The sequence below is a fragment of the Desulfosporosinus sp. FKA genome (assembly GCF_002196785.1).
GTDB classification, from domain to species: domain Bacteria; phylum Bacillota; class Desulfitobacteriia; order Desulfitobacteriales; family Desulfitobacteriaceae; genus Desulfosporosinus; species Desulfosporosinus acididurans.
This window is the reverse complement of sequence record NZ_NAHZ01000023.1, coordinates 1-46125: the sequence shown is the minus strand read 5'-3', so window position 1 is coordinate 46125 and position 46125 is coordinate 1. Positions and strand designations below refer to the sequence as shown.

General features: G+C 41.8%; 43 protein-coding genes, 1 rRNA gene and 1 riboswitch. Of the genes, 28 read left to right on the top strand and 16 right to left on the bottom strand.

What is annotated here, in order from left to right:
* Positions 1-151: 151 nt before the first annotated feature.
* Positions 152-268 (top strand): 5S ribosomal RNA (gene rrf / locus B5771_RS06980).
* A 345-nt stretch (positions 269-613) separates the two neighbouring features.
* Here rrf and B5771_RS06975 read toward each other — a convergent pair.
* Complete coding sequence (locus B5771_RS06975) at positions 614-1621, bottom strand: hypothetical protein (protein WP_088186886.1); 1008 nt, start codon at positions 1619-1621, stop codon at positions 614-616.
* 173 nt (positions 1622-1794) lie between these two features.
* Between B5771_RS06975 and B5771_RS06970 the strand changes: the two genes are divergently transcribed.
* The 14 genes from B5771_RS06970 (at position 1795) to B5771_RS06910 (ending at position 13435) form a co-directional block, all read left to right on the top strand.
* The gene (locus tag B5771_RS06970; protein WP_172408181.1) at positions 1795-2475 is read left to right on the top strand and encodes a metallophosphoesterase family protein; all 681 of its coding nucleotides are present in this window, start codon (positions 1795-1797) and stop codon (positions 2473-2475) included.
* 56 nt (positions 2476-2531) lie between these two features.
* Positions 2532-2945 carry a hypothetical protein gene (locus B5771_RS06965; RefSeq protein ID WP_088186884.1) on the top strand — a complete coding sequence of 138 codons (414 nt, stop codon included), beginning with the start codon at positions 2532-2534 and terminating at the stop codon, positions 2943-2945.
* A 55-nt stretch (positions 2946-3000) separates the two neighbouring features.
* Positions 3001-3285 (top strand): hypothetical protein, encoded by a 285-nt coding sequence (locus B5771_RS06960; RefSeq protein ID WP_088186883.1) that lies wholly within the window; start codon positions 3001-3003, stop codon positions 3283-3285.
* Between the two features lie 202 nt (positions 3286-3487).
* Positions 3488-3841 carry an Rpn family recombination-promoting nuclease/putative transposase gene (locus B5771_RS25195; protein ID WP_348982942.1) on the top strand — a complete coding sequence of 118 codons (354 nt, stop codon included), beginning with the start codon at positions 3488-3490 and terminating at the stop codon, positions 3839-3841.
* Positions 3799-3948 (top strand): hypothetical protein, encoded by a 150-nt coding sequence (locus tag B5771_RS24210; RefSeq protein ID WP_172408180.1) that lies wholly within the window; start codon positions 3799-3801, stop codon positions 3946-3948. Before B5771_RS25195 ends, B5771_RS24210 begins: the two co-directional genes overlap by 43 nt.
* 386 nt (positions 3949-4334) lie before the next feature.
* Positions 4335-4700, top strand: a complete 366-nt coding sequence (locus B5771_RS06950) for a hypothetical protein (protein WP_088186882.1) — start codon at positions 4335-4337, stop codon at positions 4698-4700.
* A 388-nt stretch (positions 4701-5088) separates the two neighbouring features.
* Entirely contained in the window at positions 5089-6030 is a 942-nt protein-coding gene (locus B5771_RS06945) for an ABC transporter permease (RefSeq protein ID WP_172408179.1), read from the top strand.
* 31 nt (positions 6031-6061) lie between these two features.
* Positions 6062-6895, top strand: coding sequence for an ABC transporter permease (locus tag B5771_RS06940; RefSeq protein WP_088186890.1), 834 nt, complete (start codon positions 6062-6064; stop codon positions 6893-6895).
* A gap of 49 nt (positions 6896-6944) precedes the next feature.
* Positions 6945-7943, top strand: a complete 999-nt coding sequence (locus B5771_RS06935) for an ABC transporter ATP-binding protein (protein WP_088186880.1) — start codon at positions 6945-6947, stop codon at positions 7941-7943.
* Positions 7936-8958 carry a dipeptide ABC transporter ATP-binding protein gene (locus B5771_RS06930; RefSeq protein WP_088186879.1) on the top strand — a complete coding sequence of 341 codons (1023 nt, stop codon included), beginning with the start codon at positions 7936-7938 and terminating at the stop codon, positions 8956-8958. The genes B5771_RS06935 and B5771_RS06930 overlap by 8 nt, the downstream gene beginning before the upstream one ends.
* Before the next feature lie 70 nt (positions 8959-9028).
* Complete coding sequence (locus B5771_RS06925; protein WP_088186878.1) at positions 9029-10651, top strand: ABC transporter substrate-binding protein; 1623 nt, start codon at positions 9029-9031, stop codon at positions 10649-10651.
* A 66-nt stretch (positions 10652-10717) separates the two neighbouring features.
* Entirely contained in the window at positions 10718-12760 is a 2043-nt protein-coding gene (locus B5771_RS06920; RefSeq protein WP_088186877.1) for a molybdopterin-dependent oxidoreductase, read from the top strand.
* A gap of 92 nt (positions 12761-12852) precedes the next feature.
* On the top strand, positions 12853-13050 hold the full coding sequence (locus B5771_RS06915) for a hypothetical protein (protein WP_047810975.1): 198 nt from the start codon (positions 12853-12855) through the stop codon (positions 13048-13050).
* Between the two features lie 19 nt (positions 13051-13069).
* On the top strand, positions 13070-13435 hold the full coding sequence (locus B5771_RS06910; protein WP_088186876.1) for a hypothetical protein: 366 nt from the start codon (positions 13070-13072) through the stop codon (positions 13433-13435).
* Here the strand turns inward: B5771_RS06910 and B5771_RS06905 are convergent.
* Together B5771_RS06905 and B5771_RS06900 are read right to left on the bottom strand one after the other, a co-directional pair.
* Complete coding sequence (locus B5771_RS06905; RefSeq protein ID WP_088186875.1) at positions 13413-14792, bottom strand: HAMP domain-containing sensor histidine kinase; 1380 nt, start codon at positions 14790-14792, stop codon at positions 13413-13415. The genes B5771_RS06910 and B5771_RS06905 overlap by 23 nt on opposite strands.
* Positions 14789-15508, bottom strand: coding sequence for a response regulator transcription factor (locus B5771_RS06900; protein ID WP_088186874.1), 720 nt, complete (start codon positions 15506-15508; stop codon positions 14789-14791). The genes B5771_RS06905 and B5771_RS06900 overlap by 4 nt, the downstream gene beginning before the upstream one ends.
* A gap of 146 nt (positions 15509-15654) precedes the next feature.
* Here B5771_RS06900 and B5771_RS06895 point away from each other — a divergent pair, with 146 nt between their 5' ends.
* The 3 genes from B5771_RS06895 to B5771_RS06885 are packed head-to-tail and all read left to right on the top strand — an operon-like array spanning position 15655 to position 18056.
* Positions 15655-16569 (top strand): ATP-binding cassette domain-containing protein, encoded by a 915-nt coding sequence (locus B5771_RS06895; RefSeq protein ID WP_088186873.1) that lies wholly within the window; start codon positions 15655-15657, stop codon positions 16567-16569.
* Positions 16566-17318 carry an ABC transporter permease gene (locus B5771_RS06890; RefSeq protein ID WP_088186872.1) on the top strand — a complete coding sequence of 251 codons (753 nt, stop codon included), beginning with the start codon at positions 16566-16568 and terminating at the stop codon, positions 17316-17318. The genes B5771_RS06895 and B5771_RS06890 overlap by 4 nt, the downstream gene beginning before the upstream one ends.
* 3 nt (positions 17319-17321) lie before the next feature.
* Positions 17322-18056, top strand: coding sequence for an ABC transporter permease (locus tag B5771_RS06885; RefSeq protein WP_088186871.1), 735 nt, complete (start codon positions 17322-17324; stop codon positions 18054-18056).
* 161 nt (positions 18057-18217) lie between these two features.
* On the opposite strand, the gene B5771_RS06880 is transcribed toward B5771_RS06885, so the two are convergent.
* The 4 genes from B5771_RS06880 to yedE are packed head-to-tail and all read right to left on the bottom strand — an operon-like array spanning position 18218 to position 21056.
* Positions 18218-19459: an aminotransferase class V-fold PLP-dependent enzyme gene (locus B5771_RS06880; RefSeq protein ID WP_088186870.1), complete on the bottom strand. Its 1242-nt coding sequence runs from the start codon at positions 19457-19459 to the stop codon at positions 18218-18220.
* Positions 19460-19518: 59 nt separating this feature from the next.
* Positions 19519-19758, bottom strand: a complete 240-nt coding sequence (locus B5771_RS06875; protein ID WP_088186869.1) for a DUF3343 domain-containing protein — start codon at positions 19756-19758, stop codon at positions 19519-19521.
* 4 nt (positions 19759-19762) lie between these two features.
* Positions 19763-19990, bottom strand: a complete 228-nt coding sequence (locus B5771_RS06870) for a sulfurtransferase TusA family protein (RefSeq protein WP_348982941.1) — start codon at positions 19988-19990, stop codon at positions 19763-19765.
* Positions 19968-21056: a YedE family putative selenium transporter gene (yedE, locus tag B5771_RS06865; RefSeq protein WP_088186867.1), complete on the bottom strand. Its 1089-nt coding sequence runs from the start codon at positions 21054-21056 to the stop codon at positions 19968-19970. Before yedE ends, B5771_RS06870 begins: the two co-directional genes overlap by 23 nt.
* A gap of 372 nt (positions 21057-21428) precedes the next feature.
* Here yedE and B5771_RS06860 point away from each other — a divergent pair, with 372 nt between their 5' ends.
* Together B5771_RS06860 and B5771_RS06855 are read left to right on the top strand one after the other, a co-directional pair.
* Entirely contained in the window at positions 21429-22412 is a 984-nt protein-coding gene (locus tag B5771_RS06860) for an Rpn family recombination-promoting nuclease/putative transposase (RefSeq protein WP_088186866.1), read from the top strand.
* A gap of 130 nt (positions 22413-22542) precedes the next feature.
* A complete protein-coding gene (locus tag B5771_RS06855; RefSeq protein WP_242966777.1) occupies positions 22543-22890 on the top strand; it encodes a hypothetical protein in 348 nt (115 codons plus the stop codon).
* A gap of 250 nt (positions 22891-23140) precedes the next feature.
* Here the strand turns inward: B5771_RS06855 and B5771_RS06850 are convergent, their stop codons facing one another.
* The 5 genes from B5771_RS06850 to B5771_RS06830 are packed head-to-tail and all read right to left on the bottom strand — an operon-like array spanning position 23141 to position 28468.
* Complete coding sequence (locus B5771_RS06850; protein ID WP_088186864.1) at positions 23141-23854, bottom strand: phosphatase; 714 nt, start codon at positions 23852-23854, stop codon at positions 23141-23143.
* 21 nt (positions 23855-23875) lie between these two features.
* Positions 23876-24904 (bottom strand): ABC transporter ATP-binding protein, encoded by a 1029-nt coding sequence (locus B5771_RS06845; RefSeq protein ID WP_088186863.1) that lies wholly within the window; start codon positions 24902-24904, stop codon positions 23876-23878.
* The gene (locus B5771_RS06840) at positions 24840-26594 is read right to left on the bottom strand and encodes an iron ABC transporter permease (protein WP_088186862.1); all 1755 of its coding nucleotides are present in this window, start codon (positions 26592-26594) and stop codon (positions 24840-24842) included. The genes B5771_RS06845 and B5771_RS06840 overlap by 65 nt, the downstream gene beginning before the upstream one ends.
* 11 nt (positions 26595-26605) lie before the next feature.
* Positions 26606-27640, bottom strand: coding sequence for an ABC transporter substrate-binding protein (locus tag B5771_RS06835; protein WP_242966776.1), 1035 nt, complete (start codon positions 27638-27640; stop codon positions 26606-26608).
* Positions 27641-27691: 51 nt separating this feature from the next.
* Positions 27692-28468: a sugar phosphate isomerase/epimerase family protein gene (locus tag B5771_RS06830; protein ID WP_088186860.1), complete on the bottom strand. Its 777-nt coding sequence runs from the start codon at positions 28466-28468 to the stop codon at positions 27692-27694.
* Between the two features lie 241 nt (positions 28469-28709).
* Here B5771_RS06830 and B5771_RS06825 point away from each other — a divergent pair, with 241 nt between their 5' ends.
* The 4 genes from B5771_RS06825 (at position 28710) to bzaB (ending at position 34000) form a co-directional block, all read left to right on the top strand.
* Complete coding sequence (locus B5771_RS06825; RefSeq protein ID WP_088186859.1) at positions 28710-29546, top strand: MurR/RpiR family transcriptional regulator; 837 nt, start codon at positions 28710-28712, stop codon at positions 29544-29546.
* A 93-nt stretch (positions 29547-29639) separates the two neighbouring features.
* A riboswitch (cobalamin riboswitch) is annotated at positions 29640-29813 on the top strand.
* Positions 29814-29940: 127 nt separating this feature from the next.
* Positions 29941-31341: an amidophosphoribosyltransferase gene (gene purF, locus B5771_RS06820; protein WP_088186858.1), complete on the top strand. Its 1401-nt coding sequence runs from the start codon at positions 29941-29943 to the stop codon at positions 31339-31341.
* A 60-nt stretch (positions 31342-31401) separates the two neighbouring features.
* The gene (gene thiC, locus B5771_RS06815) at positions 31402-32700 is read left to right on the top strand and encodes a phosphomethylpyrimidine synthase ThiC (protein ID WP_088186889.1); all 1299 of its coding nucleotides are present in this window, start codon (positions 31402-31404) and stop codon (positions 32698-32700) included.
* 19 nt (positions 32701-32719) lie between these two features.
* On the top strand, positions 32720-34000 hold the full coding sequence (gene bzaB, locus B5771_RS06810) for a B12 lower ligand biosynthesis ThiC-like protein BzaB (RefSeq protein ID WP_088186888.1): 1281 nt from the start codon (positions 32720-32722) through the stop codon (positions 33998-34000).
* A 69-nt stretch (positions 34001-34069) separates the two neighbouring features.
* On the opposite strand, the gene B5771_RS06805 is transcribed toward bzaB, so the two are convergent.
* On the bottom strand, positions 34070-35311 hold the full coding sequence (locus tag B5771_RS06805; protein WP_242966775.1) for a hypothetical protein: 1242 nt from the start codon (positions 35309-35311) through the stop codon (positions 34070-34072).
* A 64-nt stretch (positions 35312-35375) separates the two neighbouring features.
* Here B5771_RS06805 and B5771_RS06800 point away from each other — a divergent pair, with 64 nt between their 5' ends.
* On the top strand, positions 35376-36185 hold the full coding sequence (locus B5771_RS06800; RefSeq protein WP_088186857.1) for a hypothetical protein: 810 nt from the start codon (positions 35376-35378) through the stop codon (positions 36183-36185).
* A gap of 195 nt (positions 36186-36380) precedes the next feature.
* Here the strand turns inward: B5771_RS06800 and B5771_RS06795 are convergent, their stop codons facing one another.
* Positions 36381-37280 carry a LysR family transcriptional regulator gene (locus tag B5771_RS06795; RefSeq protein ID WP_088186856.1) on the bottom strand — a complete coding sequence of 300 codons (900 nt, stop codon included), beginning with the start codon at positions 37278-37280 and terminating at the stop codon, positions 36381-36383.
* A gap of 121 nt (positions 37281-37401) precedes the next feature.
* On the opposite strand from B5771_RS06795, the gene B5771_RS06790 reads away from it, so the two are divergent.
* From B5771_RS06790 to B5771_RS06780, 3 genes are all read left to right on the top strand, one after another.
* Positions 37402-38682 (top strand): amino acid permease, encoded by a 1281-nt coding sequence (locus B5771_RS06790; RefSeq protein WP_088186855.1) that lies wholly within the window; start codon positions 37402-37404, stop codon positions 38680-38682.
* A gap of 954 nt (positions 38683-39636) precedes the next feature.
* Complete coding sequence (locus B5771_RS06785; RefSeq protein ID WP_088186854.1) at positions 39637-39999, top strand: hypothetical protein; 363 nt, start codon at positions 39637-39639, stop codon at positions 39997-39999.
* A gap of 321 nt (positions 40000-40320) precedes the next feature.
* Positions 40321-42300 (top strand): methyl-accepting chemotaxis protein, encoded by a 1980-nt coding sequence (locus B5771_RS06780; protein ID WP_172408178.1) that lies wholly within the window; start codon positions 40321-40323, stop codon positions 42298-42300.
* Between the two features lie 159 nt (positions 42301-42459).
* On the opposite strand, the gene B5771_RS06775 is transcribed toward B5771_RS06780, so the two are convergent.
* Positions 42460-42726 carry a hypothetical protein gene (locus B5771_RS06775; protein ID WP_047810952.1) on the bottom strand — a complete coding sequence of 89 codons (267 nt, stop codon included), beginning with the start codon at positions 42724-42726 and terminating at the stop codon, positions 42460-42462.
* Between the two features lie 131 nt (positions 42727-42857).
* A complete protein-coding gene (locus B5771_RS06770; protein WP_088186852.1) occupies positions 42858-45545 on the bottom strand; it encodes a PAS domain S-box protein in 2688 nt (895 codons plus the stop codon).
* Between the last annotated feature and the right edge of the window lie 580 nt (positions 45546-46125).

Here is a 46125-nt window from a genome sequence, read left to right as displayed (position 1 = left end):
CTGACCGGTACTAATCGGTCGAGGGCTTGACCTAATACGATACGTTAGCAAAGGGAATGTGGCTCAGTGTTTCCGAGAAGACGAAGCTAGAAAAAGACTCTATGTAGTTTTGAGAGAACAGAGTTCGCAAAGGACAACTGAATCTCAGAGATCTGGTGATCATGCCGGAGGGGTTCCACCCGTTCCCATCTCGAACACGGAAGTTAAGACCTCCAGGGCCGATAATACTTGGGGCGCAGGCCCCTGGAAAAGTAGGTCATTGCCAGGTAACAAGCGATAGACTGCCATATTGGCAGTCTATCTGTGTTTTATGAAAGAAATGAAAGTATAAACGACCGGGGCTCCACCCGTTCGGGTCCACATTGCAGGAGAATGTGTCACAAGTCGCAATGTGGCGAAAACCTCGTCCGGTTTTCGTCACGCTGCAGGAGAATGCGTCTGTGGACGCAGCGTGGCGAAAGGCTCATCCGCCTATCTTGAAATGGATAAGGGGTTTGAATTAACTGATGCTCTTGAGTTCACATCATTGAACGGCCTAAATTTCTTGTAAACGCTTAAATGAATACAATAAGATTTTGAAGCAAGGTATGACTAATCAAGCAAGAGTCCTAATTTAGAGCTTACGTATATTTAAAATCTGCTCAATATCAAGGACGAGCTCTTCCTCGCGGGTCACTAAAGATACCTTCCTTAATCGCTCTGATCCTTCAGGCGCCAGGTGCAGAGTGCCTGACAGTTCTTTTGGGAGGCCTTCGGATAGGAAGATAACTTTACAGGGGGTTGTATCTTTTAAATAATAACTAAAGGGCCTATCTTGTTTTACGAACTCATTGGAATTCAGGAATTTTCGTTTCGCTTCCTGGCCAAATTTAAGTTTTTCCGTAACAGCATGTTTGTCGACCATACTTCGGGCAAAATCTGAAAGTTGTCCATAGATATGGTCGCCAATTCGGTTCAGTTCGTCGCTAAATATGGTGTCTTTAGCTAACAACTTTAGGCCTATGGTAAGGGCATAAATTTCTGCAGTGTTTAAAGCTAAAAAAATTGGATGAATCAGTGAACTGTACGTGTTTGAGCCGCGTTCCAGTTCACTGATTTTCATTGTTGTGCCCATAAATTCAAAGCCATCTTTCAGAGTGTTAAGATCATCGCTTAAAGCTCGCTCACTTATGCCGAAGGTTTTGGAGAGTTCTTCGCGAGTATGGCTGCCGGAATGAAGATATTTTAAAATTTTAAGGAGACGGTCATAGCCGTCTCTCGTTTTTAATTGTTCGAGAAAGATAAGATCTAAACCAAACTCGTATTTGCTGTTTAAGTGTTTCACGAGGTGTTCAATTCTCCTTACAACAGGGTATTTATCACGGGTATAAATCCGAATGCCCTGGGAGATATTCGCGGTGAATTCATCCTTGTTTTTTTTCAGCAATGAAACAGATAGGCCTAAAATGTTTTCTTTGGCTGCTTCATCATGTGTTCCTCCATAATAGCTCGAGAACCAGGCTGTAAGCTTTTCTGCCGCTTCTTCCCGGTTCTTTTTATTTTTGCCGAAGATTTCTTTCCCGGCTCCTTTCGTAAAGGCTTCGTTGATGAGGTATTGCAGGGTAATATTCATATCATTCACTGGATACTTGACCTCCAAGCAGATAGTTTTAACATTCTCCGCTATTTATTTAGCAGTTAACTTTTGCAGTTAAATCGATCCGAAAAAGAATGAAGCAGTGCTTCATTCTTTTAGACATAGGGATATGGGACAATGGGTTCAAGCAAAACAACATCTTTAGGGGAGGACAGACCATGAAAATCTATGTTATCGGTGATTCACACGGCTGCTATGACGAATTTCAACGGCTACTATCAAAAATGAAACCTAATTTACAAAAGGATCGTTTGATTCTGTTAGGTGATTATCTTGATCGAGGACGGAAAAGTTATGAATTAATCCAGGCGCTTTTAAGATTGCAGGCTGATTATGGCAGTGAAAAGGTCGTTTTGTTAAGAGGCAATCATGAGCAAATGGCTCTGGACTATTTTGCCAAGAGGGATAGCTCTTACTTGTATAATGGCGGGCAGGCAACAATTCGGAGCTTTCACAGTCACAACGACCCTTTGGAGAATTATCTTAAGGTGTTTCGACAAATGCCGGTCTATATTGAGGATGAAGATTATCTTTTCGTTCACGCCGGAGTTCGACCTGGAGTCGTTTTAGAGAAGCAAAGCGAAGGGGATATGCTTTGGATTCGTGAAGAGTTTTATAAGTATCCCAATACTTTAGGGAAAACGGTCGTCTTTGGTCACACTCCAACGGTATATCTCGCGCAGGAGTCTCGGCCTGTTAGACTGCATAATAATATTGCCCTCGATACAGGTTGCGTATACGAAGGATGGTTAAGCGCTTTAGAGATTTCTGAGGGAACTGTGACGAGAATTTATCAGGTTCAAGGTAATCGCTGTTTCGCCTATCAAATGGCTATCTAAGCTGTTTAACCATTAGAAAAAACGTCGCTTAACGATTAAAAGGGAGTGGATTAAAGATGGATCAAGAACTAATTCTTAAGAATAATTACCCCACACAATATAATCTCTTTGGAATTTATGTAGATTGGCAGATTGACAATAACTATATTGGGTTTCTTGGCCCAGATCCCCATGGAATTGACGACTTCAGCAAGTTTTTGGACAAGAATCGGTGGCAGGTTGTAACTATTGATTTTGAAGGACAGCAGATGCTCTCATTTAATCTTAACCTTCCTAAGTTTAAGTTATTGGAAATACTCGACATCAAAATAGTGAAGGTAAACAGAAACAAGCTCACTGGTCAGGAAGCATTGAGAATCCTAGAAGGGCGGGAAAAGAAATTCAAGCTGCCTGTATTTGATATTTTTCAGTGTTACATGGCGAACGTACCAGCGGACCTGTCCAATCATAAAGTTTTCGAATCAGGATGATAATATTATTACGATTGATGGCAGTATTTTTGACAAACGCATTATTATTAAAGTCATGACTAAAGATGGGGTTGAGAGAATCACCAGTGCCAACGATATCTATAACGGCGGTGTAGATGAAAATGAATACCTAATTGATTCAACCCAATATGATGATGAAACTTCGTATGAAATGGAAAAGTACTGGTCCGAAAAGCTAGGTATCCCGGTTTTAGGTGATGATGAGGAAATAGACTTTTTTTATCAATACCCAAGATTGAAGGGAGGAGAAGAAAAGAATGTTATCGATATAATCCAGCCCACGATGAAGAAGGGGCTTTTGCCGACGAAGTCGTGCTAGGAGAATTGGGGTTGCTGTAACCAAATTGATTGATTTCATGGCATGAAAAGAGTATTATATAGCGTTAAGCTTTACATGATCTAAACCAATCTTTTCTCATTTCATAAACATCCATGCTATACTTAAGGTAAGGGAGTCGTTATAATGGTCAAGCTAAATTAAGATCGCTACACCGCCCGGAGACGAGTTTTTACTCCTGTAAATATTACGTTCAAACAGCTTCATATTAATAGACGGTTACCTTTACCTTCTTTTTGAGCATAAAAGTTACCCATCTCCTAAGAGAGCCCTCCAACTGTTGAAATACATTCTTAACATTTGGGAACAAAAAACAATCGGTCAATCCACAGCTAAGTTGCATCGGAATTTAAGCTCTTGGAGTGTTACACCAAATGAAAGTAGTCCTTGGACAAAATCAGACATGATGAATAGGGAAGTAAACAAGGCTTTTATAGACTTTTATAAAGTTTTGGCAACGGGTATTAATATTTTTGTCGGCTGGGAGGTAATAATGTGTTATCAGAAGACAAATTGCGTGAAGAAGTTGGGTTCCTGACTAAAAACATGAATGCTAAGGAACTACAAAAGGCAATTAAATATTTGAGATCAATTGTTGGACAAACAATGGAGGAAGCCTTAAGCGACCCCTTTGTACGATGTTGAAGACTTGACAGAGGAGGATGAGATTTCCATTGCCCAGGGTGAAGAAGACGTTGCTGCTGGTAGGCTCCATAGCCTAGATGAAATTAAAAGGCAGTTGGGTGACTTATGAATATAGTCATTACTACACATGCCAAGAAAGATCTGGAGAAACTTGATAGAGATACTTGAAACCAAGTGTATTTAACTCTGGAACATTTTGTCGCTGGACAACGTGTTGATATCAAGAAACTAAGAAGTTCCGAAAAATATAGAATTAAGACCTTCGCTCTAACGTGCTCGGGCTTGGCTCTGTAGCCAATTAAATGATCCTGATAAATATATGCTTTATAAGCTATGAAGTTATAGGGAAAAGATTTTGACATTTATTAAAGGAGAGTTTTTAAAAAATGCAAAAAAAATACGTAATCTGGAATTCCGAGGAGCAGGGGGATGTTACGAAATTTCCGAAATCATCCTTCAAAGAGATGGTATACTTCGGAGAAAATTCAAGCAACTGTCGTTTTCCGAATATAGAAGTTAACGAAGAAAATCAGGCGAAGCTTTTGAAGCTAGTCGAGGAGTATAATTTACTTAATGAGGAAGAACGCCAAGAGTTAAACCTGATTAGTTTCTTTAAAGAGAAGGGAATTAATATCGAGCATGTCGATGAATTTGAAGAACCTCGCGAAATCTTCATTTTACTCGTCTATTTCAAAGAGATTTGCAAACTGTCAGACTTTGACCCTCTGCTTGCGCTTGAAAAAACAATTTAGGACAAAGGGTATGAGCAGCGTATCGTATTGTCCCTTTATCTGTTGACTTTAGGCGTGTCTGTTAATGAAATTATAGAGTATAATTTTTTATAAGTTTACCAGAACGAGTCCTTAAACCAGTATTTGCTGGATGAAAGGACTCGTTTGTTTTTTAGGCTGTGATAATTATTTTAAACATGACGTGGGATGACGATTTTGTGATCAATGACATTGAGCGCTGATTGTGACATAGAACATTGTGATACTAAAGCAATATATAACTAAATAATTATTAATATTCATATATTTACAGTTATGGTATATAAATATATAATAAAATGTAATTAAAGCAAAAAATTACATCTATGAACTTTTATGTATTTATTTTAATAATATGGAGGAATTAGGAGTGGTTTGCTATATCCTTCGAAGGTTATCGATGCTTTTTTTGGTGCTGGTAATAGTAGCTATACTGGCTTTTTTTTGTGTCTATGCTATGCCTGGCGATCCGGTGCGTATTATCTTAGGTGACTTTGCCACAAAAGATCAGATACTTCAATTGCGGCATCAACTGGGCTTGGATCAGTCGGTATATGTCCGCTTTTTTATTTGGCTTTCTCGAATAATACATGGAGACTTTGGAGAATCGCTGTTTTTACATATGCCGGTGAGTAAGGCAATCTTGTCAAGGATGGAACCTACCCTTCTTCTTGCCGTGATGGGCCAATTGATTGGAATTATTCTTGGGGTACCGATAGGTGTAATTGCAGCTGTTAAACACCGCACCTGGATGGACCGGTTCGCAGTTGCCTTTTCTTTGGCAGGTATATCAATACCGAGTTTCTGGTTAGCACTAATCCTAATTTTATTTTTTGGTGTTTACTTAGGCTGGTTTCCGGTTTGCGGCTATAAACCCATTTCGGAGGTAGGGTTTGGCGTCATTAAATACTTGATATTGCCCGGTCTAACCTTAGGGTTGATGCAGAGTGGTTTGATTGCCAGAATGACCAGGAGTTCTATGCTTGAAGTTTTAGGTCAGGACTATATAAGGACGGCCAAGGCTAAAGGCTTAATGGAGTACGTTATCATTATGAGGCATGCCCTTAAAAATGCCTGTATCCCTGTAGTTACCATTATCGGGATGAGTTTCGGCCTATTATTAGGCGGCACCTGGATTGTAGAAACAATCTATTATATTCCGGGAACAGGAGCTTTAGCGATAACGGCAATCATGAAACGAGATTTTCCGGTTATACAGGGTACCATGATATTCACTGCGCTTATCTTTGTAGTCGTTAATCTGCTTGCTGATATAAGCTACGTTTTACTAAATCCGCGGATAAAGAATTAATCATAGAGAAATGAGGTTGCGAATTGTGCGGATGATTCCTGGCTTAAAATTTGTTAAAAGGAACTTTCCGGTTTTTCTCGGGGGATTAATCATTGTTTTTATGCTTTCCGGAGCATTATTTGCGCCTTTTTTAACAAATTGGAATCCTTTAGAGGTTAGCAGTAACTATAGATTATTATCTCCGTCTAGTATCCATCTGATGGGAACGGATCAATTGGGAAGGGATATTCAGAGCAGGATCTTATACGGGGCGCGGACGTCAATGGAAGTGGGTTTTTCAGTAGTCTTAATTTCCACATTGTCAGGAGTTATCTTGGGTTTAGTTTCAGGCTATTACAAAAAAGTTGGCAGTGTGGTAATGCGCGTAATTGACGGTTTTATGGCCTTTCCGGGTATTATTGTGGCCATATTTATGGCCGCAGTTTGGGGTCCGGGTAAGCTTAATATTATTATGGCGTTGTCCTTTGCTTACTTTTCCCGCATGACTAGGGTTGTTCGAGGAGCGGTATTGCCAATCAATGAATTAGAATTTATCAATTCGGCTAAGACAGCAGGGGCTGCGGACAGATATATTCTCACAAGATATATTCTAGCCAATATATTATCGCCAATAATTGTTCAGGCAACGTTTATCTTTGCCTTAGCGATCCTGGATGAAGCGGCTTTAAGCTTCTTGGGAGTAGGCATTAAAGCTCCGGAGCCAAGTTGGGGAAGTATGGTCAGTGAAGCTAAAACATATATGCAGGTAGCACCTTGGACAATAGTTTTTCCCGGTGGGGCAATTGCTTTGGCGGTTTTAGGGTTGAACTTATTCGGGGATGGATTAAGGGACATGCTGGATCCCCGGCTTCGTTTGAAAGGTTAGCTGTGCTTGGGCCTTATTGGGAATTCTCGCTTAGAAGGAGTCTGTCTTTATGGCTGAGAAGTTGCTGGAAGTTAAAGATTTAAAGGTGTCTTTCCATACGAAGGGCGGGATCGTGCCTGCTGTTAACGGAGTATCTTTCAATATTCATAAGGGCGAATCTCTTGGCATTGTGGGAGAGTCGGGATGCGGGAAGAGCGTTACCGCTCTCAGCATCATGAAGCTTATTCCTGAGCCTGCCGGGACCATCGATTCCGGTGAAATCCTTTATCGAGAAAAAGATATTTTACTTCAGGGTCCCCAAACGGTACGGGATATTAGAGGAAATAGAATCTCTATGATTTTTCAGGAACCAATGACCTCCTTAAATCCTGTATTAACGATAGGTAGGCAGATTGGTGAAGTGTTCGAGAGGCATCAATCCTTGAGCAGAAAACAGGGTTTGACTAAGGCTGTTGAGTTGCTGGAACTTGTTGGAATACCTATGGCTTCACGAAGAATCAAAGAATATCCGCATCAATTTTCAGGCGGGATGAGGCAGCGGGTAATGATTGCCGCAGCCTTGGCTTGCAGCCCGGAACTGCTGATTGCCGATGAACCGACTACGGCTCTTGATGTAACCATTCAGGCGCAGATTCTTAAGGTTCTTAGGCATCTGTGCCAAACCAAGGATATGGCCTTGATGCTGATAACCCATGATCTGGGTGTCATCGCGGAAATGACCCAGCGGGTGATTGTGATGTATGCCGGTAAGGTCATGGAAGAAGCACCCGTCCGTAAACTTTTTAAACAGCCTGAACATCCCTATACCATGGCACTCTTAGCCTCAATGCCTTATTTCTATAAGCCCAAAAATAGTCTTTTTGCTATTCGGGGAGCTGTTCAAGAGGGGGATTTCAGAGAAACAGGGTGTGTTTTTCAGAGCCGATGTGACTTTGCCCAGCCAATTTGTTTGAAGAATGAACCTCCTTTGGTTCAGGTCGAGGGCGAACGGTTTGTACGCTGCTGGAGGAAGGCTGAGAAATGGCTGGAAGGAGGAAGACATGAGTGAAGTAAAGGATATTTTGAGAGTTCAAAACTTAGTTAAGCATTTTCCATTTAGGGGAGGGATGTTTTCTCGAGGCCAAGGAGCTGTTAAGGCAGTGGATGGTGTAAGTTTCGAGGTCAAAAAAGGCGAAACGTTGGGAATTGTTGGCGAATCAGGCTGCGGAAAATCCACCCTGGGCAAAATGATTCTGCGTTTATTGAAGCCAACTCGGGGAAGTGTACTTTTTGAGGGGATCGACCTATTCGCCCTGAGCAACCATGAATCTCGAACGATGAGCAAGGATATTCAGATGGTGTTCCAAGATCCCTTTGCTTCTCTCAATCCTCGGATGAAAGTGGGCAGCTTAATAGGCGAACCTTTAAAGCTGCTAACGAGAGATACTCGGGCAGAGACGCAGAAAAAAGTTCTTGAGCTATTAGAAAAAGTAGGCCTGAACGAGGGCCATTTGAGTAAATATCCTCATGAGGTTTCCGGTGGGCAGAGGCAGCGAATCGGCATTGCCAGAGCTTTGATCTTAAAGCCAAAGTTAGTGGTATGCGATGAGCCGGTATCTGCTTTGGATGTATCAATTCAGAGCCAGATCATTAACTTGTTGCAGGATCTTCAGCAAGAATACGGCTTAACGTATCTGTTTATTTCCCATGATCTATCCGTGATAAGACATATTTGTGATCGGGTTATAGTCCTTTACCTTGGGAAAATCGTTGAAATAGGGACAGTTGAGGAGATATTTTCTAATCCGCAGCATCCCTATACTAAAGCACTCCTTGCGGCGATTCCTGTACCTGATCCGGAGATAAAGCGGGAGACAATCATTCTCGAGGGTGATGTGCCAAACCCTAGTGAGTTGCTGCAGGGCTGCCGCTTTAACAACCGCTGTCCGGTGAAAAAGGAGATATGTCAGAGTATAGAACCGAGTTTAATTTCCTCAGGCACTCATGCCGTTGCCTGCCATTGCAGAGAATTGAATGAAAGATCGGAAGGGCAGGTAATTCAACTTAATATGGGGGTGGTTTAAATCAGTTTAGCCGGAGGTAGTTAGAAGTCTTGATAAATTATTAAGAGATAGAACTCTGGGAGGTTGAAAGATGATTAAACGAAACGGGGTATTTAAATTTTGTGCAATGGTCTTGATTGGAATGTTAACCATATCCATGACTGCCTGCTCAGCTCAGAAGGCGCCTGCATCCAGCAGTGACATCAACTCCAACGCTAAGCCGCAGTATGGCGGGACGTTGACGGTAGCGGACCAAGTTGCTCCGCCACATTTAGACAGTGATAAATCAACAGAATGGAAAGTAACAGAAATAGATAATCACATTTACGAAGGTCTATTCGAATTTAACGACAAGTTTGAAGCTGTCCCTCAATTAGCGGATAGTTATGAAAAGCTTGATGGGGGAAAGACGTATAAAGTTAAGCTTCGTAAAGGGGTTTTGTTCCAGAATGGCAAAGAAATGACTTCTTCAGACGTTGAAGCTTCCTTTAATCGATGGTTGAAGAATAACGGTGCCGGTGACATAATTAAACCTTATTTTGACAAGGTAGAAGTTATTGGTCCCTATGAGATGGATTTTAAGTTTAAAGAGCCCTATGCGCCCTTTGTCAATATTCTTGCCTCTGAAGTCTCCGGACAAAAATTCTATGTCCGTACGAAAGAAATGGTCGATAAATTCGGCGATAACATTATTACCGAACACATTGGCACAGGGCCTTATCAAGTAGCGGAATATGTTCCAGATCAGTATGTCAAGCTTAAACGGTTTGATAAATATGTTCCTAACCCGAGACCATCCTCCTTATTTTCTGGAAAAAGAGTTGCCTATTTAGATGAGATCGTTTTTAAGTTTGTTCCTGACGAGGAAGTCAGGGTTGCAGGGGTGGAAACCGGAGAATTTCAGTATGCTGATGAAGTGTCTCAAGATAAATATGAGATGTTAAAGAGCAATCCCAATGTTCAACCGATCATTGTTCCTTATGACATGATGGGTATGGTGGTGTTTAATTGCGGGAAGGCACCCTTTAATAATTTGGATGCTCGTAAGGCAGTTAATGCTGCCCTTGATATGGCTGAATATGGCAAAGCAGCTGTTGGCGATGAAAAGTTTTGGCGCTTAGACGGTTCCTTGTTCCCAAAAGGAAGTATTTGGTATGATGGGAACGCCGGTAAAGGAATTTACAATCAGCCAAATCTGGAAGAGGCTAAAGCGCTGCTAAAAAAATCCGGCTATGATGGAACACCGATTGTCATCTTGAATACCAAAGAAAATGCTGTGGAAAGCCAAGGTGCCCTGTCCTTAAAATCCCAGCTGGAAAAGGTTGGCTTTAGGGTGGACGTTCAGCTCTACGACCGTGCAACGATGCTGCAAAAACGATCGCAGGTTAATAATTGGAATATCAGTATCTCCAATTGGGTGGAATTCAACCCCGACCCGCAGGTTTTTGGGGCGTGGATCGGTACAAAAAAATGGATCGGTAATTGGCAGGATGATGATTCAGCCCACATGGATGCCATTTTTAATAAAATGCTGGGAGAAACTGATACCAATACTAGAATCCAGGATGTCAAGGATATGTACAAGGAGTTTTGGGATAAAGTCCCTATGATCAAAACGGTCAACTATAGCCGTCTTCACGTGAAAAACAAGTCACTTCAGGGGTATCCGGATTTCTGCAAACAAATCTTCTGGAATACCTGGCTGCAAAAATAAGTATGGATGGTGGGAGTTCTGCATTTATGAAGGCTCCCGCCATTTTTAAAGAAAGGAGCTGGTGACTTGCCATACGAAAGGATTAATACCTACTGCCGGATGTGCGGCGAACAGTGCAGTATTGAGGTTTTTCTTGATACGGGGAAAATTGTTAAAATACAGGGCCAAAAAAATCACCCTTGGAATCAAGGAACAATTTGTGTTAAAGGCCTGGCTGCTATGGACTGGATCTATGCCCCGGATAGGATCACCAAACCTCTTAAAAAGACGAGGCAGGGTTGGAAGGAAATTCCTTTAACGACTGCTTTAAGTGAAATAGCAGATAAAATGAACGAACTGAAAAATAACTATGGTGCCAGAAGCATGGGCTTTTGGAAAGGTGAAGCCATTGGATTTGCTCAGCAAGAGGAATACGCAAGGCGCTTTTGCCATGCTTTTGGCACACCGAATTACTTTTCCTGTGACTCAGAATGTTTTTGCGGTCATTATATCGGCTATTCACTGGTCGATGGCACATACCCGGTCCCGGATTTCGATAACACCAGCTGCATGCTGCTTTGGGGAACAAATCCTCCCTTAAGTCGGCCGGTGATTGCCCAAAAAGCAGCGGCTGCGAGAAATAGGGGAGCCAGGCTGATTGTAATCGACCCCATGGTCACCGAAGCATCGCGTCAAGCAGACTGGCATGTTCAATTAAAGCCTGCCACAGACGGAGCTTTTGCCTTGGGAATGATTAATTTGATCCTTGAAAAGAAGTGGTATGATGAGGAGTTTGTTAAGAGCTTTACTATAGGTTTTGAGGAACTTTCTGCCTATGCGAAAGAATTTACGCCCCCCAGGGTTGAAAGGGAGACGGGGGTGCCTATTTCTGTCTTATGGCAGGTGACCAGAGAATTTGCTGAGCACGCTCCCCAGGCTTTGAATTATGTCGGCATCGGTTTAGAACATCACGAAAATAGTATTAATAACATCAGGGCAATTGCGTCTATTGGGGCCTTGTGCGGCTGTATCGACCAAAAGGGCGGGGAACTGCTGCCTCAAAGAGCGGGGCTCCCTTCCCTAACCTTATATGATGAGATTCCGCTGCGTCACCTAGAACCGATTGGCGCGCAGCAGTTTCCGGTACTCTATGATTTTCGTCAAGAATGTCACACCATGACCGCCATGGACACTATGCTCACAGGTAAACCCTATCCCCTGAAAGGCTTGATAATGACAGCTGCTAATCCAGTACTGACAAACCCTAATTCCCTCAAGGTTAAGCAGGCGTTAGGGAACCTGGAACTGCTGGTAGTTCGCGACTTATTTATGACGGAAACTGCGGAACTGGCAGACTATTTTTTACCAGCCGCATCCTTCCTGGAGCGGACAGAGCTTATAGTTAATAGTCATATCCGGCAAATTGGGCTGCGCCGCAAAGTTACTGATTTTGCCCTATGTCAAAGCGAGTATGATTTTTGGAAAGCGCTGGCCGATCAACTGCATCTTCAAGATTATTTCCCGTGGAAAGATGAGGTCGAAGTCAACCAATGGTTATTGAGTCAGGCGGCTATATCCTATGATCAATTGGCCAATAGTCCTGAAGGGATAGAGTATTCTGAAGCAGAATATTTGAAATACAGAACGCTAGGCTTTCAAACGCCTTCAGGAAAAGTTGAATTTGTATCTTCTTATTTGCGAAAATACGGCTATGATGAACTGCCGATATACCGGCAGCCATTATATATGGAGGAAAAAAATCAAGAATACCCGTATGTCTTGATTACCGGTTCTCGCAGGAGGGGTACCTGCAATTCCAGGTATCATAATCTGCCAAAACTCAAAGTGTTAACACCCGGACCGGAAGTAGAAATGAATACTTCAGATGCAGAAACCTTGGGTCTACGTAGCGGGGATATTGTGCAGATCAGCTCCTTTGTGGGTTCAATAGAGCTCCCTGTTCGAGTCCTTGGATTTTCAGAAGTATTAGAAGGTACCGTTCAGATAACCCATGGCTGGCAAGAAGGTAATGTGAATATTATCACGGCAGATTTGATCAATGATCCTATCGATGGTTTCCCGCTTCTGAAATCACTGCCGGTTAAGATTGTCAAAAAGGAAACACAATAGACGCAAAGTTTAACAAGTGAGATACACCTGTTTGATATTATATTGGTATAATATGAGGGAGTAATTTTCGGATTATAGAGGGAGGAATTATAATGAATCTTGATGAAGCAGTATCAGCAATGAAAATACTCTTAAATAAGTATCCTAAACTCACTAAGGCTGAATACTCACAACTTAAGGCCATAGCAGATGAGATCTCTGACGGTGCGATGGATAAAATTTCAGATATTATTTTTGCTGAAGTATTTTCCTTAGAAAAACGTGAAGGGGATATTGGATTTAGGGAGTAAGCTTAATTGGAGTTGTGACATGAACAGAAAATTGTCAATAATCAAAACTGCTATTTTTCTGCTATTCGTTGCATGGACGATAAGTTTTATCTGGATAAAGGACATAGCTGATCACTGGAAATCTGAATTTGTCTTTGGTTATCTAATATTGTTAGTTTTACTTTCCGTTTACCTTCTCTGGAGAATAATATCAAACATAAGGAAGCTAAAACGGGAACAAATAAAGAAAAAAATAACTAAGTTTTTTGGTTTATTTGTATCGTTCTGGATTTTGAATATTATACTGAATTATCTATTTAAGAGTCGGATTGATGTGTTTAGTAAGATAGTTATTCCCCTTGGCATGGCTTTAGGAATTACGTTTATACCTGAAGATGATGAATAGGCATTGGTAGAGAAAGTACTATGATGCAGCCGCCGTTGGGAATATTACGAAATTCTATAGTTCCTTCGTGAACGGTGATTATTTGTTGTACTATGGCGAGGCCAAGACCGTGGTTTTCCAAGCGAGCAGAACTTTTCGGATGATTTAGCTTGTTAAGCATCTCATTTGTGAAACCAACACCGTTATCGGAAACGCTGAGAGAGCAATTGCCCAAACCCATTTCTAACGTTAGTTTAATTGCACAGCCTTTGGGGTTATGGCGGATACTGTTCGTTATCAAATTGGAAATCGCCCGTTTTAGAAGCTCTTCATCGCCGGGGAGGACGGCGTTTTGCGCGTTTGCGCTGATCACTAGGTTAAGAGAGTAAGTGTCGTCTAGACCGCTGTTTAAGAAATCGGCGACGATGCTGCGTAGCAGCACCGAGAGCGGGACAGCGGTTTTTCGAATCGGCTGCATGTCGTATTCCAGTTTGGAAGCCAGGTTTAAGTCGCTGATCAGTGTTTTGATCCGTTCGCTCTGGCGTCGGATAATACTGGCTTCCTCGCGTTTGGACAGGGGTATCTCGGTGTCGTTCTCAAGCTGACTAGCGTAACCCATAACGAGAGAAAGTGGAGTGCGGATATCGTGGGAAACTCCGGCAATCCATGTTGTGCGGGCATTATCCCGCTTATTGAGAGCAGCTTCTTGTTTAGCCAGTTGCGCGGAAGTCTGATTGATTCCAGCGGCAAGGTCTCCAAGCAGGCCGTTTGCAGAAATCTTCACCGGCCTCTTTTCGGCCATGTCCTCAATTCCTTTTGCCAAAGGTTTCAATGAGCGAAACAAGCGTATACCGAAAAGCAAGGCCAGCAGTAATGCCGCAATAGCGTTGAATATCAGAACAAAGGGAATCCACACAAGTATGTTTTCCATAATCTTTTGCGGCATCTCGATATTGTACTTCCACATACTTCTTTTTTCGCTTCCAAGCACAAAAAGACCGTTCTGCTGCTGCCAGACATTGACCGGATAATCCTTCAGATACCAGTGGGTAAAACCCGCCACATCCAGAACAGAGTACTTTAGTGGTATGTCGCTTGGCAAATTTTCACTCCAGATCACCTTGCCGTTATGATCTAACAGCATTGCCCATTGATTTCTTTTAGTAATTTCATGGCTAACCGCTGGGGAAAGCGTGAAAATATTGTCTGTTTTTGTCAGGCCGTTAGCAAGCTGGGAAACGATGTAGTCTTTTTGGGCTATTTTAACTGTCTGAACCGTCCATGCTGCAAGTATTGTGAAATTAATTACAATCAAAACAAGGGTAACACCAGCTGCGGAGAGCGTATAACGGATCAGAATTTTCATCATACTTTTCATTTCGTTTCCGCTCCTGTCAGCCTGTAGCCAAGACCTCGCACAGTAAGCAAATACCGCGGAACGGATGGATCCGGCTCTATCTTTTCGCGCAGACGCCGGATATGAACCATCAATGTATTTTCATAGCCGTAAAGGTTGTCGCCCCAAGCGGCCTGGCATAGACTATCGCCGGTCACGATATTTTCCCGGTTTTCATAGAGTTTTTCAAGGAGAGCAAATTCCTTAGCCGTAAGTGTACGCTGCCCGGTTTTTGTCGTGACTGTGCCGCTGTTCAGGTCAACCTCGTTTTCACCAAGGTGAAAAAACGGTCTTTTAATTTTTTGCAGTACGACGGGAAAATAGGCTCGGCTCAGGACGGCTTTCAGCCTGAGGGTCAGCTCACGCGGCAGAAAGGGTTTGGTAATATAGTCATCTGCTCCGAGCCCTAAGCCGAGCAAACGGTTTTCATCTTCGTCGCGTGCGGAAAGAAACACTACAGGAACAGCCGATAGGGAACGGAATTCCCGCAGCAAGGAGAAACCGTCTCCGTCCGGCAGGGAAACATCCAGAATTACGACTTCCGGCTTCTCGTGAGCAAAGAGCTGGCGCGCCTGTTGGCAGTTTGCAGCAGAAAAAACTTTCCTAAAGCCTTCCTGCTTTAGGATGTTGCTTAGCATTTTTAACAGTTCTGGCTCGTCGTCCACGATCAGCAGCTGGCAGTCAAAAATATCGTTCATTACTATCACCACAATCATTATAGCGTAAAGAAAAGAGATATTGTTCGTTTTTCTTTAGGTTTAAGGTAAATGTAAGCTTTAGTATAGGCTTATGTAAGGAGGGCTTGTTATGATGTTTCCAGTTTAACGTAAAGGGGACATCAAAATTGTCGGATATTATCATAACAAGCGGCCTATGTAAGCGGTACGAAAAGGTTTTACGAGTGAACGATCTGAATCTTCAGGTGCCGGAAGGTGTTGTCTACGGTTTTCTCGGGCCAAACGGTGCGGGTAAGTCAACCACAATGAAAATGTTATTAGGCCTTGCAAGGCCTACATCCGGAACCATCGCCATGTTCGGCAGGCCTGTTAACAGCAAAAACAGACTCTCGATCCTAAGGAAGGTTGGGTCCCTGATTGAATCTCCCAGTTGCTACGAGCATCTGACCGGTGCGGAAAACCTGCGGATTCTCTGTGCACTTAAGGGTGTGCCGGAAAAAGATATTAACAGGGTGCTGCAAATCGTCCGGCTGGAAAATCAGAAGGAGAAGAAGGTCTCGCAGTACTCAATGGGCATGAAGCAGCGACTTGGTCTTGCCGGAGCGTTGTTGGGTAATCCGAAGCTTTTAATTCTCGACGAGCCGACAAACGGCCTTGATCCTGCAGGTATCCAGGAGATGCGCGATCTGATTTGCTCACTGCCGGTAAAATATGGCATGACGGTGATGGTTTCCAGTCATCTGTTAAGCGAGATTGACCAAATAGCCAATAATGTGGGAATCATCAGCGGCGGACAGCTTGTGTTTCAGGATACTTTAGCAACGCTGCATGAAAGAAGCAGAGACAGCATTGCTGTCCGAACTCTGCATAACGAGACAGCGGCAGAACTACTCAGCGGGCAGGGGGTTTCCTGCCGGGTACAGAAGGACTATCTTTTACTGCCTACGTTTTCCGATGACGAACTTGCCGGTCATATTTACCGGCTTTATGAAAAAAATATTGGCGTGGTGCGCATAGAGGAACGACGCAAGAGTCTTGAAGATATCTTCCTGGAGCTGACCGGAACGGCGGTGAGTTTATGATACAGGCGCTAACTATCGAATTTCAAAAAATCCGCCGCAGAAGGGTATGGGCTATTGTTGCGGTAATGATTTCCGTGCAGATACTGTGGTTGTTATGGAGCGTGGGGAGGATGGACGTCCACGACCTTTCCCAGGGTTGGATGAATATTCTATACCGGTTTCCGCTGCTAAACTCCATCATGATGCCGGTTATAGCAGCAGTGGTATCATCGCGGCTCTGCGATATTGAGCATAAGGGGCAGACATTTAAGCTCCTGAATACCGTGATGCCCGCCCGACGTTTGTTTGCTGTTAAATTTTTATGCGGAGCTCTGTATATGCTCGTCTTAGTCTTTTTACAGCTTGCAGTCATTGTTGCTGTAGGTTATGCAGCCGGATTTGAGGGGAATCCGCCAGTCGATAAATTATTTTATTATTTGCTCAGTACAGCATCTGTAAATCTAACTATTCTGCTGCTGCAGCAGGTTTTGTCATTTCTGTTTAAGAATCAGATGATTTCTCTTACAGTAGGGATTATCGGAAGCTTTGCAGGACTCTTTTTGATGTTTTTTCCACAGAGTTTTTCCAGGCTGGTCCTTTGGGGATATTATGGTGTGCTGATGTTTGTGGGCTTGAACTGGGATAGAGAAACGCGTATCAGCAATTTTTACTATACGCCTTTCGACTGGAGCGGTTTTCTTACTCTGACCGTCATGTTTTGCGTGATTTATATCATTGGACGCGCGCTGTTTATTCGAAAGGAGATGTAAGTTGTGTTTTTTAGGACCCTTAGGGCAGAAAGAATGAAGCTTTATCACAGTCCCGTCTGGCTTGCTTTTTTAATTCTTCCCATTTTACCCGCTGTTATGGGTACATTTAATTACCTCCAAAATGTCAGTATTTTAGAGGATGAGTGGTACAGCTTGTGGACTCAGCATACCCTCTTTAGCTGCTATTTTTTTCTCCCTGCCCTTATCGGAGTATATTGTTCTTATCTGTGTCGCCTGGAGCATACCAATCATAACTGGAACACGGTTATGACGGCGCCCGTTCCGGTTTCGTATTTCTTTTTTGCCAAGCTTATTATGGCTTCCGCTATGGTACTTTTGACGCAGATTTGGGTCGGAGTGCTGTTTGTGATTTCCGGCAAGCTTTGTGGTCTTGTTTCTCCGATTCCGCCGGAGCTTTCCGAATGGCTTTTGTACGGCACTGGAGGCGGGATTGTTATCTGTGCTCTTCAGTTGTGCTTATCGCTTGTGCTGCGTAGTTTTGCCGCACCAGTTGGAATCGCCTTAATCGGCGGGGTTATGGGGCTCGCTGCCTTTGCCAAGGGCTATGGTGTATGGTTTCCGTATTCACTGTTATGCCTGGGTATGCGTGCCAACAAAGCGGGCGGAGGAATGCAGTGCAGTACGGAACAGTTTGTCCTTAACAGTTTGGGCTATTTGGCCATTGGTATCATATTTGCAGTCGTATGGCTGAAACAACGGGATGTAGTTGCGAGTTAACATCATTTGTCGCTCACGGCGTCCGGTTAACCAGATGGGATGGTAGAGTGGAATATTGATAAAATGAGGCAGGAAATTATCAATATCAGTAATATCGGAAGCTTAAATATATTTATTTGAAGTTCGAAATTTGCACACAGGATATTAAATGAAAGAGCATTCTAAAGCTTGGCATCGTGCGATTTTGCATTAGCTGCCTTCCTCTCTATGGGGTGGGCGATTGGTGGTGGGGCCGTAATGTTATAATTTCCATCATGGGAAGTTAGATTGCTTAAGGCTTGAATCGCAAAGTCTACATCCTTCATCGAGTTAAAATGACTGAAACTAAAGCGTACGGTCCCCTGGGGATAAGTACCAAGGGTCCGGTGGGCTGCCGGAGCACAATGAAGTCCGCAGCGGGTCATAATCCCAAAGTTCTTAAATAGTCGATAACTGATGTCTGCATTATCGTGGTTTAAAAAATCAAGAGAAACAATCCCGGTTCGGTCTTGATTTGGGTCGGGGCCAAGGAGCTGAATGCCCGGCAGGGTTTGAACATTTTCCATAAACCTCTGCACAAGAGCCAGCTCTTTTTCTCTTATGGCGGAAATTCCTTCTGCCGCTATGTATTTAAGTGCAACATGGAGCCCGTAGATCCCCGGCAAGTTTAAGGTGCCTGCTTCAAAACGATCAGGCAGATGGCGGGGTTGGTGAACACTATCGGATGCGCTTCCGGTTCCCCCTTCGATTAGGGGTTCAACCAGTGAGGCTAATTTTTCATTAAGGTAAAAACCACCGATTCCTTGCGGGCCTAAGAGACCTTTATGGCCTGTAAAGGCTAGGGCATCGGCCCTTAGTTTATCAAAATCTATAGTTAAGAAACCGGCTGTTTGAGCACTGTCAACAATGAAAAACAAGTCATACTCCCGGCATACTCGGCCGACTTCTTCGAGAGGCAGTATTGTACCACTAACATTGGAAGCATGAGTCATAATAACAGCTTTTGTAGTTGACTTAATTTGCGGGCGTAAGTCGCCGCTGGAAAGTTCCCCTCTTTGATTACAGAGAACTGCAGATACTTCGACGCCTTGTTTGGCCAGTGAAGCCAGAGGCCGCATGACTGCGTTATGTTCCAGAGAAGAAACAAGCACGTGATCTCCGGGTTTCAACAATCCTTTAAGGATAACATTAAGACTTTCCGTAATATTTTTGGTGAAAATTACGTTTTCTGGTTTGGGAAAATTAAACAGGTTACATAGTAGTTCCCGTGTTTCACAGACAATGTTGGCAGCTTCAAATGATGCAGTGTAAAGTCCCCGGTTAATATTACAGCCGCAATTGCCTAGAAATCCGGCTACAGCATCAGCTACCCCGGGAGCTTTAGGGAAAGAAGTGGCTGCATTATCTAAGTATAATCCGTTCATGATACCATTTCCTTTAGTAAGGGCTTCGTCATTGCCCGAAGCCCTTATTGTTATTCAGTTTACTCCTGAGCACGATAAACCAGTTGGTACTGGTTCCCTGCAACAGCATAAATTTTCTCGATTTCGTCAGAAATGATCTCGGCAAGATTCGGGGTGAATTCGAATTTTACTCCCAAGCCGCAGCTGGAAGTCAACTTACGGGGTAAAGGAATCAATTCTCCTGGATGGTTCAATCTCTGTATCAATTTGGCAAATTTGAGGGCGGAAGAGTTCGTGTAGAAGAGCACAATGTAAGTCATAGGCTCATTGCTTCTTTGCCGATATTTCAAAAGTATGGGTTTTGGTATCCAGTTCAATAGTATTAATTGTGTAACCAGTTAAGTTCAAGTATCGTTCCACATTTGATTTTGCTGTTTTACTATCGACCAGGACTGTGACTTCAGCTGAGTTAACTTCGAGTGCCTTTTTGGTCATAAGAACCGGTTGGGGACAGGACATTCCTCTTGTATCAACTTGCGCCAATCTTAACACCTCCTTGGACAGTTGCTTTGGTCTCTCTTTCCAGGTTGAAAGAAGCAATCACAAGTAAGAGAACGAAACCAATGAGTACCGCAATTTTTCCGTTAGGGGAAGGGCCTTGAGCACTGGCGGCAAGGGAAAAGTTATGAGCAAAGGCCGCTCCGGCAGACATCCCTAAAACGGTAATCACGGAATCAATATTTCCTTCGGAAGCCAGAATAAGCTGCCTTAATGGGCATCCTCCCAGAAGCACAGAACCCCAGCCTGCCAGGGCCATGCCTAGAAAGTTCCATAGCCCATCAGTATGGGCTACTGACTGAGCGGCAAAACTGAGCTTATAGAAGCCAAAGTATAAATTTCCCAGGCTGGCAAAAACAAGGATGGAGATAAATCCCAAAATCAAATACGTATCTTTAAAGAGGATAGCATCTCGAATACCGCCTACCATGCATAACCTGGTTCTTTGTACTAAGACTCCGACGATTACTCCTGCAGCAAGAGCAATCCATACTGGGGCATGACCGGCACCCGGACCTTTGGTACTAAAGAAGATAAAGGCAGGTGCTGTTAAAAGAAGGATAAAAAGTCCGACATTAAGCAGGGGAAATAGGAAACCTTCCAGTGGGGAGAGTTTGTAGGTTCGTTTAAGACTAAAGCCATTTTTCAAGAAAATAATGCCGACAATAATTCCGGCTGCAAATCCGGCCAGACCAAACAAGGCATTGAGGTCGCCGCCTCCCAGTCTTAAGACCATGCGGAGAGGACAGCCTAAAAACATCAAGGCACCAATCATAACGACAAAACCAAGTATGAAGCGAATAAAGGGTGATGAGCCGCCTCGGACAGCAAATTCTTTTTTGCCAAGTGAGATCAGAAAAGCTCCTAAAACAATCCCGATAATTTCCGGACGTATATATTGAACAACTGCTGCGCGATGTAAGCCCAAAGCTCCCGTAGTGTCTCGTATAAAGCAAGCAATGCAGATTCCCATGTTTACAGGATTACCAAAACGAACCAGAACAACTGCCAGTATTCCAATAACTGCTCCTGTAAAAATAATGCCTTTTTTACTATCCAATATTTGTCCTCCTTTCATAAAATCAGAGTTTAGAAGTGGATGTTGAATCTTGAATCGTTCATATCCCTCCTTATTCATAATGATAAACTAATACATAATCATAATAGTATTATAATGTAAAAAGATCAATGATTATTCCATTTCATCCAAATATAGGGCAAAGAATATGACTTTAGAAAGTGGCTATTGACGGGAGTCTCCCGCGATATGCATTATCCGAAGTAAAAAGGTTTTCGACTCGCTTTTTGAAGAGGATGTCTATGATGCGCTTGGGGTTGAAAGAAGATTGAATCAAAACTAGTAAGGTGAGTGACTGATAACCCAATAAATGGTATAATGTTTGCAATTAATAAGAGTGGTGAATAATCAATTATGAGACAATTAATTGATTTGAAAATTGACTATGCTTTCAAGCTGATTTTTGGCAAGCAAGGTAATGAAGCAATTCTTATAGCCTTTTTAAATGCTGCGCTGAAATTTCCGCGGGATAACCAGATTACATCGGTTACATTATTGAATCCTGAAATTAATAAAGAGTATAAAGATGACAAGAAATCTGTGATGGATATCCGTGCCGTTACCGACGAAGGAATTCAAATTAATATCGAAATTCAGCTGGCAAACAAACATGACATGGAACGGAGGACACTATATTACTGGGCCAAAATGTATGCCCACCAAATGCAGGAAGGGATGGGTTATAAGGAGTTAGCTAAAACAATAACGATCAACATTTTGGATTTTAACTTTGTAAGAGAGACTAGAAATTTTCATAGCGTATTTCGCCTTTTCGAAAAGGATGAGGGATTTGAACTTACCGATGCTTTGGAGATCCATTTCATGGAACTGCCTAAACTTCTTGTAAAATGGAGAGAAAAACTTATAAGCCCAAGGGAAGACGGATTAGTGAGATGGTTATTTTTGTTAGAAGGTTCTGAGGACGAGGAAATATTTAAAACTTTGGAGGAGATTGCTGTGCAAGACCCAGTGTTGAATAAGGCAATAGAAGAGTGGGAAAAATCAAGCGATGACCCCAAAATCCGTGAAGAATATTTAGCTCGGCGTAAGTTTGTACTTGATGAAAAGGCTGCGGTTCGAGATGCAGAATTGCGGTTAAGAGAGGCGATTAAAGAAAGCAGAGTTAAAGGTAGAGAGGAAGGTAGGGTAGAAGGTAGAGAGGAAGGCAGAGAGGAAGGCAGAGCAGAAGGCAGAGAGGAAGGTAGAGTAGAAGGCAGAGAGGAGGGTAGAGCAGAGAATTTGCTGGAAGTAACTCGAAAACTGCTTAAAAAGGGCATGGATGTGAAATCGATTTCTGAAATCACAGGTCTTTCGGAAGAAGAGATCAAAGAAATATAAGTAAATATCCTGACCAGGGTGCCTTAGATGCTTTAAAGGAAATCAAAACAACCCGGATGGTTAATGCATTCCGGTTCTACTCAGCATCATCTAGAGACCCTTGATTTTTTAGACATTGGAGGAGATTTTTATGCAAGACCCAGTGTTGAAAACAGAAATAGAAGAATGGGAGAAATTAAGTGATGACCCCAAAATTCGCGCAGCATATTTATCTAGGCTTAAATTTATATTAGATGAAAAGGCTGCGGTTCGAGATGCAGAATTGCGGTTAAAGGAGGCGATTGAACAAGGAAGAAAAGAGGGTAGAGAGGAAGCAAAAAAAGAAGCAAAAGAAGAAGCTAGAAAGCAAGGCAGAAAAGAAGGCGGAAAAGAGTTTATGCTAGAAGTGACCCAAAAACTGCTTAAAAGGGGCATGGATGTGAAATCGATTTCTGAAATCACAGGTCTTTCAGAGGAAGAGATCAAGAAATTTATGTGAATGTCCTGCACTTGGTGTCTTTGGAGTAAAAATTGAGGAAATCGAAAAATTATAACCCCGCATCTGAGCGGGGTTAATTAATGCAAACTGGGATGGAATCAAAATGGTCAGTGAGTTGAGATCAACGGAGGAGGTAAAAACTTGAGGAGAGGACGTAAAAAACTTTGTGTAAATGGTTAGAATTACCATAAAAGAGTTGACCGTTTATGTGTCAAAAGTGTGTCAAAAGTGTGTCAAAAGGACCGTCCCCCTAACACACCCCTAACACATATTTAAGCTTTTCTAAGCTATAATTTAGAACCAATTCTTCAGGAAAGTCCAGCCTTTGGACTATTTTTTCGCAGTCGGTCATCGTTCCAACATTATAGTAAATATGAGCATCGCTGCTCATAATTACTCTGACCTCGTATCTTTTACATAAGTTCAGCATGACTTCAGCATTTTTTAAAGCATTAACTCTGCCGGACGTAGGCTGAAAAGAGGAATTGTTTAATTCTAAGACAACTTGAAACTCTTTTGCTGCAGCAACAACTTTTTCGTAATCCAATGGATATCTGTCATCATCAGGATGTCCGATAATCTTGACCAGAGGATTTTTCATTGCGCCTATGATTGCCTTGGTATTTTGTTCAACAGATCCAGGCGTAATACAAGGAGTATGCAGACTCGCTATTATATAATCCATTTTGGCTAATAGACTATCCTTAACATCTAAATGTCCATGATAGTCTATTATATTGGATTCTATTCCTCGTAATATTTTCACACCCATAATGCTGTCATTTAAAATTTTTAATTGTGTGAAATATACAGGGTCTGCGCTTCCTGGCATAGCCATGCCGTGATCCGATGTTCCTATAGCTAGAAGCCCTTTTTTCTTAGCCTCTTCAATATTTTCTTTCAGGGTACTGAAAGCATGACCACTTGCAGTTGTATGGGTATGCAGGTCAAATAAAATATCCATTATTATCTCCTTGATAATTCTTCATTGATTAATTTTAATTAGATTGATTGTTTCGTCTATGTGGAATTCTTCTGTTGCTTTTGCATAAACCGTGAAATTGCTTTTTTCAGAGCGAACCGAATAGTGAATTTCTCTGCCATTATATTGTTTATTGGTAATAATCCCTGATAATCCGTTCTCATCACGGGAAATCCTGAATTCCTCCGGTCTGACCGGATAAATGCCCGACTGCTTAAATGTTTCGGCAATATTTTTGCCTTCGTAGACAATGTTTTTTCCAGCGACATGGAATTGCTGATCGGTCCAAGTTCCGCTTATCAGATTGCATTTACTTACGAAAGTTGCCGCGAATTGAGTTTTAGGGTATTTATAGATTGCTTCAGGTGTTCCAATCTGCTCGATTTGTCCACCTTTCATAATAATGATGCGATCAGCCATAGCAAGTGCTTCCCCTTGGTCATGAGTTACATAAATAACCTTAGCCCCGGTCAGCCTATGAATTTCCTGAATTTCTTTGCGCATTTCCACTCTTAGTTCTGCATCCAAGGCACTCAAAGGTTCATCCATCAGCAGGATCGAGGGTTTTGCAACAATAGCACGCGCCAAAGCAACTCTTTGTTTTTGCCCACCGGACAATTCGCCCGGCAGGCGGTTCTGTAAATTGGTCAGACCTGTTGCCATTAGGACATTGTCAACAGCTTGTTGTTTTTCCTGTTTGCTTAATTTTTTTTGTTTTGAACTGTTCATGGGATATTCTACATTTTGTCTGACAGTCATATGCGGCCAGAGGGCAAACGATTGAAAAACCATGCCTATATCTCTTTTTTCCACCGCAACCATCCTCTGGTCATCCGAGTAGATTTTATCGCCCAAGCGGATTATCCCGGCAGTTGGTTTGAGAAATCCGGCAATAGTGTTTAACAAGGTTGTTTTACCGCAGCCTGATGGTCCGAGAACTGCGACAAATTCGTCTTTAATCTCAAGATTAATTTGATTCAAAGCCAGAGTATTGTTGAATTTTTGAGTTACATTTTCTAAAATAAGATTCATTTATCCTCTCCTGTAGGTTGTTTTTTTCTGTCATTAAGGTTATTGACAGTAAATATCCGGCGAGAATTAATATGACAATAAGTGAAGATAGGGCGATAGCTAAGTTATAATCTCCAGATTGCTGAAAATCAAAAATCGTTAACCCTATGGTCTTCGTCCCGGCAGCTGCAAGCATAGAAGAGAGGGTTAATTCCGTCATGGAAGAAACAAAAATTAAAAAAGAACTTGCTAAAACCGGTTTGATTAAGAGGGGAATCATAATTTTCAACCACATGCGCAGTTTCGTTCCCGAGGCCATGGCTGCATATTCTAAAGAGGGTTCGACAGCTAACATTGCCGTTGTACTTCCTTTAATCTGCAAAATCAAATACCGGGTTATATAGGCAATGATTAGAATGCTTATCGTACCATAGATTTGCGGGCGAAATCCAGGCATAGGTTCTACCCAATGAAAAATCATAGAAAGCGCCAAGACAATGCCTGGAATTGCGTAAGTTAAAGAGGCACTGTTTTCAAGGATCTTAACAGCCTTATTGTTTTTTCTGACCTTTAGATAGGCGATTATCGTCCCGATAATAATACAGACAATACTGGTAACCGAAGCCAACAGTACACTGTTTTCAAGTGCAGAAACAACGCCGCTGTTGCTGAATATAAGATGGAAGTTTTCTAACGTTAAATTCTTAAGAGCGAAAGGTAAGCCGTAATATCTTAGAAAAGAACTACAGAGCATATACACTATCGGAATAATGTTAAAAATCATCAATCCTATTATCGTAATCCATTCTACTGTTTTCCTGACGCTGTCGGTTAATTCAATTCTCACAGAGAAATCTTCTTTAATACTATCCAAGTGAGAACTTTTTTTGGTGAAGATATATTCAACCATTATTCCTGAAACAGCTATACCTGACAAAATAACAGATAAAGCTGCCGCATTAGGAAAAGCGCTAGGACCAAAGCTAATAACTTTTTCGTAAATATACGTACTTAACACTGGGATATTAGCTGAGATACCTAAAAATGCCGGCACAGAAAAATTATCAATGGCTGATAAAAAGGCTAAAACACTGCCGGCTAAAATAGCCGGAATGGCCTGAACCAGGTTTATTCTTAACATTGTCTGCCATAGGGTATACCCCGAAGCTCGCGAAGCCCATTCCAAATCTCTGGGTATTCTGCGCAGCATGTGTACGACGCTTAAATAGACGATAGGAATGTTGCAGATTCCCAGAATAAAAATGATTCCCTGCATGGAGTAGAGCTGCAGCTGGGCTATACCGGCGGCGGCAAGCAAGTGATTGATAGGGCCGTTGGTTCTTAGGATTCCTGTCCACGATAACGTAATAATATATGATGGAATAATAAAAGGCATAAGTATAAGAAGTTCTAAAAACCTCTTGCGTTTAATATTGGTATAGGCAATTAAAAATGAAAAGAAAGAACCAAACAATCCGGAGATAAGGGTTGAGGCAAGGACAATAACAAACGTATTTTTAACTGCCAGGATCGTTCTTTTATCTTGAAATAACAGGGTATAGTTTTTTATACTATAACCCTGTTGTACGGTAAAGCTCATGATTAAAAGGCGAAACACAGGCGCTATGAAAACAAAAGCCACGACAGCGTAGAGGATATAGTTAAGAATTTGTTCTTTGGTTATTCGTCCTTTTTTATGTTTTATAATCATTTGCGCGATTCCTATTGCATCAACTTACTAAACTTGGCTTTGTCAGCATCCCTTTGCTTGTACAATACAGAAACATCGTAGGAAAGATCTTTGATTTGATCAATGGATTTTAGGCCATTAGGTGCCTGCACTCCGGATTTAACGGGGGTATATCCGATATTTGCCGCAAGTTCCTGGCCTTTTTGGGAAAGTACAAAATTCACAAAAGCCTTAGCCAGGTCCGCATTTTTAGTCGTTTTTAATATACCAATCGGTTCTGTTACAGACAGTGACCCTTCCGCGGGATAGACAAAATCTACAGGAGCCCCTTGAGCCTTGGAACGGACAGCCATATAGTCGACGATAAGACCACAGGCCTTTTCTCCATTAACAACCGCTTTTTGGACGGTTCCATTTCCCTGGCCAACAACCAGCCCATTAGTTTTTAAGTCTTTTAAATATCCCCAGCCAAGTCCATTTGTACGAGCAATAACTCCGATGTTATAGGCGGCTGCGCCAGAATATAGGGGACTTGGCATCATAATATTGTTTTTAAGATTACTGTTTAAGAGATCCTGATAACTGTTAAGGGGCTGTTTTACCATGTTAGTATTATAGATAATTCCTGTTGTAATTACCTTTGTACCGGTATACATGTTGTCTTTATCGATGTATTCTTTTGGAATTCCCTTTAATTCCGGGGAAGCATATGACATAAGCATTCCTTGTTCCTTTAAGGATTCGAAGGTAACGCTGTCCGCAACAAGTAACACATCAGCTTGGACAGCGCCGGCCTTTTTTTCAGCCAATAATTTACTGACGACTTGCTCTGTTCCTGAGCGAAAAACGTTGACTTTAATATCAGGATATTCTTTATTGAATCCTTGGATCAATTTTTGGGCATCTGTTTCAGGCTGTGACGTATAAAGGGTTATACTTCCTGACTTATTCGTCTTAGCACTTGTAGTAGTAGTCCCGGAGGTTTGGCTCTGCCCGCAGCCGGCAGCCAGAACAGAAATCATACCGGTAACCATCAGACCCACTAATAGTTTTTTTAGTTTTATCACAATAATCATCCTTTCAATGCTTTAATAAATAGATAAATAACAAATTCAGGGTTATAATACTCCGTTTTCTTTAAGAAATTTAATGTTATCTTTTAATATCCAGAACTCATTATCGTCATCAAATCCTTCAATAACCAAGGGCAGCTTATAGTTACTCAACCTCGGCAATAGTTTATCTAATTTGTAGTCCCCCTTTCTTAACGGAGTATGGAGTATTTTACCTTTTCGATTACTTACATGTAGTTTGGATATTCTGTCCAAACTTGCTAAGGATGTAAATATTATTTCTTCCTGATCGCAATGGGCAATATCCAGAGTATAGAAAAATTCATTAAATAAATTTCCTGTCAGTTGTTTTAAAGCTTCGATGGAAACAACAAATTCTTTCTTGGCTTTTTCCATGATTTCCAGGGAAACATTGACATGACGTTCTTTTGCATACCTTGAGATTTCAACTAGAGAATTCCGTAGGCGTTCGTAATAAACTTCAGGCTCTGTATCTAGGGTTCTTTTTCCGGGATGCACAGTAATTTCAAATCCTCCTAATGTTGCTGTTAAATCAATTCCCTTTAGCGTCTCTCTAATTGAGGCTTCTCTTATCTCATCATTTAGGGATGCCAAATTCAGATCCCAACTAAAGCTATGTACCATAGTCTTGAGCGGATAAATACTAAGCATCTTTACAAAATCTTTTACAGAATATCCCTTGACAGCAAACTGCTGAGCCCAAAATTCAACTCCAGCAAAACCGTTTTCATAAGCTGTTCGAAAAAGATCTTCCAAAGAAGCAGGCCACATAAGTGTGGATGAAAAATATAGTTCTGGCATTGAATTATTTTCCTTTCTATTCTAAAACTGACTCGATTTTAGCATAGAAGTATTATGGTAGAATTACGGGATTGTAAATACTAAGTAAAACATTTCATAATAGCGAATTTGAAATATTAATTTCAGTTTTGACTGCTTTAAGTATATAATTCTAAAAGAGTGCTGCGAAACCTCAAAACGCGTTTGAGTCTCTCTCTCTCTATCTATTAATAATCTCTAAACTACGCAGGAGGAAAATACAATGTTGGACAATATATTTCAAGAAAATAAAAAACATTTCTCTAGCTCTGATCACCGTATTATGGATTGTTTATTGCGCAATAAAAACGAGCTCCAATATATCACCACTGAAGAATTGATCGTGAAATCAGGCATCAGTGCATCGACCGTTTCCCGCTTTTGGAAAAAGATTGGATTTAAGGATATAAAGGAATTTAAGAGATATTTGCGCGATAATATATGTTCAACACCTGCGTCCAAAATATCTGTTACACTCCGACAATGGAATGAGAAGGATTTTAACATTCATGATTTTATGTCACGGTATTATTATCATATTGAAAAGACTTTAGGAGAAGTGATGCCTGAAACTTTAAAAGAAGCGGCTGAATGCATAATTTCAGCACCCAAAATATATATATTTGCTCCAGATGGGTCGAGTGGCTTGGCTGAAATATTAATTTATCGTCTTAATCGCTTTGGTATTGAATTTCTTCTTCTCAAGGGCGGCTCTGCTCTTTATGAATCACTTGTTAATTTTTCCGCAAATGACCTCGTTATAATGTTCAGCTATTCCCGACTTTTATCTGAGGTAAAAATTCTCTTAAAGCACAGCAAAATAGCAGGTTACCACACTATTTTATTTACAGACTTAATGACCTCAGACTATCTGGAACTCGCCGACATAATTCTTTACAGTTATCGCGGAGAACCAAACGAGTATCATTCCATGATGTCACCTTTAGCGCTGCTTGATTTACTGATTTTAAAAATAGCACAACTGAAGGAGAACCCATTGGAAAAAATGAAGTATTTACAAGAACTTAGAGAAACGTATGGCAGCATTATTAAACGATAGCTTCAGAATGCCAATGCAGTTTTACTCACACCTTCTCCAAGTGAAACAATTTACACTTGACAGATTCTGTTTTCTTAAGTAATATCAACTGTAAATAAACATATTTTTACAGGTGCCCAATGAGGGAGAATAGGGAACCGGGTGCAAGTCCCGGACGGACCCGCCACTGTAATGGGGAGCTATTGCCGCAACCACTCCGTAGGGAGGAAGGGGGCAAGGAAGCTATGAACCAGAGTCAGGAGACCTGCCTGTAAATTCTATCTGTCGGCTTCGTGTTTAAGTCGATTTAGGTGAGGATGATGGAAAAATCCGCGCTCTTAGTGAGTTGCGGATTTTTTGTTTTAAACGGCTGCTAATTTTTAAAAGGTTACTGATTTCGAGGGAGGCGAAAAGAATGTTTCCGTGGGAACTTCATGACAAACCCCGTGACGAGTGTGGTGTTTTCGGTATTTACGCTCCAGGTAAGAGTGTTGCTCTGAAAACTTATTATGGACTTATTGCACTGCAGCATCGAGGAGAGGAAAGCGCAGGGATAGCCATTTCCGATGGGAAGGAACTTAGATTACATAAGAAAATGGGCTTGGTTACAGAAGTTTTTAATAAAGATCTTATTGAAAACTTAAAGGGAAATGCCGCCATTGGACATGTGAGATATTCAACCAGCTGTGATAGTTCGGAAGCAAACGCTCAACCTTTGGTTTATAAGGATGAACGGGGCAGTATCGCAGTAGCTCATAATGGCAACATAACCAATGCAAGTCAATTAAACAAGAGGTTGGCACCAGCGGGAGCAACTAAATCACTCAAGTTAGACAGTGCAGTTTTTTTGAGTTTTATAGAACATTACAGGAGTCTCCCGCTTAAGAAACTCTTGGAACGCTATCTGAATGACATATCAGGTTCCTACTCACTGGTCATGCTGACAGAAAACAGTCTAATCGGCTTGCGAGACCCCCATGGGATGCGCCCCTTATGCTTGGGTAAAATGAAAAATTCCGAAGTCGGTTATATGATAGCTTCGGAAACGTGCGCTATTGAGGCTGCAAACGGCGAAGTGATTCGGGAGATTAATCCCGGTGAGGGTGTGATAATCAACGAAGCGGGGATTGAGTTTATCCAAAACTGTTCGAGACGACGCCCATGCTTTTGCGTGTTTGAATACATTTATTTAGCACGTTCGGACAGTGTACTGGATGGCAGAACTGTGAATTCAGTCCGCAGAGATCTTGGCAGAGAGTTGGCCAGAGAGCATCCGATGGCTGGGGACGAAGTCATAGCCATTCCCGAGTCTGGTACGGCAATGGCTATGGGATACTCCGAGCAGCTTGGCCTGCCTTTCCGAGAAGGTTTGATTAGAAACAGGTACATGGGGAGGACGTTTATTAAACCTGAACAAACGGAACGAGAACGGGCTGTTAAGCTGAAATTTAATGTTCTTGGCGATGTGATTCGAGGGCAAAGGGTAGTTATTGTGGACGATTCCCTTGTTCGGGGAACCACCAGCCGCCAAATTGTCCAAATGTTCAGAGAAGCAGGCGCTAAAGAAGTGCATTTTCTGGCAGCGTCTCCGCCCTTACGCTTTCCTTGTTATTACGGTATCGATATTCCGTCCGTTGATGAGCTTGTTGCTGCGCAGCGGACTGTTGAAGAAGTTAGGCTTCAGATTGGAGCGGACAGCCTTTATTACCTTAGTCTGCCAGGAATGCTTCGAGTCCTGCAGCGGTCTGAAGAGCTTTGCACGGCGTGTTTTGATGGGGTATATCACGTGCCGGTTTTTAAACAGGAAACTGGTTAGATCGGCAAAGGGATTCAAAGAAAATCATTATATATTATCGGGAGGATGAGGAAGATAATGATGAGTTTGTTAACAAAAGCGCGTGAAGGAATAATAACACCTGAAATGGAGCAGGTGGCGGCTTGCGAAAACGTTGCACCGGAATTTATCAGGCAGGGAGTTGCTGAAGGAACTATTGTCATCCCTGGTAATATCAACCACAAGACTCTTGTTCCTGTAGGCATTGGGAAGGGACTGCGGACTAAGGTCAGTGCCAGTATCGGTCTTTACGGCAGCGAAGCCACCATAAGCGAAGAAATTGAAAAGGTCAAAACAGCCTTGGCAGCAGGTACGAATGCTCTCATGGATCTGAGTGTCAGCGGCGATATTGATACAATGCGTAAAGAAACCTTAAATTCTGCTTTCGTGCCGGTTGGAACACTGCCTGTTTATCAGGCAATAGCTGAAGCTGGGAAAAAGTACGGTTCGACTGTAAAAATGGATGTCGAGGAAATGTTTGAGGTCATTGAGAGGCATGCAGCCGATGGTGTTGATTTCCTGGCTTTGCACTGTGCAACGACTATGGAGGTTGTGGAACGGGCCAAGAAAGAAGGCCGCCTTGATCCCTTGGTAAGTTACGGAGGTACTCACTTAATCGGCTGGATGATTGCCAATCAATGTGAAAATCCTCTTTATGAACAATATGATCGGGTATTGGAAATTGCCAGGAAATATAACGCAACTCTCAGTCTGGCTGATGGGATGCGACCTGGTTGTCTGGCTGATTCTTTGGATGGAGCCCAGGTTCATGAATTGGTTATTTTAGGAGAACTGGTCAGGAGGGCCAGGGAAGCAGGGGTCCAAATCATGATTAAAGGACCTGGGCATATGCCTCTTGATCATGTGAAGGCGACGGTTACGTTACAAAAGAGCCTTTGCAAGGGAGCACCGTATTTTGTGTTTGGACCGTTGCTGACGGATATTGCTGCCGGTTATGACCATATTAATGCGGCTATCGGGGGAGCTCTTAGTGCCTGGGCCGGGGCGGAATTTCTTTGTTATGTTACTCCAGCTGAACATATTGGCGTGCCCAGTGTTGCTCAGGTGCGGGAGGGAGTCATCGCTGCCCGGATTGCAGCTCATGCCGGTGACTTAGGCAAAGGGTTGAAAGGAGCCAATCAATGGGATTTGGAAATGTCTATGGCCCGAAAGAAACTGGACTGGAAGAGGCAGATGGAACTGGCCCTTGATCCCCAGAGAGCCGAAGAAATCAGAAACACTCGCAATCGAGAGAAGTCTACGGCTTGTGCCATGTGCGGAAAGTATTGTGCTATGGAAATCGTTGCGAAGTATTTGAACACAGCTAGCCAGAGCTGTTAAGAAGGGAAAGGTGAATATGATGACTCAGGTTTTAAAAGCACGCGCAGGAATCATTACTGAGGAAATGGAAGTTGTTGCAGCTGATGAGAATCTTGATGTGGAGTTTATCCGACTGGGAGTTGCAGAGGGGAGAATCGTCATTCCCAGAAATAAAAATCGGAAGGAATTTAAATATTGCGGGATTGGAGAAGGTTTACGTATTAAGGTCAATGCCCTGATTGGTACCTCCAGCTCTTTGGATGACATGGAAATGGAAGCCCGCAAGCTGGCGATTGCCGAAGAGGCCGGCTGTGACAGTTTTATGGACTTGAGTACGGGAAAAGATATTGATGGCATGAGGAAACAGTCTTTGTCTCTGGCTCATGTCGCTGTGGGCAGCACAATGATTTACCAGGCAGGCATCGAAGCGATTGAAAAATACGGCAGTGTAGTTAACATGAGAGAGGAAGATATTTTTGAGGTCATTGAAAGACAAGCGGCAGATGGTCTGGATTTTATGGCAATTCATTGTGCTCTGAATATGGATGTCATCAAAAGAATGAGGACGACCGGACGGGTAACCGATGTGGTCAGCCGGGGCGGCGCTTTCCTCACTGGCTGGATGCTGCATAATCAGAAAGAGAATCCTCTGTACGAAAAATTCGACCGGGTGCTGGAAATTTTGAAGGCCTATGACGTTACCTTAAGCCTTGGCGATGCCATCCGTCCCGGCTGTCTTGCTGATTCGCTGGACGGTGCGCAGCTTCAGGGCATGATTATTCAAGGGGAACTTACCCGGCGGGCCCAGGAAGCCGGTGTTCAGGTTATGGTGGAAGGACCGGGCCATGTTCCGCTTAACCATGTCGACGCAACGATGCGCGTGCAGAAAAGGCTGTGTAATAACGCTCCCTATTATATTTTGGGCACTTTGGCGACCGATGTGACTCCCGGTTATGATCATATCAGCGGGGCGATCGGGGGAGCACTCATCGGAGCCTGCGGTGCTGATTTCCTATGTTATCTGACTCCTGCCGAACACCTGGGGCTGCCGACTGAGGAAGATGTCAGAACCGGTGTAATCACGACCAGAATGGCGGCTCATATTGCTGATATCGCTAAAGGCAATAAACAGGCCTGGGCCAGGGATTTGGAAATGGCGAAGGCCCGTGTGGCTTTGAATATGGACAGACAGATTAAGGCATCTCTTTATCCTGAACCACTGAAGGCCGCCGCTGTAACGGATAATGGTGATCACGGTTGTGTTGCCTGCGGAAGGGGATGTGCCGCCCAGGTCGCGGCTGAATATTTTGGGATTGCGTAAAGAGGTCAAAAACACCGCGTTATTTTTCAGAGTTCTGAACAAATGTCTGGTGATGGGACGAATGGGGAGTTACTCGAAGGAATCCGTAAGATCCTTAACAAGCTTCCCTTGTTCGTCACAGATCTTCACATGCACTAAATTTCTCTCTGAGGTGAAGTAAAGTATATATTTTTTTCTGTTTTCACCCTTTGCTGAAGGAACTGCGGGATCAGAGATGCTTTTTCTGGTAATGCGGACCGGACCAAAGAGATTCTTATCTTCGAGGATAACTTTGGGTTTCTGTTGATAATTGCATTTTATAAGCTTCCCTTTATGGCCTTTATCGTAACTGGTATAGACTAATGTATAATCCTTATTGAAGGTCGTTGAGGATATAGCAGGCAGAGCGCCTAAAGGATCGGTGTTTAAAGGGATCGTATCCATTTCAAGTGGATGATGGTCAACGGAATTATTTCGTCTAACCATAAAAATCTTTAAAGTTTGGTTATCAGAGGACTTAGAAGGGTTAAGATTCATGCCTATAAAACCATAGTCATTCTCGATCCCTTGTGCCTCAACAACATTGCGAATAAGAGGTTGATTATTGAAGGTTAAGGGCATGCCGTCAAAATCCATGGAGTAAAGGTCAAGTCCCTTTGGAGTTAGTGAGGTATAGGTAAGGGAACGATCCAAGGTGTCAGCATTGACGATCTGATAGGGTTTCCGTAGGAAAGTCATATCAAGGTTTGGTTGATCAGTTGTTGTGAAAAAAGGGGGGGTCTCTTGCTCAAAATTTTTCACATACAATAAATTATCATTTGCTTTAGAGTAATAAAGATTACCTTTGAAACCCATACTAGTGGCTTCGTCAAAATCTTTTATAGGTATGAACCCCTGATCGGCATGCAAATTACGGTTATCATCTCTGGTAAGAGTTGTTTTAACAATGCCGTTTCTAGATGCTGTAATGATGCCATAGCCCGAGAAAGAGTTGGTGAACAAAATAACGTTTCCGAGGGAGCGGTGAGTGGGGAATTCTGCTAAGAGTGTACTCTCACCCGTAGCTGCATTTAAATAGGATAAATAAGAATAGCTGATGTTATCCTTTAGTTTTGTTGCTAATACTAAGAGTGCGTTATCCGCTGAAACATAATTATCAAGCCAAACAATGTTTTTGATTTGGCCGAATTTTGCGGAAGTGAATTCCAGAAAAGGTTCCCGAAAGCTGGGCTTGGGAAGTGCCTTATATGCGGAAATTTGCGTAATTACAGTAGCCAATAAGACGATCAGTGTAAATAAGGCCATCAAGTATTTCTTCATACGCTGACTCATACTCCCTCCAAAATCTGGTATAATTAATTATATCACAAATTAGGCTGTTTAAAGGAGCAGAGTAATGGCTATTACTGAGAAACTAGGGGAACAGTTTAATGCTATTCACAAGGTCATCTGGATTATTTTGCTGCCCGTCATTTTAGATATTGGAGAACTTTATCTTTATGAAAGAATTTTTCATTGGGAATACATGCCGGTTATTAAACAATTCAGCCTGAAGTTGGGGTTTATATCAGCCCCGCCTAGTCTCAGGTATATCCTGGAAGATTTTCCTTCCTTGATCTTTCAGTATAATACAGGTACTTTTCGAGGAGTTATCACTCAAATCAACCTAGCAAACATGTTGCTTCTTCTATCGGTTGTTCTTGTCACAAGCTTTTTGGATAGTGGTTATTTAGCCGTTATTAGCCAAGCCGGTCGCAAGAGGGTAACTTGCAAAGACTTTTTCATTGAGGGCAATCGCTTATGGTTTAAGTTCTTTATCCTTGCTCTCCTGAAGGTTATTCCCATTCTCTTGGCCTTGATAAAAAAAGAACTCGCTTATTTTAGTTTGGTCACTGTCGTTTTCGTTTACGTTCAGTACTCAATCGTTGTCGATAATGTAAGCCTAAAAGACAATTTCAAACTAGGAATAAGTTTCTTATTTAATAATTTAGGATTAAGCTTTAGGATGGGTTTTTCTTTTGGCTTTCTATTTTCTCTCGTAGGGATATGTATGTGCTTTTTAACACGGGCGGGTTTTAACGGGATCGTGCTCGGTTCAATGATCACGGGCTATTTTGGAGCAGTTATGAATAAAGCCGTGTTAGAGATCTATCGAGAAGTATCTGAAAAGCAAAGTAAGATGGTTCAAGAAATCAGCGTCATCTAGAGACTCTTGATTTTTTAAAGACCTTGGAGGAGATTGCGATGCAAGATCCAGTGTTGAATAAAGTAATAGAAGAAGAATTACGGCGGCAACTTGGCGGGGTTAATTAATGCAAACTGGGATGGAATCAAAATAGTCAGTGAGTTCAGATTAACGATTTAATATTTGTGTCAAAGTGTGTCAAAAGGACCGTCCTCGTTACACATGTCGCCATTTTTCAGCGTGCTGGCCAACAAGAAGCAGGAATTCATGCAATGCCGGTGATCGCCACTTCTTTTTGTGAAATGCAATCTGAGTGGCTAGACGTTCTTCTCTGTCATCCCAGGCAAGTTGAACGAGTTTACCTTCACGCACTTCATTTTGCACGGTGATCAGCGGAAGAAGTGATAGGCCTAATCCTGACATAACACAGTTTTTAATGGCTTCGATACTCCAGAATTCAAGGTCTGGATTGGGAAAGATTCCGTGTCTGTTAAGATGGTGCTCGAACAATGTACGGTAGGTACATCCCTGCTCAGTTTGCAGTATCGTTTCGTCCTTTAAATTGACAGGCTCGACATGCTCACAATGGACAAGCGGATGGTCTGGTGGTGCAATGAGAGCCATTTTTTCGTGAACGAGGGTTTCAATCTGGAGCTCGCGGTCTTCAGTCTCCGGTTGAAGCAGGAAAGCAAGATCAAGTTCTCCCGAACGGATAAGGTCACGTAATTCCCAACATACACCGGGCTTTAACGTTATTTTAACGCCTGGATAACGGCTCTTATACTCACGGATAATACCAGGCAAGCGAAAGGCTGCCAGCGATTCTGGGGCACCAATTGTCAGTGTACCGGCAAGAGCACTGTCCGACCGGACCGCTTCTTTGGCCAAGGCATGCATTTTAGTAATTTCTTGGGCGTAAGGTATTAGTCGCTGTCCAGCATCGGTAAGGACAATTGTTTTGCCTAACCTGTCAAATAAAGGCGTTTCAAGCTCTGCTTCGAGCGCTTGAATTTGAGCAGTTACGCTGGACTGGGCGTATCCCAACATATTTGCGGCGCGGGTAAAACTACCAGCTTCGACGACGCTAAGAAATGTAAACAAATTTCGTAGTTCCAATTTCAGATCTCCCTTTTATCATCGGTTATCACGATGCATATCATCGAAATCTTCCGTTTTCCTGATAACATCATTATCTGGTACTATTAGAGAAAATTCAAGTGAAGCGGGAGATAGAATTATGAGTAATGAAAGAAGACTTAAGGGTACTATCGGATTGCCGCAGGCAATAGCTCTATATATCGGAGCCGTACTAGGTTCGGGAGTTCTAATTGTTCCTGGGTTGGCAGCGGAGATTGCCGGCCCGGCTTCCTTGCTGGCATGGGGGCTTATGACTTTGCTTATCTTACCACTCGCCTTGTCTATGGGGTTGCTTTCGTCTAAGTTTCCGAATGCCGGAGGGGTTTCCTATTTTGTAACGAAGGCATTTGGGCAGGAAGCTGGCTCGCTTGTGGGCTGGTTTTTTCTTATGTCTGTACCTATTGGAGCTCCAGTGGCTGCCTTGACAGGTGCTGGTTATATGTCAGCAGCTATGGGCTGGGATAATAGCATGCGAGTTGCTTTGGCAGCAGTAATGCTTGCGGTCGGGTTATTAATTAACGTTGTCGGCATGAAAGTAGCAGGTCAAGTGCAAATTGCAGTTGTCCTGGCAATTGTTGTTGTTTTATTGGTAGTTATTTTCGGGGCCGTTCCTAATATTGAGTATGTAAATTTTAAGCCGTTCATGCCCCATGGTTGGTGGAGTGTTGGCAAGGCTGCTTCTATTTTGTTCTGGTGTTATATCGGCTGGGAGGCGGTCTCTCATTTATCCGAAGAATTCGTAGATCCTCAACGTGCAGCCGTCAAAGGAGTAACTATTGCGGCAGTCATTGTTGGATTACTGTATTTTCTTACAGCGTTTGCTACAGTTGGGACACATAATTACAATACAGCAGGATCAGATGCTTCCCTCGTTTTGGTTATAAGTAAGCTTTTTGGGCACTGGGGGGCTCTGGCAGCTGGATTAACAGGTGTGTTCATCTGTACTGCGACTATTATCGCCTATACGGGTGCGGCTTCCCGCCTTGCCTATGCCTTGGCCCGGGAGGGAGAGGCTCCACGCTGGATGAGTGTTTTTTCTAAACGATTTGGCACACCAATCGGTGGAATTGCTTTTCTTGCTCTATGCTTTGCCGCTGTTCTTTATGTATATGCGAGTGGGAAAATATCCCTAACAACTCTTATACAAATACCAAATGCAACCTTCATTCTTACATATCTTGGCGGCTGTGCAGCTGGAATCCGGTTGTTAAAAGAAAGTTTTTGGGGAGTTCGTATTAGCTGGCTTTCTTTTCTTTCAACAGCGGCTGTATTCCCATTTGTCGGTTGGGCGATTTTGTACCCCTTGGTTATTATTCTTGGTTTCGGGATGACAAGAAAGCTAAGTCGTAAAAACAGTTTGTCCTATAAGTTTCGAAGTTAGTTAACTGATGTTCTTGAGGCCCATTTCATGGAACTGTCTAAACTTCTAGTTAAATGGAGAGAAAAGCTTATAAGCCTAAGCGATGACCCCAAAATATGACACATACCGGTATTTATTAAATTTTCTAAAAATTCGTAGCAGAAGAGATGAAAAGATCTCTTAGGGAATCGGCCGCCCATCCTGCCCTTTGTGTCAAAAGTGTGTCAAAAGGACCGTCCCTCTGACACGCCCTATAAATAAAAAACGAGCTCCTAATTTTTAATCAGGAACTCGTTTTCACTCACTTAAGGTTTGGCTATATGAAATTAGCATCATTTTTCATCACGCACCTTTTAGGAGATTTTTTTGCGGACACTTTTTGGCTCAGAAGCTTTTAAAGATTCAAGCCCAACTGAAGCAAGAATTTCTTGAATCATATTAATCTGTTTCTTACTCAAATAACACACCTCCTTTAAAAAAATAATATTACCACAGAATATCTGATTTTACAAGATAATTTATTTCCCGGACAAGTATCCCAACCATTTATATTAACCTCATGAGGCGAGAAAAATGTATAGTATACAAAATAATGGTTATACTTATATAAGGAATACATGTTCGTTACGGAAAGCTGCCATATAAAATTTCTATATTGTAACGATCCACCGAGGGAATTTTCTAGACGAAGTAAAAACTAATTAGTGAAAGAGGCTTCTTGTCGAGGATTATTAACTGGTAAAACACAACATACATTCTTCTTCAGGAGAAATGGGCTTTTCCTAAACATAAATCCCTTTCTGACTGGATAAAAACAAAGGACTTATCTGCATTCTAGGAGTGGGGTAAGTCCTAGTTTTTTATCCCATGCGGCGAGAAGACTCCCATCCTCTATAGGTGGTGAGAAACTGTATTTTACAACAAAAGGTCAATGCCCTATCCACAGTCAGTCCATTCAGGTGGTGTTACGAACGTATGATGATTATGACAAGTCAAAAAGAGGCCGCTGGAGCAGAGGAAGATAAAGATTCCAGCGTTTTAGTGATGGATAATCCCTTTGGCCCTATTTCTTCGGAACACTTGCTCAATCCGCTTTTTGAAATCGCCAAAAAACACCGCACCCAGCTGATCTGTCTTTCTGATCTGAAACAAAACTCCATCCTGAATTGTATTAACCTGATCTACATGCTCAAAGTTAGAGCCAGTGCCATCGGCAGCAATGAGTATTTGAAGTTCGAAGAAATAATTCGGGACGATAGTAATATTCATAACGATGAAAAACTGGAAAAAGCGATATTTAGGATTTCCGAGCATAAACAGATTAATTTATTTGACTAAGATATAGCTCTCTATAGTGTTTAAAGCCCGAAAATTGATGAATCAGTAAACTATACGTGTTTGAGCCACGTCCTAGTTCACTGATTTTCATTGTTGCAGCCATAATGAACACCTTATCGATCCGATAAATTAAGCTCAAAGCATCTCTAATGCTTTGAGTGCAAAAAAAAACCGATTATATAATTTATATTAAAGGAATTTTTGGGAATATGTCGAAATCAAATATCTATTATATAGATAATAACAAAAGAATAGTTCTTAATAAGAGCTGAATTAACCCTAGGAGTCTATGATTATTAATTGGTTGAGAGGATGAGAAAAATGATCAAGACGAATTTTTTTAAATCAATTGCTGGAACCTTAATCCTGTGGTTTCTTGTTCTTTCCTTAATACCCCTTTTTGGTATAAGTGTCTTCAATTATTATACAAGTAAAAATAATATGACACAGGATGCCATTCATAATATGAATCAAACCGTCACCTTAACTGCAGGTTCTTTAAACGATTGGTTAAAAGAAAAAATGGACGTTCTTAATACGATCGGCAAAAATCCCGTGTTCGCCACAGGTGATAAAGCACAGATCATGGTTTATCTTGAACGTGCATCCGAAGCTACTCCTTATGCTGAGGATCTTCTTTGGGCGGATGAGAGCGGACAAGCCGTTAATTCTTCAGGAAAAACATTAACGATTAGCGATCGTGCTTATTTTCAATCTGCCCTCAAAGGGGAGCCTACTATTTCCTCGATGGTCGTATCCAAGAGTACGCAAAATGATATTGTTCCTATTGCTATACCATTACACGGTAACAATGGATCTTCCGTACTTGTTATGAGTCTTAAAGGTGAAGCTATCCAAGCGATTGTAAATAAGGCAAAATACGGAAATGCAGGATATTCGTATTTGTTTGACAGTACAGGACTCGTCATTGCCCATCCGGAAAATTCACAAGTTCTTAAACTCAATGTTATAAAATCAAATTCTGCAAGCCTTAATCAGATCGGCTCCCAAATGTTAAAAAATCAACAAGGATCTGGAGAATATGTCTTTGAAAATATTGACAAAGAGGTAGTTTATACGACGATTCCCAATACCGATTGGCATCTGGTTCTTACTGCTCCGATCAATGAATTCTATAGCTTTGCCACGAAGCTTTTGTACATGAGTTTGGGAGCAGGTTTAGGGATAGCGTTACTTGTTGCAATTTTAGCTTGGTTTATTAGTAAAAGGATTTCCAAACCAATCGTAGCATTAGCAGAACAAACCGATATTTTAGCGACAGGTCGATTAGATGTAACGATCAGTGACGGTTTTATGGGAGAATTAGGTGTTCTTGGACGATCGTTAAAAACTATGACGGAAAATTTGCGAAATACCGTCTCAGAAGTGCATCAAAGTTCCAGCCAATTAGTGGCTTCAGCTCAGGAATTAAGCACGTCGACTGATGAGTCTTCGTCCTCCGTTGAACAGGTTGCTCGTGCGATAGAAGAAATGGCGGGGGGAGCAAGTCATCAAGCAGAAAGCTCACAGCAAATTGTTGAAATGGTCAATCAAATCGTTCGCGCAGTTGATCATGTAAATGATATGATCAATAAAACGGTTGACGATGCAAGTTTAGCAAAGGCGTCCATAGAAGAGGGAATGCGAGCAGTTTCAAACCAAACAATAAAAATGAAGGAAAATTTGGAAGTAAGCCGTCAAGTGGCTTTGGCTATTGACCATCTAGCCCAACAATCTCAAGAGGTCGGAGCCATTTTAAGTACCATCTCCAACATTGCTGAACAGACGAATTTGCTTGCTCTCAATGCGGCCATCGAAGCAGCACGTGCTGGGGAACATGGACGTGGATTTGCTGTGGTAGCCGATGAGGTAAGGAAATTAGCAGAAGGATCTCGACAAGCAACTGAAGAAATCGCCGAAATTGTTGGTAACATTCAAAGTCGCGCTCAAGAAGCATCGGAGCAAATGAATAAGGCAAAAACCGTAGTTGAAGCTCAAGAACAAGCTGTAGACTATACGAATCATTCCTTTGAAAGCATCTCCGAGATCGTAAGGTCCATGGGCGAACAAATGGAAAATGTTAAGAATTCCTCAGAACAGATTGGCGGCCATGTCAGCGATATTTCAGAGAGTATTGAATCCATCGTGTCTGTTGCTCAAGAAAATGCAGCTGGAGCAGAGGAAGTGTCCGCTAGCACTGAGGAATTGAGTGCTGCAACAGAGCAAATTGCCGCTGCAGCCAGAACCTTAGTAATCTTGGGAGAAGACCTGGATAAAGCCGTGGCTATTTTCAAGCTTTAAGTTAAGGCAATTAATATTGTCTTGATTTAATGAATGCTCTTCTGCACTTGAAAAGTATCAATTTCAAATTAATGATCACACTGAAGAAGAGTTATGAGCATTAATTTTAGAACTTAATTCTTAAGTAAAATGAGCCCCGGTTTACCGGGGCCGTTGATTTTAATAACTAACATAGGTTATTTGTCGGACAGGGATTCTCACGACTGATTGAATTCCATCAATTTGGTTTCCGATATTTGAGAATAACCGAGCGTTAGTTACAAATGCCACACCGTCAATAACTCCTCCGTAATTTCCAACCCAAGTGCTTGAATCAGTACCAATTACTATACGGGCGCCTATCGGCAGAGTGTCAAACAGAATAGCATTAAATGGGGGGGCACCAAAAGGGGGTACGCCAAAAGGAGGGAATCCAAAACCTGCCATAAATATTATCTCCTCTCGATTTTGATTTTTGGCTATTGAGCCAAGATAAGATGAGAAAGGAGATGTTGGATTGGGCTGTTTCTAATACATAGTATGAAACTTGTCCTAAGAATGTGATAAAAATAAATGAATTAGGCGATCTTACCTTCCTGCACTTTCCCTAAGCTTGGGATCGAGAAAATTATGTAAAAGGTAGTTCCGCTGGAATTGGAATCAACCTTAATTTTGGCGTTATGCGATTCTACAATCTTGTAACTGGTAGCTAACCCTAATCCCGTTCCATTATCTTTCGTTGTGTAGAATGGAATTCCGAGTTTATTCATATTCTCGGGAGGGATCCCGCAACCCTCATCCTTAATGGCAAGAACTACTTGGTTATTATGCAAATAAGTTTTAAGAGTTAGGCCACCGTCTTCTTCCATAGCTTCAAGCCCGTTTCGAGCTATATTTAAAATTAGTTGGGTAATTTCCTTTTTATTCAATTCTAGATTTGGGATTTTCCCCGGAATATACTGAATTCTCTTGTTTTGAGTAAACGCGTCAGCTTCTAAAAGCGGGTAAAGATGTGTAAGAATGTCGTTGAGACTTTGAAGTTTCAGCTCAGTTTGCTTTGTTTGCGCGAGGGATAAAAATTCTGTAATAATTTCGTTTGCTCGATCGAGTTCTGAAATCATCAATTCGAAGGTGGATTTTTGGGCAGCATAATCGGGTTTTACCTCCATCAGTTGCAGGTAACCGCGTACGGTTGTCATTGGATTTCGTATTTCGTGCCCGATTCCAGCAGCCATTTGCCCTACAAGGTTTAGACGGTCTAGTCTAGCCATTTCATCTTGAGCTACCTTTCGGTCTGTAATGTCTCGGAAATAAGAGCTTAGACCAGTCTCTGTAGGGTAAGTACTAACTTCAAACCATTTGTTGCCTAACGCCTCAGAGAAAACTTCAAAGGTTATAGATTTGTTTTCGGTGAGGACGTCTTGAGAGTGTAATAGGGCAGTGCTCATAATGGTGCATTCTTCCGTCATTTTTTTACCTAACAATTCATCACGAGATCTTCCGAAAGCGATTTCACCTGCACGATTGATATATGTCAATTGAGTGCTTCTATCTACGGCAAGAAAACAATCAGTCATACTTTCAAGGACTGAGACTATCTCTTGCTGCGATTTTGTTAAATTTTCACAGGTTAATTTCTGCTCGGTTATATCTTGATAATAAACCGATAATCCGTTTTCGGAAGGATATACTTTTACTTGATACCAGATGCCTTTCTCTAAAAAGCTATGATATTCAAAGGTAATAGGTTCACAATGGGCCATGGCTTTTTGATAATTCAAGTGAAGCAGCGTTCCTTGTGACTGTGGGATTTCTTTCCAGAGAACATTACCTAAAAGTTTATCTCTTGATTTGCGTAATAACTCCTCAGCTTTATTATTGACGAAGGTAAAACGCCATTGATGGTCAAGTACGTAAAATCCATCAGGCATATGATTGATAATATCTGCAATAAGCTGGTTACTCCGGGATAGTTCGGCCTCTAATGAAAGGTATTTAGTAAGTTGCTCCACTTGTTCTTGTTGCATTCGTTTCATTTCTGTCACGTCATTATACGCTATCAAAATACATTCTTGGTCATCCATAGTAATTGTTTCAGCGGAAAGGATGGCCGTTCCAATTGAACCAAATTTCGTAATGAGTGTACTTTCAATGTTATGTACTGATCCTTGATTGTTGATAATTTTGGTAATGAGTTTGAATTCATGTTTAGGAACCCCAATTTCAATGGGGGTCTTACCAATTACGTCCTCGCGAGAGAAGCCTCTTTCTTCTAGGAAATGATCGTTGACATCGATATATTGATAATCGGATTTTCTTAGAATAGCCATCATGTTAGGACTCAACTGAAACGCTTTTCGAAATCGATCTGTTGCCCCTCTAAGTTTCTTTTCTTCCTTTTTCTGATCAGTAATATCTTTAATGATGGCAACATATGCTTCTTCACTGCTAGGCATTTGAAATCTTGCCAAATCGGCAATAATATGCCGATTATTCTCTGTTGAAATTTCTTGATGAAGTTGTTTTGTAGTATCCGACACTGATTTATTACGGTTTAATAGAAGAGTCGGAGTTTCAGTGAAGGACTTTAAAGAGCATTTTTCCGTTATATTTTTACTAAGCAAAAGTGGCCCATGGTTATTAAAGACTATTAAGTTTAGAGGACTATTCGTTAAGATTGTATGGAGGATGGAGGCTTTACCCAAAAAATCGTAAGTCCAGAAATAAAAGTTAAAAATTATTGTTGTGGCTAATGGAGTTATGATTAAGTATGGAGCTGTGACTATTCTAAGAACTTTTGCAGTGTCTCCTTTCCAGGGGGGAACGAATCCTACAATAAATAAGAAGATACATGCCATAATCATGCCCAAGATATACCAAAACACTAATCTGTTTCCAGTTTGGGTGCTTTTAATATATTGTTTCAGAAAAGTCCCCAAAAATGCAAAAACAACGATACTTGTTATGCCGCCCATTGAACCGCTTCCCCCAACACTGTAACGATAAAGCGAGCTTATGCTGGCGGCTATTGCTGCTGTCACGGGTCCGCCTACAAAACCTGCCATGGTCATAGTAATGTGTCGGAAATCATAGAAGCGACCTGGAACAACAGTGATTTTACCATCCATTGTAAGGATAGTAATGAGTCCAAACATTACGCCTAAGAAGTAAGGAGAGTATTTTTTGTTCAAAGATAGGTTGATCCATATGACGGCAGCGCAGAGAAACAAGACATTGAGTACATTTGATAAGAAGTCGTAGTACAAAATAAACCACTTCCCATTTTGCAAATTTTGCCAACGATTAAAATTATATTCCTAATTTCGAAAAAATGTTGTCGGAACGTTATGTCGTATTATTATTTTGATTAAGCTTTAAAATCAAATAAAATAACTTTTTGTATTATTAATTAAACTTTCCCTTGTGAAATGACTAGAAAAGTAAAGAAGATGGGATAGCAGTGAATTTTTTGAAACGTTTCCATAATATAATATCGAAAATATAATATCGAATCGAACAAATCAGCCATCAGGGCTTATCACGGAAAGACAAAGATCACAATTAACAGTTGACAACGTAAGTTAAAGGTGTTATGATTCAAATCCAGCCAAAACAGCTGAGAGAATTCGGTAACTTGGATCTAAGGAGTTGAAAATTAGCCATTGACAACTCAGGTTGAAAATGATAATATGTAATTCCGGCCAAGATGGCTGACAAGATGGTCTTTGAAAACTAAACAACAAGGACAGCCAATGAGAGAAACTCGGAAGAGTTTCAAAAGAATCATGGAATCATGAGCAAGATATCATCTTCTTCAAGAGAAGTTGAAATAACTTTTTTGGAGAG

What these genes read in the sequence shown, in the direction of transcription:
- B5771_RS06970 (WP_172408181.1), top strand. Translation starts at nt 1,795, where the DNA reads ATGAAAATCTATGTTATCGGTGATTCACACGGCTGCTATGACGAATTT.
- B5771_RS06965 (WP_088186884.1), top strand. Translation starts at nt 2,532, where the DNA reads ATGGATCAAGAACTAATTCTTAAGAATAATTACCCCACACAATATAAT.
- B5771_RS06960 (WP_088186883.1), top strand. Translation starts at nt 3,001, where the DNA reads ATGACTAAAGATGGGGTTGAGAGAATCACCAGTGCCAACGATATCTAT.
- B5771_RS06950 (WP_088186882.1), top strand. Translation starts at nt 4,335, where the DNA reads ATGCAAAAAAAATACGTAATCTGGAATTCCGAGGAGCAGGGGGATGTT.
- B5771_RS06940 (WP_088186890.1), top strand. Translation starts at nt 6,062, where the DNA reads ATGATTCCTGGCTTAAAATTTGTTAAAAGGAACTTTCCGGTTTTTCTC.
- B5771_RS06935 (WP_088186880.1), top strand. Translation starts at nt 6,945, where the DNA reads ATGGCTGAGAAGTTGCTGGAAGTTAAAGATTTAAAGGTGTCTTTCCAT.
- B5771_RS06930 (WP_088186879.1), top strand. Translation starts at nt 7,936, where the DNA reads ATGAGTGAAGTAAAGGATATTTTGAGAGTTCAAAACTTAGTTAAGCAT.
- B5771_RS06925 (WP_088186878.1), top strand. Translation starts at nt 9,029, where the DNA reads ATGATTAAACGAAACGGGGTATTTAAATTTTGTGCAATGGTCTTGATT.
- B5771_RS06915 (WP_047810975.1), top strand. Translation starts at nt 12,853, where the DNA reads ATGAATCTTGATGAAGCAGTATCAGCAATGAAAATACTCTTAAATAAG.
- B5771_RS06910 (WP_088186876.1), top strand. Translation starts at nt 13,070, where the DNA reads ATGAACAGAAAATTGTCAATAATCAAAACTGCTATTTTTCTGCTATTC.
- B5771_RS06905 (WP_088186875.1), bottom strand. Translation starts at nt 14,792, where the DNA reads ATGAAAAGTATGATGAAAATTCTGATCCGTTATACGCTCTCCGCAGCT.
- B5771_RS06900 (WP_088186874.1), bottom strand. Translation starts at nt 15,508, where the DNA reads ATGAACGATATTTTTGACTGCCAGCTGCTGATCGTGGACGACGAGCCA.
- B5771_RS06890 (WP_088186872.1), top strand. Translation starts at nt 16,566, where the DNA reads ATGATACAGGCGCTAACTATCGAATTTCAAAAAATCCGCCGCAGAAGG.
- B5771_RS06880 (WP_088186870.1), bottom strand. Translation starts at nt 19,459, where the DNA reads ATGAACGGATTATACTTAGATAATGCAGCCACTTCTTTCCCTAAAGCT.
- B5771_RS06875 (WP_088186869.1), bottom strand. Translation starts at nt 19,758, where the DNA reads ATGACTTACATTGTGCTCTTCTACACGAACTCTTCCGCCCTCAAATTT.
- B5771_RS06860 (WP_088186866.1), top strand. Translation starts at nt 21,429, where the DNA reads ATGAGACAATTAATTGATTTGAAAATTGACTATGCTTTCAAGCTGATT.
- B5771_RS06855 (WP_242966777.1), top strand. Translation starts at nt 22,543, where the DNA reads ATGCAAGACCCAGTGTTGAAAACAGAAATAGAAGAATGGGAGAAATTA.
- B5771_RS06850 (WP_088186864.1), bottom strand. Translation starts at nt 23,854, where the DNA reads ATGGATATTTTATTTGACCTGCATACCCATACAACTGCAAGTGGTCAT.
- B5771_RS06845 (WP_088186863.1), bottom strand. Translation starts at nt 24,904, where the DNA reads ATGAATCTTATTTTAGAAAATGTAACTCAAAAATTCAACAATACTCTG.
- B5771_RS06840 (WP_088186862.1), bottom strand. Translation starts at nt 26,594, where the DNA reads ATGATTATAAAACATAAAAAAGGACGAATAACCAAAGAACAAATTCTT.
- B5771_RS06830 (WP_088186860.1), bottom strand. Translation starts at nt 28,468, where the DNA reads ATGCCAGAACTATATTTTTCATCCACACTTATGTGGCCTGCTTCTTTG.
- B5771_RS06825 (WP_088186859.1), top strand. Translation starts at nt 28,710, where the DNA reads ATGTTGGACAATATATTTCAAGAAAATAAAAAACATTTCTCTAGCTCT.
- purF (WP_088186858.1), top strand. Translation starts at nt 29,941, where the DNA reads ATGTTTCCGTGGGAACTTCATGACAAACCCCGTGACGAGTGTGGTGTT.
- thiC (WP_088186889.1), top strand. Translation starts at nt 31,402, where the DNA reads ATGAGTTTGTTAACAAAAGCGCGTGAAGGAATAATAACACCTGAAATG.
- bzaB (WP_088186888.1), top strand. Translation starts at nt 32,720, where the DNA reads ATGACTCAGGTTTTAAAAGCACGCGCAGGAATCATTACTGAGGAAATG.
- B5771_RS06805 (WP_242966775.1), bottom strand. Translation starts at nt 35,311, where the DNA reads ATGAGTCAGCGTATGAAGAAATACTTGATGGCCTTATTTACACTGATC.
- B5771_RS06800 (WP_088186857.1), top strand. Translation starts at nt 35,376, where the DNA reads ATGGCTATTACTGAGAAACTAGGGGAACAGTTTAATGCTATTCACAAG.
- B5771_RS06790 (WP_088186855.1), top strand. Translation starts at nt 37,402, where the DNA reads ATGAGTAATGAAAGAAGACTTAAGGGTACTATCGGATTGCCGCAGGCA.
- B5771_RS06785 (WP_088186854.1), top strand. Translation starts at nt 39,637, where the DNA reads ATGATGATTATGACAAGTCAAAAAGAGGCCGCTGGAGCAGAGGAAGAT.
- B5771_RS06780 (WP_172408178.1), top strand. Translation starts at nt 40,321, where the DNA reads ATGATCAAGACGAATTTTTTTAAATCAATTGCTGGAACCTTAATCCTG.
- B5771_RS06775 (WP_047810952.1), bottom strand. Translation starts at nt 42,726, where the DNA reads ATGGCAGGTTTTGGATTCCCTCCTTTTGGCGTACCCCCTTTTGGTGCC.